At 67.4% G+C, this 57,671-nt stretch carries 50 protein-coding genes (2 of these 50 only partly in view); 26 read left to right on the top strand and 24 right to left on the bottom strand.

The features are described from left to right. The 3 genes in view from MU449_RS13925 to MU449_RS13915 are tightly spaced (at most 31 nt apart) and all read left to right on the top strand, a layout consistent with a single transcriptional unit that may run on beyond the window. A protein-coding gene (locus tag MU449_RS13925) for a response regulator transcription factor (protein WP_244739210.1) crosses the window boundary here: on the top strand, positions 1-239 show its end. It extends 490 nt beyond the left edge of the window; 239 of the gene's 729 nt are visible here — the last part of the coding sequence; its start codon lies off the left edge, out of view; its stop codon occupies positions 237-239. A gap of 31 nt (positions 240-270) precedes the next feature. Further along, entirely contained in the window at positions 271-2,649 is a 2,379-nt protein-coding gene (locus MU449_RS13920; protein ID WP_244739209.1) for a sensor histidine kinase, read from the top strand. Continuing rightward, positions 2,646-3,713, top strand: coding sequence for an AbrB family transcriptional regulator (locus MU449_RS13915; protein WP_244739208.1), 1,068 nt, complete (start codon positions 2,646-2,648; stop codon positions 3,711-3,713). The genes MU449_RS13920 and MU449_RS13915 overlap by 4 nt, the downstream gene beginning before the upstream one ends. A 108-nt stretch (positions 3,714-3,821) precedes the next feature. Here MU449_RS13915 and repC read toward each other — a convergent pair whose 3' ends face one another. From repC to MU449_RS13860, 11 genes are all read right to left on the bottom strand, one after another. Further along, on the bottom strand, positions 3,822-4,925 hold the full coding sequence (gene repC, locus MU449_RS13910) for a plasmid replication protein RepC (protein ID WP_244739207.1): 1,104 nt from the start codon (positions 4,923-4,925) through the stop codon (positions 3,822-3,824). A gap of 171 nt (positions 4,926-5,096) precedes the next feature. Beyond that, the gene (gene repB / locus MU449_RS13905; protein WP_244739206.1) at positions 5,097-6,005 is read right to left on the bottom strand and encodes a plasmid partitioning protein RepB; all 909 of its coding nucleotides are present in this window, start codon (positions 6,003-6,005) and stop codon (positions 5,097-5,099) included. After that, complete coding sequence (gene repA / locus MU449_RS13900; RefSeq protein WP_244739205.1) at positions 6,005-7,192, bottom strand: plasmid partitioning protein RepA; 1,188 nt, start codon at positions 7,190-7,192, stop codon at positions 6,005-6,007. The genes repB and repA overlap by 1 nt, the downstream gene beginning before the upstream one ends. Before the next feature lie 171 nt (positions 7,193-7,363). Then, the gene (locus MU449_RS13895; protein WP_244739204.1) at positions 7,364-8,779 is read right to left on the bottom strand and encodes a mannitol dehydrogenase family protein; all 1,416 of its coding nucleotides are present in this window, start codon (positions 8,777-8,779) and stop codon (positions 7,364-7,366) included. After that, on the bottom strand, positions 8,776-9,990 hold the full coding sequence (uxuA, locus tag MU449_RS13890) for a mannonate dehydratase (protein ID WP_244739203.1): 1,215 nt from the start codon (positions 9,988-9,990) through the stop codon (positions 8,776-8,778). The genes MU449_RS13895 and uxuA overlap by 4 nt, the downstream gene beginning before the upstream one ends. Positions 9,991-10,015: 25 nt before the next feature. Next, positions 10,016-11,062 (bottom strand): L-idonate 5-dehydrogenase, encoded by a 1,047-nt coding sequence (locus MU449_RS13885; protein WP_244739201.1) that lies wholly within the window; start codon positions 11,060-11,062, stop codon positions 10,016-10,018. Between the two features lie 8 nt (positions 11,063-11,070). After that, positions 11,071-12,348 (bottom strand): TRAP transporter large permease, encoded by a 1,278-nt coding sequence (locus MU449_RS13880; RefSeq protein ID WP_244739200.1) that lies wholly within the window; start codon positions 12,346-12,348, stop codon positions 11,071-11,073. Next, a complete protein-coding gene (locus MU449_RS13875; RefSeq protein ID WP_244739199.1) occupies positions 12,348-12,848 on the bottom strand; it encodes a TRAP transporter small permease in 501 nt (166 codons plus the stop codon). Before MU449_RS13875 ends, MU449_RS13880 begins: the two co-directional genes overlap by 1 nt. A gap of 49 nt (positions 12,849-12,897) precedes the next feature. Continuing rightward, positions 12,898-13,866, bottom strand: coding sequence for a TRAP transporter substrate-binding protein (locus tag MU449_RS13870; RefSeq protein WP_244739407.1), 969 nt, complete (start codon positions 13,864-13,866; stop codon positions 12,898-12,900). A gap of 48 nt (positions 13,867-13,914) precedes the next feature. Continuing rightward, positions 13,915-14,592 carry a GntR family transcriptional regulator gene (locus tag MU449_RS13865; protein ID WP_244739198.1) on the bottom strand — a complete coding sequence of 226 codons (678 nt, stop codon included), beginning with the start codon at positions 14,590-14,592 and terminating at the stop codon, positions 13,915-13,917. A gap of 67 nt (positions 14,593-14,659) precedes the next feature. Then, positions 14,660-15,730: a GSU2403 family nucleotidyltransferase fold protein gene (locus MU449_RS13860; RefSeq protein WP_244739197.1), complete on the bottom strand. Its 1,071-nt coding sequence runs from the start codon at positions 15,728-15,730 to the stop codon at positions 14,660-14,662. Between the two features lie 181 nt (positions 15,731-15,911). Between MU449_RS13860 and MU449_RS13855 the strand changes: the two genes are divergently transcribed. Genes MU449_RS13855 through MU449_RS13830 form a run of 6 tightly spaced genes read left to right on the top strand, consistent with a single transcriptional unit; the run spans position 15,912 to position 21,930 of the window. Further along, a complete protein-coding gene (locus tag MU449_RS13855; protein ID WP_244739196.1) occupies positions 15,912-17,513 on the top strand; it encodes an ABC transporter substrate-binding protein in 1,602 nt (533 codons plus the stop codon). 16 nt (positions 17,514-17,529) lie between these two features. Continuing rightward, positions 17,530-18,549: an ABC transporter permease gene (locus MU449_RS13850; RefSeq protein ID WP_244739195.1), complete on the top strand. Its 1,020-nt coding sequence runs from the start codon at positions 17,530-17,532 to the stop codon at positions 18,547-18,549. Between the two features lie 32 nt (positions 18,550-18,581). Next, the gene (locus tag MU449_RS13845) at positions 18,582-19,442 is read left to right on the top strand and encodes an ABC transporter permease (RefSeq protein WP_425310711.1); all 861 of its coding nucleotides are present in this window, start codon (positions 18,582-18,584) and stop codon (positions 19,440-19,442) included. Between the two features lies 1 nt (position 19,443). Beyond that, complete coding sequence (locus tag MU449_RS13840) at positions 19,444-20,277, top strand: ABC transporter ATP-binding protein (RefSeq protein WP_244739192.1); 834 nt, start codon at positions 19,444-19,446, stop codon at positions 20,275-20,277. After that, a complete protein-coding gene (locus tag MU449_RS13835; RefSeq protein WP_244739191.1) occupies positions 20,274-21,029 on the top strand; it encodes an ABC transporter ATP-binding protein in 756 nt (251 codons plus the stop codon). Before MU449_RS13840 ends, MU449_RS13835 begins: the two co-directional genes overlap by 4 nt. Then, a complete protein-coding gene (locus MU449_RS13830; protein WP_244739190.1) occupies positions 21,013-21,930 on the top strand; it encodes an alpha/beta hydrolase family protein in 918 nt (305 codons plus the stop codon). The genes MU449_RS13835 and MU449_RS13830 overlap by 17 nt, the downstream gene beginning before the upstream one ends. Here the strand turns inward: MU449_RS13830 and MU449_RS13825 are convergent. Further along, complete coding sequence (locus MU449_RS13825) at positions 21,923-23,071, bottom strand: mandelate racemase family protein (protein ID WP_244739189.1); 1,149 nt, start codon at positions 23,069-23,071, stop codon at positions 21,923-21,925. The genes MU449_RS13830 and MU449_RS13825 overlap by 8 nt on opposite strands. A 45-nt stretch (positions 23,072-23,116) precedes the next feature. Next, positions 23,117-23,818, bottom strand: a complete 702-nt coding sequence (locus MU449_RS13820) for a FadR/GntR family transcriptional regulator (protein WP_244739188.1) — start codon at positions 23,816-23,818, stop codon at positions 23,117-23,119. Positions 23,819-24,016: 198 nt separating this feature from the next. On the opposite strand from MU449_RS13820, the gene MU449_RS13815 reads away from it, so the two are divergent. From MU449_RS13815 to rlmF, 15 genes are all read left to right on the top strand, one after another. Next, the gene (locus MU449_RS13815) at positions 24,017-25,273 is read left to right on the top strand and encodes an MFS transporter (protein ID WP_244739187.1); all 1,257 of its coding nucleotides are present in this window, start codon (positions 24,017-24,019) and stop codon (positions 25,271-25,273) included. A gap of 5 nt (positions 25,274-25,278) precedes the next feature. Then, positions 25,279-26,325: a DmpA family aminopeptidase gene (locus MU449_RS13810; protein ID WP_244739186.1), complete on the top strand. Its 1,047-nt coding sequence runs from the start codon at positions 25,279-25,281 to the stop codon at positions 26,323-26,325. Positions 26,326-26,422: 97 nt separating this feature from the next. Next, the gene (locus tag MU449_RS15890; RefSeq protein WP_244739185.1) at positions 26,423-27,295 is read left to right on the top strand and encodes a MurR/RpiR family transcriptional regulator; all 873 of its coding nucleotides are present in this window, start codon (positions 26,423-26,425) and stop codon (positions 27,293-27,295) included. Beyond that, the gene (locus MU449_RS13800) at positions 27,292-29,157 is read left to right on the top strand and encodes a dipeptide ABC transporter ATP-binding protein (RefSeq protein ID WP_244739183.1); all 1,866 of its coding nucleotides are present in this window, start codon (positions 27,292-27,294) and stop codon (positions 29,155-29,157) included. The genes MU449_RS15890 and MU449_RS13800 overlap by 4 nt, the downstream gene beginning before the upstream one ends. Positions 29,158-29,188: 31 nt before the next feature. Continuing rightward, positions 29,189-30,715 carry a glutathione ABC transporter substrate-binding protein gene (locus tag MU449_RS13795; protein WP_244739180.1) on the top strand — a complete coding sequence of 509 codons (1,527 nt, stop codon included), beginning with the start codon at positions 29,189-29,191 and terminating at the stop codon, positions 30,713-30,715. 72 nt (positions 30,716-30,787) lie between these two features. Then, positions 30,788-31,708, top strand: a complete 921-nt coding sequence (gene gsiC, locus MU449_RS13790) for a glutathione ABC transporter permease GsiC (RefSeq protein WP_244739179.1) — start codon at positions 30,788-30,790, stop codon at positions 31,706-31,708. Continuing rightward, complete coding sequence (locus MU449_RS13785) at positions 31,705-32,589, top strand: ABC transporter permease subunit (protein ID WP_244739178.1); 885 nt, start codon at positions 31,705-31,707, stop codon at positions 32,587-32,589. Before gsiC ends, MU449_RS13785 begins: the two co-directional genes overlap by 4 nt. An 11-nt stretch (positions 32,590-32,600) precedes the next feature. Then, complete coding sequence (locus MU449_RS13780; RefSeq protein ID WP_244739177.1) at positions 32,601-33,419, top strand: M55 family metallopeptidase; 819 nt, start codon at positions 32,601-32,603, stop codon at positions 33,417-33,419. Positions 33,420-33,439: 20 nt separating this feature from the next. Beyond that, entirely contained in the window at positions 33,440-34,378 is a 939-nt protein-coding gene (locus MU449_RS13775; protein ID WP_244739176.1) for an isoaspartyl peptidase/L-asparaginase family protein, read from the top strand. A 107-nt stretch (positions 34,379-34,485) separates the two neighbouring features. Beyond that, the gene (locus tag MU449_RS13770; RefSeq protein ID WP_244739175.1) at positions 34,486-35,292 is read left to right on the top strand and encodes a DUF3100 domain-containing protein; all 807 of its coding nucleotides are present in this window, start codon (positions 34,486-34,488) and stop codon (positions 35,290-35,292) included. 10 nt (positions 35,293-35,302) lie between these two features. After that, positions 35,303-35,797, top strand: a complete 495-nt coding sequence (locus MU449_RS13765) for a hypothetical protein (RefSeq protein WP_244739174.1) — start codon at positions 35,303-35,305, stop codon at positions 35,795-35,797. Positions 35,798-35,861: 64 nt separating this feature from the next. Beyond that, positions 35,862-36,773, top strand: a complete 912-nt coding sequence (locus MU449_RS13760) for a LysR family transcriptional regulator (protein WP_244739172.1) — start codon at positions 35,862-35,864, stop codon at positions 36,771-36,773. Beyond that, positions 36,770-37,741 (top strand): NAD(P)-dependent oxidoreductase, encoded by a 972-nt coding sequence (locus tag MU449_RS13755; protein WP_483299409.1) that lies wholly within the window; start codon positions 36,770-36,772, stop codon positions 37,739-37,741. Before MU449_RS13760 ends, MU449_RS13755 begins: the two co-directional genes overlap by 4 nt. After that, positions 37,738-39,273: an aldehyde dehydrogenase family protein gene (locus tag MU449_RS13750; RefSeq protein WP_244739168.1), complete on the top strand. Its 1,536-nt coding sequence runs from the start codon at positions 37,738-37,740 to the stop codon at positions 39,271-39,273. The genes MU449_RS13755 and MU449_RS13750 overlap by 4 nt, the downstream gene beginning before the upstream one ends. An 86-nt stretch (positions 39,274-39,359) precedes the next feature. Then, complete coding sequence (gene rlmF / locus MU449_RS13745) at positions 39,360-40,265, top strand: 23S rRNA (adenine(1618)-N(6))-methyltransferase RlmF (protein WP_244739167.1); 906 nt, start codon at positions 39,360-39,362, stop codon at positions 40,263-40,265. Here the strand turns inward: rlmF and MU449_RS13740 are convergent. The 4 genes from MU449_RS13740 to MU449_RS13725 form a co-directional block, all read right to left on the bottom strand. Continuing rightward, positions 40,262-41,179 carry an AEC family transporter gene (locus tag MU449_RS13740; protein WP_244739166.1) on the bottom strand — a complete coding sequence of 306 codons (918 nt, stop codon included), beginning with the start codon at positions 41,177-41,179 and terminating at the stop codon, positions 40,262-40,264. The genes rlmF and MU449_RS13740 overlap by 4 nt on opposite strands. 30 nt (positions 41,180-41,209) lie before the next feature. Beyond that, positions 41,210-42,988: an SLC13 family permease gene (locus MU449_RS13735; RefSeq protein ID WP_244739165.1), complete on the bottom strand. Its 1,779-nt coding sequence runs from the start codon at positions 42,986-42,988 to the stop codon at positions 41,210-41,212. Between the two features lie 115 nt (positions 42,989-43,103). After that, positions 43,104-46,205, bottom strand: coding sequence for a TRCF domain-containing protein (locus tag MU449_RS13730; RefSeq protein WP_244739164.1), 3,102 nt, complete (start codon positions 46,203-46,205; stop codon positions 43,104-43,106). A 70-nt stretch (positions 46,206-46,275) separates the two neighbouring features. Beyond that, complete coding sequence (locus MU449_RS13725) at positions 46,276-47,112, bottom strand: glutamine amidotransferase-related protein (RefSeq protein ID WP_244739163.1); 837 nt, start codon at positions 47,110-47,112, stop codon at positions 46,276-46,278. Positions 47,113-47,446: 334 nt separating this feature from the next. Between MU449_RS13725 and MU449_RS13720 the strand changes: the two genes are divergently transcribed. Both MU449_RS13720 and MU449_RS13715 read left to right on the top strand, forming a co-directional pair. Then, positions 47,447-48,850, top strand: a complete 1,404-nt coding sequence (locus MU449_RS13720) for an amidohydrolase family protein (protein WP_244739162.1) — start codon at positions 47,447-47,449, stop codon at positions 48,848-48,850. 170 nt (positions 48,851-49,020) lie between these two features. After that, positions 49,021-49,965 (top strand): LysR family transcriptional regulator, encoded by a 945-nt coding sequence (locus MU449_RS13715; RefSeq protein ID WP_244739161.1) that lies wholly within the window; start codon positions 49,021-49,023, stop codon positions 49,963-49,965. Here the strand turns inward: MU449_RS13715 and MU449_RS13710 are convergent. The 7 genes in view from MU449_RS13710 to MU449_RS13680 are tightly spaced (at most 40 nt apart) and all read right to left on the bottom strand, a layout consistent with a single transcriptional unit that may run on beyond the window. Beyond that, positions 49,953-51,266: an MmgE/PrpD family protein gene (locus tag MU449_RS13710; RefSeq protein WP_244739160.1), complete on the bottom strand. Its 1,314-nt coding sequence runs from the start codon at positions 51,264-51,266 to the stop codon at positions 49,953-49,955. The two genes, MU449_RS13715 and MU449_RS13710, sit on opposite strands and share 13 nt — an antisense overlap. A 9-nt stretch (positions 51,267-51,275) precedes the next feature. Next, positions 51,276-52,037: an ABC transporter ATP-binding protein gene (locus MU449_RS13705; RefSeq protein WP_244739159.1), complete on the bottom strand. Its 762-nt coding sequence runs from the start codon at positions 52,035-52,037 to the stop codon at positions 51,276-51,278. Next, positions 52,034-52,882: an ABC transporter ATP-binding protein gene (locus MU449_RS13700; protein WP_244739158.1), complete on the bottom strand. Its 849-nt coding sequence runs from the start codon at positions 52,880-52,882 to the stop codon at positions 52,034-52,036. Before MU449_RS13700 ends, MU449_RS13705 begins: the two co-directional genes overlap by 4 nt. Before the next feature lie 7 nt (positions 52,883-52,889). After that, positions 52,890-53,780: an ABC transporter permease gene (locus tag MU449_RS13695; protein WP_244739157.1), complete on the bottom strand. Its 891-nt coding sequence runs from the start codon at positions 53,778-53,780 to the stop codon at positions 52,890-52,892. Between the two features lie 9 nt (positions 53,781-53,789). Beyond that, positions 53,790-54,854: an ABC transporter permease gene (locus MU449_RS13690; RefSeq protein ID WP_244739156.1), complete on the bottom strand. Its 1,065-nt coding sequence runs from the start codon at positions 54,852-54,854 to the stop codon at positions 53,790-53,792. Next, positions 54,851-56,440: an ABC transporter substrate-binding protein gene (locus MU449_RS13685; RefSeq protein WP_244739155.1), complete on the bottom strand. Its 1,590-nt coding sequence runs from the start codon at positions 56,438-56,440 to the stop codon at positions 54,851-54,853. Before MU449_RS13685 ends, MU449_RS13690 begins: the two co-directional genes overlap by 4 nt. A 40-nt stretch (positions 56,441-56,480) precedes the next feature. Beyond that, positions 56,481-57,671, bottom strand: the 3' portion of a protein-coding gene (locus MU449_RS13680; RefSeq protein ID WP_244739153.1) for an amidohydrolase. The gene runs 240 nt beyond the window's last position; the window shows 1,191 of its 1,431 coding nt (coding positions 241-1,431); its start codon lies beyond the right edge, outside the window; its stop codon occupies positions 56,481-56,483.

The raw sequence follows: 57,671 nt of genomic DNA, 5'->3' as shown, positions 1-57,671 counted from the left end.
GGCTGGATCTGGACCTGCGCCCGCGCGAGATCCAGCTTCTGGAAATCCTGATCGACAATCTGGGCCGGATGCTGACCAAGGAGGAGGTGGCCGACAAGCTCTATACCTTCGAGGAGGCGCCCACCCTGAACGCGGTCGAACAGATCGTGACCCGCCTGCGCCGCAAGCTGGAAGGCTCCACCCTGACGCTGCGCACCGCGCGCGGCCTTGGATACATGGCCTATGTCACCGAGGATTAGGCGCTCGCTCCGCGTGCGGATGCTGGGGTTGATGACCCTGGGCTTCGCCGCGCTATTGCTGATCATCTCCGTCCTGCTGTGGAGCTATACCCGCAGCGCCGCGAACGAGACCTATGATCTGGTTCTGGGCGGGGCCGCGCGGGCCATCGTGGAACGCACCCTGCCCGCCCGCGACGGCGCCACCGTCGATCTGCCCGCCAGCGCGATGGAGATGCTGGCCATCGTCCCCGATGCCCGCGTCGTATATTCCGTGTTTGTTCCGGGGCGCGGCGTGGTCACGGGCGCCTCCGGCCTGCCCCTGCCCCCCGGCTTTGTGCCCGAGGAACGGCCCACCTTCTTCGACGCCATCTGGAACGGTGCGCCCATGCGCTTCGTCATCCAGGGGCGCATGATCGACACGCCCTCCGGCCGCACATGGGTGGAGGTGCAGATCGGCCAGACGGTGGAGGCGCGCTCCGCCCACCAATATCTGCTGTTCGTGTCGGCCATGGCGGGTCTGGCCTTCGTCACGGTCATCGGTCTGGGCTTCGTCTGGCTGGCGATCCGGCAGGCGCTGCACCCCCTGTCGCGGATCGAGGCGGACATTCTGGCCCGCGATCCGCGCAATCTGGACGAGCTGCGCCACCGCCCGCCGGTGGAGATCGAGCGGCTGTTCGACGCCATCAACGGCTTCATCCAGCGCCTGCGCGCCAACCGCACCCTGACCGAAGGGTTCATCGCCGATGTGGCGCACCAGACCCGCACCTCGCTTTCGGCGCTTCAGGGGCACCTGACGCTGGCCGCCGATGCGCAGACGGAGGCCGAGTTGCGCCACCGCCTGAAACGCGCCGAACGGCAGGGCGAACGCACCATTCGCCTGACCAACCAGCTTTTGTCACACGCCATGGTTGTGCACCGGTCGGACCGCGACGGGTTGCACCCCGTGGCCCTGACGCCGCTGCTGCGCGCGCTGATGGCGGAACTGATCCGCGACACGCGGACGCGCGATGTGACCTTCACCTTCGACGTCGACGATTTCGCCCCCGGCGGCGACCGTGTTCTGGGGGACGAGGTCGCGCTGCGCGAGGCGTTCCGCAACCTGATCGAGAACGCGTTGCGCCACGGCCCCGCCGACAACGTGATCGACATCGACCTGCGGGCCGACGGGCCGGACCGCATCTTCGTCTCCGTCTCGGATGCGGGCCCCGGCATTCCCGAACCCGACCGTGCCCGCGCGCTGGAACGGTTCACCTCGCTCAGCCCCGCCACCGCCGGGTCGGGTCTGGGTCTGGCCATCGTGCAGGCCGTGGCGCAGGCGCATCACGCGGGGTTGCGCCTGACCACCTCGGCACGCGGAGGATTGAAGGTGATCATGACATTCGCTCGCATCGCGCTTCTGGCGGCCCTGCTTTGGCCCACCGATCCGGCAATGGCGGCGGTGGTGCGCGTCGCGTCCGCCACGGACGAGGCGGCGATGACCGGCCTCATCGCCGCGTTCGAGGCGCGCAACCCCGACATCCAGATCGTCTATTCCGACCGGCAGACGGTGCCGCTTTATCAACAGGCGCTGGACGGAACGCTGCGGGCGGACGTCATCATCAGTTCGGCCATGGATCTGCAGGTGGATCTGGTCAATCGCGGCCTCGCCCGCCCGCTGGACCTGATCGAGGCGCGCGGCCTGCCCGCCCGTGCCGTCTGGCGCGACGAACTGTTCGCCTTCACCCTGGAACCCGCCGTGTTGATCTATGACCGGCGCATCATCGCGGAAAGCGAACTGCCCGACACGCATGAAGGGCTGATCGCCTTCATCCGCAATCGCGATCACCTTCTGCGCGGCCGCATCGGCATTTACGACATTCGCGCCGCGGGCATCGGGTATCTGTTCGCGACACAGGACGCGGAACTGGGTCAGGGCGTGGCACAGCTGGAGGAAGCCCTGGGCCACGCCGAGGTGCGGGTGTTCCCCACGACCCGCGACATGACCGCCCGCGTGGCCGGGGGGGAGCTGACGATGGCGTTGAACCTCATCGGCTCCTACGCCCTTGCGATCGACGATCCGAATGTGGGCATCCACCTGTTTCGCGATTACAATCTGGTCATGATGCGCACCGCCTTCGTGACGACCTTTGCCGAGGATGCGGCGGCGGCGGCGCGGTTCGTGGCCTTCCTGATCTCGCATCCCGGCCAGACGGACATCGCCGAGGAGGGGCAGTTGCTGCCGATCCTGCCGCTTCTCAGCCTGCAGACCCCCTCCATGCGCCTGATCCGCGAACATGCGGGCACCATCCTGCCCATTCGCCTTGGGCCACAATTGCTGACCTATCTTGACGCGGTGAAGCAACGCCGCTTCATCGCCAATTGGGAAAGCGCGCTGCGCATCCCCCCCCTGCCCCATTCCAACACCCTTCCCATCGACAGGACACGACCATGACATCCCCCTCCCCCGCGCGCCGCAACCTGATCCTGCGGTGGATGCGGCTCGGCGGGCTTTCGCTGGCTCTGGTCGTTGTGTTCGAAGTGCTGCATTTCCCGGCCGCGCTCCTTCTTGGGCCGATGCTCGCGGCCATCGTCTCAGGCCTCACGAACACGGTGGTGCACATTCCCCGCCGTCTATTCACCGCCGCACAGGGCATGGTCGGAATGATGATGGCGGCCAGTATTCCGGCCGATTTCCTGACCCAGATCGAGGTGCATTGGCCGACCATCGCGTCGGGCACGGTCTTCGTCACCTTTGCGGCCGCCTCGCTCGGCTATCTGGTGACCCGCGCCAAGCTGTTTCCGGGCACGACGGCGATCTGGGGGTCGTCCCCCGGCGCCGCAACGGCCATGGTCCTGATGTCCGGGGGGTATGGGGCCGACATGCGACTGGTTGCGTTCATGCAGTATCTGCGGGTGGCCTGTTGCGCGCTTGTGGCCACGCTTCTGGCCCGTGCCTTCGCCCCTGCTGCGGCCCAGGACGCGGCGCTGATCTGGTTTCCGCCGACGGATTGGGGTTTTGCCGCGCCGACAACGGTGGTGGGCGTGCTGGCGGCCATGGTGGCCCCACGGCTGCGTTTGCCCGGCGGCGGGCTTCTGGGCGCGCTGTTCGCGGGGATCCTGTTCAAGGCCACCGGACTGCCGATCACCTTGCATCCGGTTCTTCTGGCGGCCGCCTTCGCCGTCATCGGTTGCAGCGTGGGGATGCGGTTCACGCGCGATGTGGTGCGTCATGCGGCGCGGGCACTTCCGGCGGTTCTGGCCTCCATCACGGCGCTGATCGCGATGTGCGCAGCCTTCGGTGTGGGGCTGCATGTGGTGACGGGCGTCGATCTTCTGACGGCGCTTCTGGCCACCAGCCCCGGTGGGGCCGACACGGTGGCGATCATTGCCGCTTCGGCATCCGTTCCCGTCGATGTCGCCTTCGTCATGACGATGCAGGTCGCGCGTTTCCTGTTCGTGGTCATGACCGCGCCGACCCTGGCACGTTTTCTGTCCCGGGATGCCACGCGAAAATAGGGCAAAAGCGGATATATCGCCGTGATCCTTGGTGGCTTGCTGAACGCCTTGATGATCTCGCGGTGCGTCTCCCGATACAGACAAAGTCCGAATCAAAGTTGACAGCTGTCAACTCGGCACGATCCTCTGGCCGCTCAACAAGCTTCTTATCATCCGATCAACGCTGAACGTCCCCTCTGCCGCCTTTTGTGACAGCCGCCGAAGATAGGCGCCTGGCTGACGGATCACCTCGAACCGCTCCAGAATGCAGAACACCGCCGCCGCTGCCTGCGCTGCCCCCATACTGGTGCGGGCCGCGTGCCAGACATCTGGCGTTATCCCCATCATGGGGCACACCACCTGCGCCGTTGTGATCGCCTGACGCCATTCTCTAATCGGTTCCTGTGCGTAATCCGCGCTTGATGGGCAGGCCGACAGCAGGTCGTGCAGGACAGGGCCCGCGTCCTGGAGCTGTTCATGGTAAGGTTCAGATTCAGATAGGGGTTTGTTTGAATCCTGTATGTGCCGCTCATTTTGGCTGTCATAGCCGCCCGAAATCTCTGCTACAGAATGGCTCTCACGGACCATCGTTACCATCGCCAAACTGCGCTGCGCCAAGTCGCGTGCCGTCTGAACCGTCAGCTTCCGACGCAAGGCGCGGTGAATGTCCATGACATCGGCCAAGGGACCGGCCAGGGCCACAATGTCCCGCAGATGCAGGATCACCGTCTCACGCAAGGCGTGGAGCTCCCGCGCGTCCTCCCGCGCCTGTTCGGCCGCCTCAGCGATCTCGGCTGCGCGCACAAGCAACGGGCGCATGTCAAATCCGAACGCGCGGGAGATTGCGCCCTGTTCATTGCGCCGGGCAAAGCGTTTGCCGTTCGGGCTGTCATGGCGCAGGATCAGTCCCGCCTGGACCAAGGTCGCGATGTGACGCCGCAGGGTGCTTTCCGGCATCCCGTGCAGCCGTTCCGCCAGTCGCGCGTTCGACGGAAAAACGATGGTCGGCCCGTCGGCCTGCAGCATCTGCGGCGGATGAAACGACAAAAGCGCCTGCAGCACCGTCAGATCGCGATCGCTGACCTTGAACGCCGCGCGCGCGGTCGTCAGGTCGCGCAGTACGGCCCATTTGTCGATGTCGGCAGCAGGGCAGGGGGCTTCCGCCAGCGCGCGGTGTGCCGACAGGTCAGCCGTCGCCCGCCGCCCGAAAGGCGTCATGGAAATATGCGTCATATGCTGTCACGAGGATGCAAATATCGGTCCGTCGGACAGACGGGTGTTGACAGCTGTCAACTTTTGGCGTTACGTGCGAGTGCTTAGATCGACGAAACGGCCTCTTGGGATGTCATGTCCTGGGGGGCTTTTTCTTTGCGGTCCCTTGTCGTGCCTCCTGTGTTGTTTCGGTCATTCCTCGCGACGGGCAAGCCAGTCGCGGTGAATTTCGTCCAGATTCGCGATCAGCCAGTCGTCGAAACCGGCCGCAGCCTCGCGGGAAAATTGAAGCGTGGTCACCTTCGCCTTGCGCGACACCTCACCCAAGGGGCCATGCGCGCCCAGAAGGGCAGGGCGCTCCACCGGCTGGGCGCGGGTGTTGGTGGCGGCCAGCACCGCCTCGAACCGCAGGTCGGACGTCTCACCCTGGGCGGCGTCCACAAGTGACGCGGGATCCTTGCCGGGAAGCCGGTCGGCAAGGGTCTTCCACCGGTCCCGACCGATGCCGGGGGCCGCGCCAATCGCCGCCAGCAGGGCAGGGGGGATGGCCTCGGCAATGGATAACATGCGGGAAATCAAAGTCTTGTCGATCTGAAGCGCATCGCAGATGACCTTCCGCTCGAACCCTCCGTCGCGCATGTGGCGCGCGAAGTTCGCCTTTTCGATGAAGGACAGGTCCTTGCGCGCCGTGTTCTCCTGCCCCTGCGCGATTACCAGATCGCGGTCGTTCAGGTTGCGGATCATCGCCTTGACCGGCTGACCCAGAAGCTTCATGGCGGCCACGCGGCGGCGGCCATAGACGATCTCGTAGCGACCTTCGGTGTTGGGCGAATGGCGCAGAAGGACGGGCACCTGCTGGCCATATTCCCGCAGGGATTCGGCCAGCGCGGCAATGCCCTCGGCATCCTCGTCCAGACGGTCGCGAAGACCGGCGTGGTCGATCATGTCGGACGGAACCTCGATCACCGAACGGTTGCGCAGATCGGCGATGGATTGGCTGACGGCGCCGATCGCCCCCTTCGTCACCCGGGGCGCCGTCTGCGGCGCGGGCGCCTGCGGGGTAGGGGTCATCAGGCCCTTCAAAAGATCCTTTCGCGCCATCACACGGCTCCTTTCCGGCCCCAGGCCTGCTGGATCAGCGTCCCGATCTCACCATTGACCGCGTTCAGGCTTTCCATCGCGCGTTCATAGGTGGAGCGGGTGAACTGCCCGCGCTCGACCTCATACAGGGTCTGCTTGGTGATGCCCGCATCCGAAATCGCGGTGGATTTCAATACGGGGTGGTTCAGCACATGATCGCCGAACATCGACCGCATGAAGCTGACCATCTGGTTCTGCGGCCCGTCGCCCGGCTCGTAGCGGGTGACGACATAGCGCAGCCAGTCGTAATTCATGTCGCCCCCCGCCTCGGCCACGACCCCCAGAAGGTTCGAGGTCATCAGCAGGAACTGGCACATCGACATCACATCCAGCATCTGCGGATGGACAGTCACCAGAACCGCCGTGGCAGCCGAAAGTGCGGACATGGTCAAGAACCCCAGCTGCGGCGGGCAATCGATGACGACCACGTCGTAATCGTCCCGCACCTCGGCCAGCTTGTCGCCCACGCGGGTGAAGAAAAACTGCGCCGACCGTTCGGCCAGCGCGCGCGGGGTCTCGTGCTCGAACTCCATCAGGTCGAGGTTGCCGGGAATGATGTCCAGCCCCGGGAAATAGCTGCGCCGAATCACGTCGCGCAGGGGAACGGGGTCGTCATAGCGGATCGCGTCATAGAGCGTGCCGCCGTCGATCAGATCGAATTCGGGCTGAAACCCGTGCAGGGCGGAGAAACTGGCCTGCGGGTCCAGATCGACCGCCAGAACCCGGTATCCGTCCAGCGCCAGCTTCTGCGCCAGATGCGCAGCGGTGGTGGTCTTGCCCGATCCCCCCTTGAAATTGATGACGGTGATGACCTGAAGATGGTCGCCCTCGCGCCGGCCGGGAAGATAGGTTCCGGGGGTTTTCGTCCCCTTTTCAAGCATTTGGCGCAATTCCTGCACATCATGCAGGCTGTAATACCGCCGCCCGCCGGCCCGGGTTTCCGGGCTGGGGCCGCGCCCGTCCAGATGCAGCTTGCGCAGATAGGCGTCCTTGACCCCCAAGAGATCGGCCACCTCGCCGCTGGTGAACTTTCGCAATTCCTTGCTGGCATTCGGGGGAAAAAGCTGTTCCCGATGGGCCTGAAGCCGTTCCGAGAGCCGCTGTGCATGCTCTCCCACCAGAACGTCGATCCGTTCCTGCCGCGTCATTTCTGCCCCTCGCGGTCTAGCGTGTGTTACGCTTCGACTCGTTATATCTGACTTGTTGCGTAATTCAGTGGACGAGTTTCCGGATTCGGGCAAGCCATTTTTCACGCAACCGTGTCCCGGTGGCCGCGTTTTCCCCCTCGCAGGCCGAAAATCGGCCCGCAAGGGGCGCGTTCAGGCCTCGCGCGCCATGGCCGCCGCCATGCCGTCCCGCAGGATCAGATCCAGGATATCGCACAGGTCCCGCCCCGCGGGGCCCGTCGTCAGGGCCGGGGGCAGGATGTCGGGGCAGAGCGCGGCCATGCCGGCGATGACCTCCGCCGCCGTGGTCGCCCGCCGCCGCAGCTCGGCCATCCGCGCCGCCATCGGGTCGTCCACCTGCGCCGCCCGCATCACATAGGCCAGCCAGGCGGCGAGGGCGAAGGTGAAGGGCCGGAGGCCACGTCCTTCGGCCAGCGCCTCCAGCGCCGGGGCGGTGATGCGCGGCGGCATCTTCTGCGTGCCGTCCATGGCGATCTGCGCCGTGGCATGGGCGATCGCGGGGTTGGCGAACCGGTCCATCAACGCCGCGGCATAAGCGTCCAGATCAATGTCCAGCCCCCGCACCGTCGCCGCCGCCGCGGCCAGATGGCGCCGCACCAGCGCCGCATGGGCGGGATCGGCCATCACGTCGCGGGTGAAGGTCTTTCCCGACAGCTGCCCGCTATAGGCCATCATGGAATGCGCGCCGTTCAGCATCCGCAGCTTCATCTGCTCATACGGGGCGACATCGGGCACGAACAGGACATCCGTGCGGTCCCATGCGGGGCGTCCGGCGCAGAAGTCATCCTCGATCACCCATTGGCGGAAGGGCTCCGTCTCCACTGCCGCCGCGTCGTCGAACCCCGTCAGATCCCGCGCCGCCGCGATCGTGTCGGGGGTCGATGCGGGGGTGATCCGGTCCACCATGGTGGACGGGAAGGTGACTCGTTCGGCGATCCAGCCTGCCAGATCGGCATCGGGGGCCGCGAAGTCCAGCACGGCGGCGCGCAGCTTCGCCCCGTTATGCGAAAGGTTGTCGCAGCTGAGCACGGTGAACGGCCCCGACCCTTCGGCCCGCCGCTGGCGCAGGGCGGCGACGATCAGGCCGATCACCCCCCGGGGCGCGTCGGGATGCGCAAGATCCGCCGCCACCGCCGGATGGTCGCGGTTCAGCGCGCCGTCGCTGGTGATGCCATAGCCCTTTTCGGTGACGGTGATGCTGACGATCCGGCAGCCCGGCGCGGCCATCGCCGCCAGGGCGCGCGCGCCCGCATCCGGCCCCGCGATCACATCCGCCAAGGCCCCGATGACCCGCCCCGTCGTCTCGGCCCCCCGGGTGAGCAGGGTATAGCGTCCGTCCTGCGGGGCCAGCGTGTCGGCCACCGCCGTGCCGCGCAGCGACACGCCCGTCACCCGCCAGTCGCCCCCCGCCGCCGCCAGCGCCTCGTCGGTATAGGCGAGAATATGGGCGCGGGCGAAATTGCCCAAGCCCAGATGCACGATGCCCACCCCGTGATCTTCGGGAGCATAGCCGAGCGGTGCGGGGGCCCGTGCCGACAGGCGGGTCATCGCGCGGACACGCCCGGATGGGCCAGCGCGGTCATGATGCCGCGCAGTTCCGCCAAGCCCTTCAGCCGCCCGATCGCGGGATAGCCCGGCTGCGCCTTGCGGGTCTGGTCGTCCAGAATGTCCTGCCCATGGTCGGGGCGCATCGGGATCTGCCAATCGGCGCGCCCGGCGGCCCGGCGGCGGTCCTGTTCGGCCAGAATGGCGGCGATCATCGCCACCATGTCGGTGTTGCCCTCCAGATGCGCGGCCTCGTGGAAGGATCCGCCCAAGGTGCGATCCTCCAGCGTGACGTTGCGCAGGTGCAGGAAATGCACGCGATCCCCCAGACGGCGCATCATGCCCGGCAGATCGTTATCCGCCCGCGCGCCAAGCGATCCGGTGCACAGCGTGATGCCGTTGGAAGAAAGGTCCACCGCGTCCATGACGGCCTTGTAATCGGCCTCGGTCGACATGATGCGGGGCAGGCCCAGAAGAGGGAAGGGGGGGTCGTCGGGGTGGCAGCACAGACGCATCCCGATCTCTTGCGCAAGGGGGGCCACCTCCGCCAGGAAATCGAGCAGGTGGCGGCGCAGAAGGTCGGCGGGAATGTTGTCATAGCGGGCAAGGTGGCTCTTCACGTCGTCCATCGACATCCGCTCGGCCGATCCGGGCAGGCCGAAGACGACGTTGCCGCACAGCTCGTTCCGGCGCGCGTCGGACATGGTGGCGAACCGGGCGCGGGCGGCTTCGGTCACCTCGGGGGAATAATCCCGCTCCACCCCGTCGCGTTGCAACAAGAACAGATCGAAGGCCGCGAAATCCACCGCGTCATACCGCATGCAGGTCGCGCCGTTGGCCAGCCGGAAGGCCAGATCGGTGCGTGTCCAGTCCAGGATGGGCATGAAGTTGTAGCAGATGACCTCGATCCCCGCCGCGCGCAGATGGCGCATGGAGGTCTTCCAGTTCTCGATATGCTGCTTCCAGTCGCCCGTCTGGCGCTTGATGTCCTCGGACACGGGCAGGCTTTCGACCACCTCCCATGCAAGGCCCGAGGGCGTGCCGTCCTTCATCACCGCCAGTTCCGCTTGCCGTTGCGCGATGTCCGCCGGCTGCCATACGGCACCCGTGGGCATGTGGTGAAGGGCGGTGACCACGCCTTCGACGCCCGCCTGCAGCATATCGTCGATGGACACGAGGTCTTTGGGTCCGAACCAGCGCCAGGTTTGTCTCATGATAGGGTTCCGTCGTATCGGGGCGTCAGGCGCCAAAGGAAAGTTGGACCTTGACCGAGGTCGTCCGGTCGCGGGCGGTCGCGAAGGCCGCATGGGCCTTGTCGGCCGGAAAGGTGGCGGTGATCATCGGGCGGGGGTCGATCGCCCCCGATCCGATCAGATCCACGGCTTCGGCGAATTCCACGTCGAAGCGTTGCGATCCAAGGAACGTGATCTCCTTGCCGACCATCACGTTCAGGGGCATCGGCGTCGGCCCCGCCACGCCCACTTGCACCAGCGTGCCAAGGGGGCGCAGGCAGGTGACCGCATCCTGAATCGCCGCCGCCGCCGCCGAACATTCGAACACCAGATCGACGCGGCCCTTGTCGGCCTGCCACGGGGCCAGGGCGCCCGGCTGTGTGGCGGTGTTGATCGCGTGATCCGCGCCCATCCGGCGGGCCACGGCCAGGGTCGCGTCCTGAATGTCCGTCACGATGATTTCCGCCGCGCCGCGGTGGCGGGCCACGGCCACGCACAGCGCGCCGATGGGACCGGCGCCGGTGACCAGCACCGTCTTGCCCGTCAGGTCGCCGCCCCGATTGGCCGCGTGCAGGCAGACGGCCAGCGGTTCGGCGCAGGCCGCGGCCCCCGGCGCGATCCCGTCCGGCACGGGCAGGCATTGATCCGCGCCGATCACCATCCGGTCGCGGAACATGCCCTGCTGATGCGGCAGATACATGGCCGATCCCTTGAACTTCATCGCAGAGCAGTGGCGCGGCAGACCCTGCCGGCAGAAGGTGCAGACCCCGCATGGCTGCGACGGGTTCAGCGCCACCAGCTGCCCCACCGCCAGCCCCGTGACACCGTCCCCAAGGGCATCGACGCGGCCCGCCGCCTCATGCCCCAGAATGATCGGTTCACGCACGCGGATGGTGCCGATCCCCCCTTCCAGCCAGTAATGCAGATCGGACCCGCAGATGCCGCCCGCAAGAACGGCCACGCGCACCTCGTTCGGGCCGGGCGCATCCGCGGGGCGGGTTTCAAGGCGCAGATCATCCTGTCCATGCAGGCAGACGACACGGTTTTCGGACATGGGGACCCTCAGGGCATCAAGGTGTTGGGCAACCAGGTGGACAGCGCCGGGATGAAGCTGACCATCAGGAGGACGATGATGTTGGTGATGATATAGGGGGTGATCGCGCGGATCACCGGTGACAGCGGCAGCCGCGCGATGTTGGAGGCCACGAACAGGCATACGCCCACCGGCGGCGTGGTCAGCCCGATCATCAGGTTCAACACGGCAAAGCAGGCGAAATGGATCGGGTCGATCCCCACCGCGAGCGCCAGCGCCTGCAACGGCACGAACAGGATGATCAGCGCGGCGATGGTTTCCATGAACATGCCCACGAACAACAGCAACACGTTGATCAGCAGGATCACCGCGATCTTGTTCTGGGTGACCGACAGCACGCCGTCGGCCATCATCTGCGGAATGCGTTCGGCCACCAGGATCCAGCCGAAGACGTTGGCCGTCCCCACCAGCACCAGAATCCCGGCCGAGCTGATGGCGCTGTCGATGATGATCTTGGGGATGCGCGCCACCGGCAGTTCGCGATAGACGAAAAGCCCCACGATCGCGGCGTAAAGACAGGCCACGACGGCGGTTTCGGTGGGGGTGGTGACCCCGATCAGCAACCCGCCGACGATCAGCACGGTCATGGCGATGGCCCAGACCGCCCCGGTGAAGGACCGGAACAGCTCGCCCACGCCCTTCCATGCCTCGCGCGGGAAGCTGCGCTTGCGGGCGATGACATAGGTGGTGACCATCATCGCGGCCCCCATCACCAGACCGGGGATCGCACCCGCCAGAAACAGCTTGCCCACCGACAGGCCCGACAGCGACCCCACGATGATCATCGGCACGCTGGGCGGGATCATCGGCCCCACGGTGGAGGAGGCCGCCGTCACCGCCGCCGAAAACGGCGCGGGGTAGCCGACCTTCTTCATGCCGGGGATCATCATCCCCCCGACCGAGGCGACATCGGCCACCGCCGTGCCCGAAATCCCGCCAAACAGCATGGAGGCCGCGATGTTGGCCTGCGCCAGACCGCCGCGCATCCACCCCACAAGGGCGTTGGCAAAGCGGATGATCCGTTCGGTGATGCCGCCCGAGTTCATCAGGTTCCCGGCCAGGATGAAGCCCGGAATGCACAAGAGCACGAAGCTGTCCATGCCCGCATACATCTTCTGGGGAATGACCACCAAGGGGATGTCGGCAAACAGAAGATAGGCCATCGAGGACAGGCCAAGGGTCACGGCGACCGGCACGCCGATGGCCAGGCCCAGAACGAAGATGCCAAGAAGCAGGGCGAGACCCATCAGGTTTCCTCCGAATTCGGGATCGGGCGGCCATCGTGACGGCCGGTCAGCATCTCGAAGGCGCGCAGGGCGCCCCACAGGATCAGGGTGACCAGAAGAACCAGCATCGTGGCGTGGATCCAGGTCATCCGCCACCCCAGCGACGGCGCGGTCTGCCGCGTGCCGATCATGGTGTAATCCCACGCCGCCGACAAAAGGATCGCGGCGAAGGCGACGGTCAGCCCCGCGCACAAAAGGCGCAGGATCCACGGCCCGCGCCCCGGCAGGCTTTCGCACAAAAGGTCCACGTTCACCATGTCGCCGCTGCGCAGCGCCAGACCCGCGCCAAGCGCGCCGATATAGATCAGGCAGAAGCGCGTCAGCTCCTCCGTCCAGACCGGGGCGGTGCTGAGGAACGTGCGCGCGAACACCTGCACCAGCACGGCCCCCATCAGCACCATGAAGGCGGCGAAGATCAGGAAGCGGCACAGCCCTTCCAGCCCTTTGACGGCTTTTTCCATGAGGTCCTCCGATCGCTGTCCGCCGACGGGGCGGCGGACAGCACCGTCATCAGTTGTTGAAGATCTGTTCGGCCAGGGGGCGAATGGCGGGATCGACCGCGTTCAGAACCGCATCGCGTGCGGCGGCGGCGAACGCCTCCTGATCGACATCGACGAAGGTCACGCCGCGCCCTTCCAGATCGGCCACCAGCGCGGCCTCATCGGCCAGGAACAGCTCCCGCTCGAACGTCTGGGTGCGCGCGGCGGCCTCCATCAACGCGGCCTGATCGTCTTCCGACAGCTTGCCCCAGCTGCGTTCGGAAATCGCGAGATAGATCCACGAGCGCACATGCTCGGTCTTGTTGATGACCTTCTGCACCTCATAGAAGCCGCCCGAGCGGAACAGGGCCAGCGGGTTCTCCTGCCCCTCGATCGTGCCGTTCTGCAACGAGGTGAAGACTTCGGAAAACGCCATCGGCGTCGGGTTGGCACCCATCGCCTGCCATGCGGCCACGAACAGCGGCACGTTGGGCACGCGCAGCTTGAACCCGTTCAACTGATCGGGCGACGTGATCTCGCGGTTGGCCGACAGGTTGCGCGGCCCCCGCGCGAAATAGGTGAGCGGGCGGACCTGGGCGTTCTCGATGATCTCGGCCTCGATCTCCTGCCCGATCTCGCCCGAGGCGACCTCGTCCATATGCTCCAGCGAGCGGTAGGCATAGGGCAGGGCCAGAAGGGCGGCCTTGGGGGCCCAGTTCTGCAGGCTTTCGCCCGTGATCGTCATGTCGGCGGTGCCAAGCTGCATCCCGTTGATCAGGTCGATCTCCTTGCCCAGCGTCTCGTTCGGATACACCTCCACCGCGATGCGGCCTTCGGTCAGCGTCGCCACCTCCTCGGCGAACTTGAGCGAGGCCTTGTGCCAGATGTTCTCCTCATTGGCGAGGTGGCCCAGCTTCAGCGTGACCTCCTGCGCCATGGCGGTGCCACCCATCAGGGCGGCAACCGTGAAGGCCGCCGCCATTTTCGTGAACGTTCCCATGGTCATCGTCTCCTCCTCCAAGGACAGTGGGGTGCCGGCGAACCGGCGTTACAAGAAATACTCGGGCCGCTCCTGCTTGATCACGGGCAGATCGCTCAGGATGCCCTGCAGGTGCCGGCGCAGGACGCGGTCGGCGCGGATGGGGTCGCCGCTGGCGATGCCGTCCACCACGTCGCGGTGCTGGTCGATCAGACGGTCCACCGGGAAATGCATGCTGGACAGAAAACGCACGCGGTCCATCTGCGCCTTCATCGCCACCACGACCTCCCACGCCTTGCCCTTGCCGGCGGCCTCGGCCAGGGTGCGGTGGAAAATCTCGTCCGCCTCCATGAAATCGCGGGCCGATCCGCCGACAAGGGTCATTTGCTGGTCCACCTGACGCCGCAGGTCGGCGATCACGGCGGGGTCGGGGGATCCGGCCAGCAGCTTCACGATATCTGCCTCCACCGCTTCGCGCACGAAACGGGCGTCCATCACATCGGCCAACGAAATCTTGGCCACGAAACTGCCGCGTTGCGGCCGGATTTCCAGCAACCCTTCCTTCGACAGGTTGATGAACGCCTCGCGCACCGGTTGGCGGCTGGTGCCGTATCGCTGGGCGACCTCGGCTTCGGAAATGCGCATTCCGGGGGACAGGACGTTGTCGATGATCGCCGCGCGAAGGCGGGCATGGACCTGATCGGCCACGCTGACATGCAACGGCAGGATCTGTGCGGTGCTGGTCATTCCGATCTCCCTGCCCCCACTGTCCTCCATACTACCATACCAGTCAACCGATATCTGGGGCCACCCCTTACCAGTCGGGGGCGATCCCGGGCGGCGGGGCGGCGTCCGGCCCCCCCATCGCCTCATGATAGGCCTCGGCCACATCCTTGGGCAGGGCGGAATGGCGGAGCCGGTCCAGCCGTTCCTGCGGCATCCGCCCTTCGATCAGATCGTGCATCAGGGCGACCTGCCGCCGGTCCCGCAACGCCTTGGCCGGATCGCGGTCGGCGCGAGAGGAAACCCAGAGCTTGTGCGCGGCCCAGACGGCGGGGGCGGGCACCGTCATGCGAACGGGAAATCCGCGCTGGTCGATCACCGTCGTCGTCAGGGCGGGGGCGTTCACCAGCCATTCCAGACCGTCGATCATCGCCGGACGCACATCGCCCTCCACCCCGGTATCCTTGCCGGGCATGGGGCGGAAGATCGGATGCGGTTCGGGGCGGATGAATTCCACCATGAAACTGTCCTTGTTGGTCAGCCGGTAATCCCCGCGCGCCCTTTGGCGAAAGCTGTCATCCACCGACTGGACCACCGTTTCCAGCCCCGCGATGTCCCCCTCCACCACGATCTGAAGCGGCGCGCGGTCATCGACCAGAATGTCCATGTCGTTGGTCTGCAGATGCTGGCCCTGGATCACCACCCCGGCATGGGCCTCATAGGCGTAAAGGGCATAGGTGCCGACCACGCGGAACCGGGCCGAGGCCGCCGCCTCGTCCAGTTTGCGCAGGATGCGCGCAGCAGTCGCGGGCATACGCACATGGCCAAGGGCGCGCATCACGCCCGCCAGATCGGTCATCGTGCGGGTCAGGGCGGTCAGACGCGCCTCCGCCTCGGCCTTCTGGGACTGGAAGGCGGCCTGGATGGCGTCGGTCTTTGCCGACCGCGGGCCGAGGCTTCTGGAAATGCGGTGCCCCTTCTTCTTGATCCGACGATAGAGATACTCCGTGCCGCCCCGACGTTCATAGGCCATGCTGCCTTGCAACGCGTCCGCCGATGCCGCGCGCACCCGCCGCCATTCGTCATAGGCGGAGATGAGGTCGATGCGGTCCCGCAGGATGCGCGAGTCCAAGTCGTTGTAATCGGCCATTTTGGTGCCCATTCGCAATGTCATCCGATTATGGGCACCAAACCTTGCGATATCAAGGGGCTGCGCCAAAGGTCTTGGGCCGGTCCTGCCCGCGCGGCAAGGGGATTGACAGGTGCGGACAGATGTATGACAAATAAAAGAAGCTGTAGGACATCCCGTGAGGGGCGGGACAGGGTCGCAGTCTTGGGAGGATATGATGAATCACCGCACACGTCTGCGCCTGTCCGTGGCCGCAGTCATTCTGGCATCCACGCCGGTCTTTGCCGAAACGCCCGACGATCAACTGGTCATCGGCTTTTCCATGACCAACATCCTGACGCTCGATCCCGCCGCCATCACCGGCAAGGAAACGGTGCAGGTGCTGGCCAACGTCTATGACGGGCTGGTTCAGCTCGATCCCGTGGACCGGGCCGAGGTGCAGCCCGATCTGGCCGAAAGCTGGGACGTGTCGGAGGATGGCACGACGATCACCTTCCACCTGCGCGAGGCGGCGTTCGCGTCGGGCAATCCCGTGCGCGCCGAAGATGTCGTCTGGTCGCTCACGCGGCTCATGACGCTGAACCTTGCGCAGGCCTCGTTCCTGAAAACCTATGGCTTCACCGCCGAAGGCGCGGCAGAGGCCTTCACCGCCCCCGATGACCGGACGGTGGTGGTCACGCTGCCGCAGAAGGTGAACCCGGAGATCATCATCGCCACCCTCGGGATCGTCGGCCCCGGCTCGATCCTCGATTCGGAGCTGGTGAAGGAGAACGCGCGCAACGACGATTGGGGTGGGGCCTGGCTGGCGCAGAACTCGGCCGGATCGGCGGCGTTCAACATCCAGCAATGGCAGTCGAACAACCTTGTCCTTCTGACTCGCAACGACAATTTCTGGGGCGAGGCGCCGGCGATGCGCCGCATCATCTGGCGCCACATCCCCGAATCCCAAAGCCAGCGGCTGCAACTGGAACGCGGCGATCTCGACATCGCGTTCCAGCTGGCCCCCGCGGATCTGGGCGCGCTGGAAAACACCGACGGGATCGAGATCCAGACCGTGCCCTCGGCCGGGTTCTATTACCTCGCCATGTCGATGAAGGATGAGCGGTTCCAGGATCCCAAGGTGCGCGAGGCGATGCGCTACCTCATCGATTATGACGGTCTGAACGAGGCGATCCTGCCCTTTTACGGCACCGAACACCAACGCCCCATCTCGGGCGGGTTCCTGGGGCTTCTGGACGATCCGGGCCATGCCCTCGATCCCGAAAAGGCAAAGGCCCTGCTGGCCGAGGCGGGGTATGCGGACGGCATGAACGTCACTTTGCGCGCGCTGTCGGACGATCCCTTCCTGAACCTTGCGACGGCGCTTCAGGGCACCCTGGCCCAAGGCGGCATCCGGGCCGAGGTCATCACCGGATCGGGCGACCAGATCTATGGCGCGATGCGCGAACGCAATTTCGAGATGATCGTGGGCCGGGGCGGCGGCGGCCAGCTGCCCGATCCCGACAGCAACATGCGCGCGCTGATCTACAACCCCGACAATTCGGACGAGGCGCGGCTGACCAACTTCCAGGGCTGGCGCACCGGCTTCTTCGACGAGGAGATCAACAGCATGATCGACGCAGCGGCGGCCACGACCGACCGGGACGAACGGATCGCCCTCTATGCCGACATCCAGAATCGGTATGAGGAGGAGGCGGGCCCGATCATCCCGTTTTCGGAGGTGGTGACCTCCACCGCCTATCGCGACGATCTGGCCGGGCTGACGGTGAACCCGTCCTGGTCGACCGACCTGTCCACCGTCACCAAGACCCGCTGAGGTCGGAGAGGTTCCGATGCTGACCCGGACACGCACCCGTTCCATCGCGCGGCAGGTGGGCACGATCGCCGTGACCCTGCTGGGCCTTCTGGTCCTGACCTTCGTCATCGGTCGCATGATGCCCGCCGATCCCGTCCGCGCGATCGTGGGGGAAGAGGCCACGCGCGACACCTATATGCAGGTCTATCAGCAGCTTGGTCTCGACCGGCCGCTGGTGGTGCAGTTCTTCCTCTATCTGCGCGACGTGCTGACGGGGGATTTCGGAACCTCCATCCGCACCGGACAGCCGGTGATCGACGACATCATCACCGTGATGCCCGCCACGCTGGAACTGGCGACGCTGGCCATCATCATCGGCGCGGGCCTCGGCATCCCGCTGGGCGTCATCGCGGCGGTGAAAAAGGACCGCTGGCAGGACCATGTGATCCGCGTGATCAGCCTTGCGGGGCATTCGATGCCGATCTTCTGGACCGGCATGATCGCCCTCCTGATCTTCTATGCCTGGCTGGGCTGGGTCGGGGGCGGCGGACGGATGAGCGATTATTTCATCGGCCTCGTGCCCCCCGTCACCAATTTCATCCTGATCGACGCGGCGCTGGCCGGGGAATGGGACGTGTTCCAAAGCGCGCTGAACCACCTGATCCTGCCCGCCTCGCTTCTGGGCTATTCCTCCAGCGCGTATATCACCCGGATGACGCGCAGCTTCATGCTGGACCAGATCAACCAGGAATACATCACCACCGCGCGTGTGAAGGGCCTGTCGGTCCGCCAGACGATCTGGCGCCACGCCTTCCTGAACATCCGTGTCCAGTTGGTGACCATCGTCGCCCTGGCCTATGGCGCGCTTCTGGAAGGGGCCGTGCTGATCGAGACGGTGTTCTCCTGGCCGGGTTTCGGCCAATACCTGACGTCGAACCTGATGATCGGCGACATGAACGCGGTGATGACCTGCGTGCTTCTGGTCGGTGTCATCTTCATCGCGCTGAATCTGCTGTCCGACGTGCTCTATCGCGTCTTCGACCCGAGGACGCGCTGATGCCTGCGGACATCCTGAAGAAAGGCCACAGCATGACCCTTCCGGGCTTTGCCCCCCTGGCACGCATCCTGCGGTTCCTGATGCGCCAGCCGACATCGGCCTTCGGGCTGATCGTCATCGGCCTGTTGATCTTCGGCGCGATCTTCGCGCCGTGGCTGGCCACGCACGATCCTTATACGCAGGATTTGACCAACACGCTTGCCGCGCCGGGGGGCGGGCATCTGTTCGGCACCGACGAACTGGGCCGCGACATCTGGAGCCGTCTGGTCCACGGCACGCGGATCACACTGACGATCATCGCGCTGGTCACCGTGGTCGTGGGGCCGATCGGCCTCGCCGTCGGGACCATCGCCGGATATTACGGCGGCGCGGTGGATACGGTGATGATGCGGGTCACCGACATCTTCCTGTCCTTTCCGTCGCTGATCCTGTCGCTGGCCTTCGTCGCGGCCCTGGGGCCAAGCCTGTCGAACGCGATCATCGCCATCGCCCTGACCTCCTGGCCGCCCATCGCCCGGCTGGCGCGGGCCGAAACGCTGACCTTCCGGGCCGAGGATTACGTCTCGGCCGCCCGCCTTCAGGGCGCGTCGAACGCGCGCATCATCTTGAAATCCATCGTGCCCATGTGCCTGCCCTCCGTCATGGTGCGGCTGACGCTGAACATGGCGACGGTGATCCTGACGGCGGCGGGCCTGGGGTTCCTCGGGCTTGGCGCGCAGCCGCCCCTGCCCGAATGGGGGGCGATGATCGCGACGGGGCGGCGCTACATGATCGACAGCTGGTGGCTGGTGACGTTCCCGGGCATCGCGATCCTGTGCGTCAGCCTTGCATTCAACCTTGTCGGCGATGGGCTGCGCGACGCGCTGGATCCCAAGCAGATGAACCGGAGGTGACATGGACACGATCCTCGACATCCAGAACCTGACCGTCGCCTATCGCGGGGCCGGCACGCCCGCCGTGCGGGGCGCCAGCTTCACACTTGGCCGCGAACGGCTGGGCATCGTGGGCGAAAGCGGGTCGGGCAAATCGACCGTGGGCCGCGCGATCCTGAAGCTGCTTCCCACCGCCGACATCACCGCCGACCGGATGCGGTTCGGCGACGTGGACCTGCTGGCCACCCCCGAACGCCGGATGCTGGACATTCGCGGCAAGCGGATTTCCATGATCCTGCAGGACCCGAAGTTCAGCCTGAACCCGATCCGCCGCGTCGGCGATCAGGTGGCCGAGGCGTGGCGCGTCCATGTCCGCTGTTCGGTCGCCGCGGCGCGGGAACGGGCGCTGGAGATGCTGCGCGCCGTGTCCATCCGCGACGTGGAACGGGTCTATGACCTTTATCCGCATCAGGTGTCGGGCGGGATGGGCCAGCGGATCATGATCGCCATGATGCTGCTGACCGAACCCGAACTGGTCATCGCCGACGAACCGACCAGCGCCCTGGACGTGACCGTGCGGATGCAGGTCCTGTCCATCCTCGACGGGCTGGTGCGGGATCGCGGCATCGGGCTGATCGTCATCAGCCACGACCTGAACCTTGTCCGCAACTTCTGCGACCGCGTGCTGATCATGTATGCCGGCCGCATCGTCGAAAGCCTGAAGGCGAGCGAGCTGGATCAGGCGCGACATCCCTATACCCAGGGGCTTTTGGCCGCACAGCCGCGCATCGGTGGCCCGCGCCGTCCGCTGCCGGTGCTGCAACGCCGGCCCGAATGGTCGGAGGCGCAGGCATGAAGTCCATTTCCATTCGCGACATGTCGATCACCCTGGGCTCCGCGCGGATCCTGCATGACATCAGTTTCGACGTGACGGCGGGCGAATGCTTCGGTCTGGTGGGAGAAAGCGGATCGGGCAAGTCCACGATCCTGCGCTGCCTGTCGCTTTTGATGAAGACATGGGACGGGCGGGCGACCATCGGCGGGCAGGACGTGCGCGCCATGCCCCTGATCGAGCGTTGCCGCACGGTGCAGATGGTGTTTCAGGACCCCTACGGCTCGCTCCACCCGCGCCAGTCGGTGCGGACCGTGCTGGCCGAACCCCTGCGCATCCACGGGCTGGACGACACCAAGGGCCGGATGGAACGGGCGATGACCGAGGTGGGCCTGCCGACGGCCTTCCTCGACCGGTTTCCGCACCAGCTTTCGGGCGGGCAGCGGCAGCGTGTCGCTATCGCGCGGGCGCTGATCCTGGAACCGGACGTGCTGCTGCTGGACGAACCGACCAGTGCGCTGGATGTCTCGGTTCAGGCCGAGATCCTGAACCTGCTGGCCGATCTGCGCGAACGGCGGGGCTTCACCTATGTCATGGTCAGCCATGATCTGGCGGTGGTCGATCACATGTGCGACCGCTTTGCCGTCATGCAGAAGGGCCGTCTGGTGGAGGTTCTGGGCCGCGGCGCCCTGACCGGCGTTCCGGGAGAGGGGGCGCGCGACCCCTATGCGCGCGAATTGATCGACGCCTCCATCGCCTATGACCGGGCCATGTGACTGGCCCGACGATTGGCGCGCGCGGCTGGACCGGCCGCTGCCCCGGGATCACGGGGCGGACGATCTGCGCCGGGCGTGGGATGCGGCCCTGCCGCCGCCCGATCCGGTCGACCGCTGGACCGGCCAGCACCTGCGCTTTGCCAGCGGCAAGCAGGCAGAGGGGGTGATCCTGACGCCCGCCCGCCCCACGGGCTGCGCGGTATTGATGTTTCACGATCACGGCGGACGGTTCGATGTCGGCTGGCGCAAATGCACCGACGATCCGCAGGGATTTTATGGCGGATCGCCCGCGCGGCGCCTGCTGGCGGCGGGGCATCCGGTGATGTGTTTCGACACGGTGGGCTGGGGCGGTCGGCAGATGGCGGGCGATCAGCAGGCGCTGGCCTGCGCCGCGTTCGGCCTTGGCACCAGTCTGGCCGGTCTTGTCGCGGGCGAGGATCGCGACATCGCCACCTGGGCCGCCACCCGCCCCGAGGCCGCGCGCGGTCTGGCCGTCTGGGGCTTTTCCTTCGGTGGATTTCGCGCCTGGCAGTGCCTGGCCACAACGCCGGTCGTGCAGGCGGCGGTCGGGTTTTCGTGGATGGCCCGCTGGCGCGACCTGCTGCGCGCGGGCGCGCCGATCACGGCGGGGCAAAGCGCGTTCTGGATGCTGCATCCGTCGCTGATGGCGCGGGCCGACCTGCCCGATCTGGCGGGGGCAGGGGCCCCGAAGCCGCTGTTCCTGCGATCGGGGTCCGCGGATCGCCACCTGCCCCGTCCGGCGGCCGCGGCAGCGTTCGACGATCTGCGCCGCATCTGGGGCGGCGGTCTGGATGCCGCGATCTTTCCGGGCGGGCATGTCTGCCCGCCACAGATGCAGGCGGAGGCGATCGCCTTCCTCCGCCGCGCGGGCCTCAGTTGACGCGATTGTTCTCGATGAAGTCGAAATCGATATCCTCGCCGATGCCCGGACGGTCGGGCACATGGATCCAGCCCTCCGCATCCATCGGGTCGGACAGCGATTTCAGGTAATCGAACCCGTCGTCGTATTCGAGGAACGGGTGCAGCAGACCCCGCTCATACCAGCGGCAGTTCTTCGACGTGGCGGTCACCACAAGGTTCATCGCCGTGTTGCCATGCACCTCGCATTCCATCCCGAAGCTTTCCGCCATGCGCATGGTCTTCAGCGCGGGGGTGATGCCGCCCACGTCGTTCACCCCGGTGCGCAGGATGTCGCAGGCCCCGTGCTTGACCCATTCGGCGCGGTTCCAATGCTTGCCCGCCGCGCTTTCGGGGCCCACCACGGGAATGTCCAGATTGTCCGCCAGCCATTTGTAGGAGGACATGGACTGTTCGTCCATCGGCTCCTCGATCCAGTCGAAGCCCAGTTTTTCCAGTCCGCGCCCCAGTTGCAGCGAATCCACCCGGGAATACCAGTGGAAGGCGTCGATCATCAGATGGATGTCCGGCCCCACCGCCTCGCGCACGGCGGCGCAGGCCCTGAGGTCCATCTTCACATCCGGCGCCCAGGACACGGGCGGCATCCAGGTGTGCAGCTTGATGCCCTTGTATCCCCGCGCGACCAGCTTTTCGGCAAACCGGCCGTAATCCTCGGGCGTGGCCAGACCGCCCTCCAGCTCGTCCCCGCACATGATGGAGCCGTAGGCGCGGATCTTGTCGCGATAGGCGCCGATCATTTTGTAGGTCGGCTGCCCGATGGCCCGCCCCGCCAGATCCCACAACGCCACGTCCACCGCGGCCAGCGTCCGGTCGGTCAACTGCGCCGCCGATCCGCGCTGCCAATGGGCCAGATCGTGCCACAGACGTTCGCGGTCGCGGTGATCCTGACCGATCAGCACCTTCTTGACGAACTTGTCGATCACATGGGGCCGCACGATTTCCGGCACGGTGAAGGAATGCCCCTCATGCCCGTCTTCCGTCCGCAGGGTGATGATGGAGGTCTTTACCTGATGCGGGGGGCCCGGATGGGCGTGGCCCGCGCTGTCGGAATGGCGGCGCGTCGTGGACAGGAAATGGCGCACCTGAACGTCGGTAATGATCATGACAGTCTCCCTTTGCCGGGAGAGTGCCAACTTGTCATACAGGTGTCAATTACCTGTATACCTGTTTTGGTGCAGAAGCGCACGGTAGCGCGCGACGCTGCCCTTCAGATGCTCCTGCATCGCCTGACGCGCGCCCGCCTCGTCCCCGGCCAGAACCGCGCGGCAGATCGCGTCATGCTCCTCGGCCAGGTGGCGGTTGTAATCCATGGGGCGGATGTTCTCGCGCCCCGTCTGCAATTCGCCGCGCGCGATGATGCCCACGCGCACCAGCACGAGGAATTCGGCAAAGCGCGAATTGTTCGTCGCCTCCGCGATCGCGAGGTGAAAGTCGAAATCGGCGTCCCGCGTCGGCGCGTCGGTCTGCAGGCAGTCCAGAACGGCCCGGTGCGCGGCGATGATCCGTTCCTCCTGCTGGGGGGAACGGCGCAGCGCGGCAAGGGCCGCACTCTCCACCTCCACCGCGCGGCGCAGTTCCAGAAGTTCGATCACCGACGACACCTTGCCGGGGTCGAGGTTCAGGAACGGGCCCGTCTGCGCCTCCAGCGCGAAGATGCCCGCGCCCTTGCGCGACTGCACCAGCCCCTCGAAGGACAGGGTGGCGATGGCCTCGCGGATGACCGTCCGGCTGACGCCATGCAGTTCGGCCAGCTTCGTTTCCGACAGCAGACGTTCGCCCGGTTTGACATGGCCGTCGGTGATCTGGCTGCGCAGGGCGTCGGCCACCCGCGTGGCAAGACGGTCTTTCATGCGTGGTCCCCCAATCTGTCCTACAACCGATATACCGCGCGGGGGGGCAAGGCAAACATCCGTGCCACCAATGGGGGAAAGCGGGCATGTTGACCCTTGCATCGGCCCCGGATTGGTGGGCAGGACGGCACGACCCCCGCCGGACCTTGGCCGCGCGTGACGGGGTCCGACATCGCACCGCACGGGGGGGAGGGTGACTTGAGCGCAGGAACACAGGAACGGGGGCGGGCCGCCTGGGTCGTCACCCTGTGCTGGATCGCCGTGATCCTTGACGGGTTCGATCTGGTCGTGCTGGGCGCGCTGATCCCCACGCTGACCGGCGGGGACGCCCCGTTCATGACGGGGGCGGAGGCGACCTTCGCCGCCACCATCGGCCTTGTGGGGATGATGGTGGGCGCGCTGTCAATCGGCATCGCGACCGACCGGATCGGGCGGCGCCGCGCGCTGATCTGGGCCGTGGCCGCCTTCTCTCTCCTGACGGCGCTGTGCGGTCTGGCGCAGACCCCGGCGCAACTGTCGTTCTTCCGCTTTCTGGCCGGGATCGGGCTGGGCGGCTGCCTGCCCACCGCCATCGCGATGGTGACCGAGTTTTCGCGCGGGCAGGCGGGCCGGGCGGCCACGCGCGTGATGACCGGATACCATGTGGGCGCGGTGGCGACGGCGGTGCTGGCGCTGATCCTGCTGCCGGTGACGGGGTGGCGCGGGATGTTCTGGGCCGGCGCGCTGCCGGGGCTGGTCGTGGTGCCGTTGATGATGCGGCATCTGGCCGAAAGCCCCGCCTATCTTCTGGCCCAGGGCCGGCGGTCCGAGGCGGAGGCCGTCGCCCGCGCCCATGGCATCGCGCTGGCCGCACCGGACACGGGCGCGCCCCGCGCGTCGATCAGGACGCTGTTCGAACCCGCGCGCCTGCGCACGACGCTGGCGATCTGGGTCACGTCGTTCATGGGGCTGCTTTTGGTCTATGCCCTCAACAGCTGGCTGCCGGCGTTGATGGTGGCGGCCGATTACGGGTTGGAACGCGGGTTGTGGCTGTTGCTGCTGCTGAACGCGGGGGCGGTGACGGGCCTTCTGGCCGCGGGGCAGGTGGGCGACCGGATCGGGCTGCGGCGGGCGGCGACGCTGTGGTTCGTGGCGGGGGCGGTGCTTCTGGCGCTTTTGTCGTGGAAGATGCCGGTGGCGCTTCTTTATCCGGTCGTGTTCCTGACGGGGTGCTTCGTGTTTTCGGCGCAGGTGCTGGTCTATGCCTTCACCGCCGCGCGCTTTCCGGCGGGCATTCGCGCGACGGCCATCGGCATGGCTGCCGGGGTCGGCCGGTTGGGCGCGATCGCGGGGCCGCTGATCGGCGGGACGCTGGTGTCGATGGGGATCGGGCACCCGTGGGGATTCTACGTGTTCGCGCTGGTGGGACTTCTGGGGGCCGTGGCGCTTGGCTGCGCCGGACGGGGAAAGGAATGACGCCTATGCGCCTTCGCGATCACATCGCCCTTCCGGGCCATCTGCCCACCGGGCCGCGCAACAGCGTGACGGACGTTCCGGGCGTGCAGGTCGGCCATGCCACGATCCAGGGCGGGGGGTTGAACACCGGCGTCACCGCGATCCTGCCCGCCCCCGGCAACCTTTTCGAACACAAGCTGACCGCCGCGGTGGAGGTCATCAACGGTTTCGGCAAAAGCGCGGGCCTTGTGCAGGTGGCCGAACTGGGCAGTCTGGAAACGCCGATCCTTCTGACCAACACCTTCGGGGTCGGCACCTGCGCCAACGCCCTGATCCGCCGCGCGATCGCGGAAAGCCCCGACATCGGGCGCGGCACCTCCACCGTCAATCCGGTGGTGTGCGAATGCAACGACGGCACCTTGTCGGACATCCAGGCGATGGCGGTGACGGAAGACGACGCCCGCCGCGCGCTGGCGGCGGCGGGCCCGCAGGTGGCCGAAGGGTCGGTCGGGGCGGGGACGGGGATGGTGGCCTTCGGGTTCAAGGGCGGGATCGGCACCGCCTCGCGCCGGATCGATCTGGACGGGGGGGCGCACCTGCTGGGCGCGCTGGTGCTGGCCAATTTCGGGCGGGCGGGCGATCTGATCCTGCCCGACGGGCGCCGCCCCGATCCGGCGGGACGGGCCGAGGCCGAGAAGGGCTCGGTCATCGTCGTTCTGGCCACGGACCTTCCGGTCGATCAGCGCCAGCTTGCGCGCATCTGTCGGCGGGCCGGGGCGGGGCTGGCCCGTCTGGGCGCGTTCTATGGCAATGGCAGCGGCGACATCGTTCTGGGCTTCACCACCCACAACCGCATTCCCCATCGCCCCGCGGCGGATATGGGGCAGGTGGACCGCATGGCCGACACCCGGATCGATCTGGCCTTTCGCGCCGCCTGCGAAGCGACGGAGGAGGCGGTCCTGAACGCGCTGTGCGCGGCCACGGCGGTGACGGGCTGGAACGGTGCGGTTCGCCCGCTGCTGTCGGATTGGCTCAACAGCCCAAAAAATGGGCGGTCGCCGCCGCACCAGTGAAAATAAAAACCCAAGAATGCGGTCCGGTGAAATAATACTTTCACGAATCACCCCGCGCGTGGTTTGAGTCGGCAACGATCTTCAACGCGGGGACCAAGTGGCCGATCTCAGGGATCTTATCGAGGCGCATTGGGCGACATTGACGCCCAATCAGCAGCGCGTCGGGGAGTATGCCCTGGCCAACCCGTTTCTGGTCGCGACGATGGGGATCGAGGATCTGGCCGAGGCGGCGGCGGTCTCCGCCCCCACGATCACGCGGTTCGTGCGCCAGTTGGGCCTGAACAATTACGCCGAATTCCGGGCCATCGCCATCCGCCGGTATCAGGACCTGCTGCGCCCCATCGACAATGTGGACCGGGCGCAGCACGCCTCCAGCGCGGAGGTCATCGCATCCTCCCTCGCGGCGGCCCGCAGCCATGTCGACGCCATGGCCGACCTGCCGGTCGCGCAATGCGAGATGCTGGTCGACCGCATGGCCGCCGCGACCCAGGTTGGCCTTCTGGGGTTCGGCAGCAGCGCGCGCAGCATGACCTATTTCCACGGGCTGACCGAACGCTTCGTGCAGAACCCGCGGTTGCTGGACGGCACGGGCGGGCATGAACGCATGGCCCGGCTGATCGGGCGCATGGGGCCGCGCGATCTGATCATCGCCATGACCCTGCCGCGCTATTCCATCGCCACGATCGACTTCGTGCGGCTGGCCCGCGCCTCGGGCGTGCCTTGCATCGGCATCACCGACAGCGCGCAATCCCCGCTCGTGCCCCTGTGCAGCGACACGATCCTGCTGCCGGCGGCCCATCCCGTGCTGAACAGTTCCGCCCTTGCGGGGTTCGCGTTCTTCGAGGCGATCGCCGCCCTTCTGACCGCACGCTACCAAAGCACCTCGGACGCGACCGCGATGACGCGGGTGATGTTCCCCTATCTTTATTCGGACGATGCGTCGTCCGCTGGCCCCAAGGACCCGACATGACGACAGCACCTTTGGATCCCACGATCAGCGTCGAAGGGCTGAACGTCGAATTCCGTGGCGAAAACGGCGTTTTCCGCGCGGTCAAGGACCTGTCCTTCCACATCCGCGCGGGCGAGACGCTGGCTGTGGTGGGGGAATCCGGGTCGGGCAAATCCGTCAGTTCGCTGTCGGTCATGCGGCTGGTGGAATTCGGCGGCGGGCGGATCACCGGCGGCACGGTGCGACTGACCGGCCGCGACGGCACCGCGCGCGACCTGACGCAGGTGCCCCTGCCGCAGATGGAGGCGATCCGCGGCAACGATGTCGCCATGATCTTCCAAGAGCCGATGACCTCGCTCAACCCCGTGTTCACGGTGGGCGAACAGATCGCCGAGGCGGTGCGCCTGCATCAGGATTGCAGCCCCGCCGAGGCGCGGGCCGAGGCGCTGCGCATGTTGGAAAAGGTGCGCATCCCGGATGCCAAAAGCATCCTCGACCGGCATCCCCACCAGTTGTCGGGCGGGATGCGCCAGCGGGTGATGATCGCGATGGCCCTGTCGTGCAAACCCCGCCTGCTGATCGCCGATGAACCCACGACCGCGCTGGACGTGACGATCCAGGCGCAGATCCTGCGCCTGATCCGCATCCTGCAGGACGAAATGGGCATGGCGGTTTTGTTCATCACCCATGACATGGGCGTGGTGGCCGAAGTGGCCGACCGCGTGCTGGTCATGCGCCACGGCGAAAAGGTCGAGGAGGGCAGCGTCCAGGACATCTTCGCGGCCCCCGCCCACCCCTATACCCGCGCGCTTCTGGCGGCGGTGCCACGGCTTGGCGCGCTGAACGGGCAGGACCTGCCGCGCCCGTTTCCGCTGCTGAAGGACGGCGGCGATCACCGCGTGGCCGAGGGGTTTCAGGAATATCCCGCGCAGGACACCGTCACCGATGCCGCCCCGGTTCTTCAGGTGCGCGATCTGGTCACCCGCTTCGACATCCGCCGGGGCCTTCTGTCGCGCGTGACGGGGCGGATCCATGCGGTGGAGCATGTGAATTTCGATCTGCATAAGGGCGAGACGTTGGCCTTGGTGGGCGAATCCGGCTGCGGCAAATCCACCACGGGGCGCACGCTGATGATGTTGCAGGAGGCGACGTCCGGCTCCGTCCTTTACCACGGGCGCGACATCTTCCGCCTGCCCGCGAAAGAGCGCAAAGCCGTGCGGCGCAAGATCCAGTATGTGTTCCAGGACCCCTTCGCCTCGCTCGACCCCCGATTGACGGTCGGCTTTTCGATTGCCGAGCCGCTGATCACCCACGGTCTCGCCTCGGGGCGGGCGGTGGACGAACGCGTGGCCGAACTGCTGCGCGATGTGGGGCTGCAACCGGAACATGCGCAACGCTACCCTTACGAATTCTCGGGCGGGCAACGCCAGCGCATCTGCATCGCCCGCGCGCTGGCGGGCGAACCCGACGTCCTGATCACGGATGAGGCGGTGGCCGCGCTGGACGTGTCCATCCAGGCGCAGGTCATCAACCTGTTGATGGACCTGCAACGCAAGCGCGGCCTGTCCTATGTGTTCATCAGTCACGACATGGCGGTGGTCGAACGCGTCAGCCACCGGGTCGCCGTCATGTATCTGGGCCAGATCGTGGAAATCGGCCCCCGGCGGCAGATCTTCGAGAACCCGCAGCACCCCTATACCCGTCGCCTTCTGTCGGCCGTGCCCGTCGCCGCGCCCGAAGCGCGCGACCGCCAGCGCCCCCTGATCGAGGGGGAGGTGCCAAGCGCCATGCGCCGCGCGGGCGATCCCCCCCACGTCGCCCCGCTGGTGGAGGTGACGCCCGGACATTTCGTGGCCCGCCATCCGGTCGGGACCTTCGAATAACCACAAACAACAAGCCAACGGAGAGAATTACATGACGTTCAAGTCCCTTCTGATGTCGTCCGCCCTTGGGGTGATGATGCTGGCGCCCGGCGCCGGCATGGCTCGCGACCTGACCGTCGCGATCCAGAACAACCTGACCGGTCTGGATCCGACCAACGTGAACGACACCCTGTCGCAGACGTCGTTGCGGCTGATCTATCAGGGTCTGTTCGGCTTTGATCCAGAGATGAACCTGGTCCCGCTGCTGGCCGAAAGCTATGACAGCAACGAAGACGCCACCGAATTCACGATCAAGCTGCGCAGCGGCGTTACCTTCCACGACGGCACCGCCTTCAACGCCGACGCGGTCAAGGTCAACCTTGATCGTCTGCGCAACCCCGACAACAACCTGTCGCGCCGCAGCCTGGTGTCGATGATCGACGACGTCACGGTCGTGGACGACCTGACCGTCAAGCTGACGCTGGACGCGCCGTTCGGGGCGATGATCGCCTCGCTCGCGCATCCCGGCGCGATGATGATCTCGCCCGCCGCGCTGGAGGAATACGGCCCCGAGATCGGCCGCCATCCGGTCGGCACCGGCGCGTTCAAATTCGAGAACTGGTCCGCCGACACGCTGGAAGTCACGCGCAACGACGATTACTGGAAGGGCCCGGCCAAGGTCGAGCACGTCATCATCCGCTCGGTCCCGGAATCGGGCGCGCGCATGGCGATGCTGCAGACGGGCGAGGCGCAGTTCGTGCCGAACTTCCCGCCCGAACTGATGCAGGTGGTGGAAAACAACCCCAACCTCAAGGTCGAGGTGTCGCCGTCCATCGTCGAATTCTATGTCGCGCTGAACAACAACAAGGCGCCGCTGGACAACAAGCTGGTGCGTCAGGCGCTGAACTACGCCGTCGACAAGGACGCCTTCTGTCAGGTGGTGTTCAGCGGCCTGTGCACCCCGGCGGATTCGATCATCCCCTCGGGCCTCGCGTTCCACACCACGGCGGGCGAATACGCCTATGATCTGGACCGCGCCCGGGAACTGATGGCCGAGGCGGGGGTCGAGGACGGCTTCAGCACCGAAATCTGGGCGAACTCCAACACGGAATCGCTGCGCGCGGTGCAGTTCATCCAGCAGCAGCTGGCGCAGATCAACGTCGATGTGACGGTCGTCCCGCTGGAGGCAGGGGTCGCCGCGCAACGCATCTGGTCCATCGAATCCGCCGAGGATGCCGAGGTGCAGATGTATTACGGCGGCTGGTCCTCCTCCACCGGCGATGCGGATTGGGGCATCCGCCCGCTTCTGCTGAGCGAGAACGCCCCCCCGTCGATGTTCAACGTCGCCTATTATTCCGACCCGGAACTGGATGCGGCGATCACCGGCGCCATCGGCACCGCGAACCCCGACGAACGCGCAGGCTTCTATGAGACGGCGCAGAAGCTGGCCTGGGAAGGCGCGCCGTGGATCTTCCTCGGTGTGGCCGACCTGATCGCGGCGCAGACGGCCGATGTCACGGGCGTGCACATGCTGCCCGATCGCGGCTTCCTGCTGGAAGATGCGGCATTCACCGAATGATCGTAGTTGCGGGGGGGCGATGGTCCCCCCGCGTTTGACACGCCCACGGGGCCGGTCGGGACGAAGGACCTCATGCTATCTTTCTTGATCAAACGCTTGCTGGGCACGGTTCCGGTCGTGGTGATGGTGATGATCGCCGTCTTCGCTTTCGTGCACCTTCTGCCCGGCGATCCGGCGCGGCTTGTGGCGGGACCGGAGGCGACGGCCGCGGACGTGGCGGCGGTGCGCGCCTCGCTGGGGCTGGACCGGCCGTTGCCGCAACAGTTCCTCACCTATGTCGGCAACACGCTGCAGGGGGATTTCGGCACCTCGCTGAAAACCCGCCGCCCCGTCATCGACGAGATCGGGATGCGGCTCATGCCCACCGTCTGGCTGACGATCTTCGCGATGGTCTGGGCCGTGGCAATCGGCCTTCTGATCGGCGTCGTGTCGGCGGTGAAACGCGGGCGGTGGCAGGATTACGGCGGGATGGTTCTGGCCGTGTCCGGCATCTCGTTCCCGCCGTTCTGGCTGGGGCTTTTGCTGATCAACCTCTTTTCGGTCCGGCTGGGCTGGTTGCCCACGGGCGGATACGGCACATGGCAGCATTTTCTGATGCCGTCCTTCACCCTTGGCCTTGGCGTGGCCGCCGTGATGGCGCGCTTCACCCGCTCCGCCTTCATCGAGATCGCGCGTGAGGATTACGTCCGCACCGCCCGCGCCAAGGGCGTGCCCGAACGCCGCGTGATCTGGCGCCATTCGCTGCGCAACGCGCTGATCCCCATCATCACCATGGTCGGGTTGCAGTTCGGCTTTCTTCTGGGCGGCTCCATCGTGATCGAGGCGGTGTTCGCCTGGCCCGGCGTGGGGCGTCTGCTGGTCGATTCCGTCAGCTATCGCGACTATCCGGTCATTCAGGCGCTGGTCCTGATGTTCTCGATCCAGTTCATCCTCATCAACCTTCTGGTCGACGTCCTCTACGTCTTCGCCAACCCGGAGATCCGTTACAAATGACCGATGTCAGCCTGAACGCCGGCGCCGTCGGCAAGACCCGCAAGCCGCTTGCCGAATTCTGGAAACGTTTCCTGCAGCAGAAGGTGGCGCTGGTGGCGCTGGCGTTCCTGACGCTGCTGATCGCCGCCGCGGTCCTTGCCCCGTGGATCGCCCCTTACGGCCCCGCCGTGCCCGATTACACCAACGTCCTGAAAGGGCCGAGTGCGGCACACTGGGCCGGAACCGACACCTATGGCCGCGACATCTTCAGCCGGATCATCTGGGGGGCGCGCATCTCGCTTGCCGTGGGGTTCCTGTCGGTCACGCTGGGCGCGATCGGCGGGGTCGGGCTGGGGATCATCGCGGGGTATTACGGGCGCTGGATCGACAGCGCGGTGATGCGGCTGTGCGATCTGTTGCTGGCCTTTCCGGGCATCCTTCTGGCCATCGCGGTCATCGCGATCCTGGGGCCGGGGATCACCAACGTCATCTATGCGGTAGCCATCTTCTCCATCCCGGTCTTTGCGCGGCTGGCGCGGGGGACGACGCTGCAACTGAAGCAGGCCGTCTATGTCGACGCGGCCCGCGCGATCGGGGTGGCCGACCGGGTCATCATGATGCGCCACATCCTGCCCGGCACCCTGCCCAACGTGATCGTCTATTTCTCCATGCGGATCGGCACGTCGATCCTGACGGCGGCGGCGCTGTCGTTCATCGGTCTGGGCGCGCAGCCGCCGTCGCCGGAATGGGGGGCGATGCTTGCGGACGGGCGCACCTATATGGGCGTGGCCGATCACCTGACGTTGTTTCCGGGCCTTGCGATCTTCCTGACGGTTCTGGGCTTCAACCTGCTGGGCGACGGGTTGCGCGACGCGCTGGACCCCAAGCTGCGCAACGGCTGAAGGGGGCGATCATGCGCGTCTATATCTCGGCCGATATCGAAGGGGTGGCGGGGGTCGTCGCCCCGTCGCAATGCCAGGCGGGCCATGCCGATCATGAAAAGGCCCGCATCCTGATGACCGAGGAGGTCAATGCCGTCGTCGAGGGTCTGCTGGAAGGCGGCGCGACCGAGGTGGTGGTCAACGACGCGCATGGGGCCATGATCAATCTTCTGCCCGATCGCCTGCACCCCGCCGCCGACCTGATCCTGGGCAAGCCCAAGCCCATGAACATGGCCTGCGGGCTGGACGTGGGCTTCGATCTTTTCTGCATGGTGGGCCATCATTCGCGCGCGGGCGGCGGCGGCGTCCTGTCCCACACCACCAACGGGACCGCGTTTCACGAGGTGCGGATCAACGGCATCCCCTGCGGCGAGCCTGCGATCTACGGCGCCTATGCCGCCGAACTGGGGATCCCGGTGGCGCTGATCTCCGGCGATGACCGGACGGCAGCCGAAAACCGCCCGCTGTTCCCCGAGGCCGAACATGTCGTGGTCAAGCAGGCCTTCGGCGAACGCGCGGCCCGGCAGGTGTCGGTGGTCCGCGCCCGCGCGCTGCTGCGCGAGGCGGCCGGCCGCGCGGTCCGCCGCCGGAATCGCGCAGCCCCGCCCCGCCCCGAAGGCCCCTTCCGGGCCGAGTTTCGCGCCAGCCGCGCGGCGCTGGCCGACCAGTTCGCCGTTCTGCCCCCCGCCCTCCGCCTCGATCCGGTCACCGTCGCCTTCGACTGCCGCTCCATGGCTGAGGTGATCGGCTGGATGACCGCCCTCTCCGCGATGAGCTTCGCGCTCCGCTGACCCTTCGAAAGGATGCCCCCATGACCTCTCATACCCCCGTCATCGCCCTGCACGGAGGGGCGGGCACCATCCTGCCCAGCCGGATCACGCCCGAGAAGGAGGCCGCCCTGCACGCCGCCCTGCGCGCCTGCCTTCAGGCGGGGCTGACGCGGCTGCAGGAAGGCGCGTCGGCGATGGATGCGGTCACCGCCGCCGTCATGGCGCTGGAGGATGAGCCGCTGTTCAACGCAGGCCGGGGCGCGGTCTTCACCGCCGACGGCACGCATGAGATGGACGCCGCCGTGATGGACGGGGCGACCCGCGCCTGCGGGGCGGTGGCCGGGATCTGCGGGCCGCGCCATCCGATCCTGGCCGCCCGCGCGGTGATGGAACGGACCGAGCATGTCCTTCTGACGGGGCAGGGGGCGGCCCGCTTCTGCGCCGAGGCGGGGCTGGAGATGCAGCCCCCCGAATGGTTCGGCACCCCCACCCGCCGCGCGGCGCTGGAGGCCGAACTGGAACGCCGCCGCCTGAACCTGCCCGATGACGGCGATCCCGCGCGCAAGCACGGCACGGTCGGTGCCGTGGCCCGCGACAGCCACGGCCACCTTGCGGCGGCCACCTCCACCGGCGGGATGACGGCCAAGCTGCCGGGCCGCGTGGGCGACAGCCCGGTCATCGGGGCCGGAACCTGGGCCGATGACGCCACGCTGGCCATGTCCGCCACGGGGCATGGGGAATATTTCATCCGCTGGGCGGCGGGCCACGAAATCGACGCCCGGATGCGGTGGGCCGGTCAGGATCTGGCGCGCGCCGCCACCGATGTCGTGACGGAACTGGGCGCGCGGGGCGGTTCGGGCGGTCTGATCGCCGTGGACCGGCAGGGCAACATCGCCCTGCCGTTCAACAGCCCCGGCATGTATCGCGCCTGGTGCGACCAAAGCGGAGAGATCCGCACCGCCCTGTTCGGTCAGGACTGACCCGCGACCGTTCCGCAAGGCGCAACACGCTGTCCCAGTTCGGGGGCTGGTTGCGCGGCGGCGCGGTTTGCATACTGGCCGGAAAAAACCATAACAGGGAGATTGGAATGCCGGGATCGGCCATCTTCGGACGCGGGCACCTTGCGCTGCACGGCCTCGTCCTTCTCATCGTCGTCGTCGCCGAGGCGATCGGCATCATCCGCATTCCGATCGGCATTGCGGCGATCATTCTTTTGCCGATGCTTTACGCCTTTGCCATGGGCATCGCGCTGAACCCCAACATCACGCGGGCCACGGGGCGGGTGCTGACGCCCACCGTGCAGAAGTTCGCGGGCGGCATGATCACCATCGCGATCACCCCCTTCGTGGCGAAGTTCGGCACCACCGTCGGCCCGCAGATCGACGCGATCATCGCCGCCGGTCCCGCCCTGCTGTTGCAGGAACTGGGCAACCTCGGCACCATCGTCCTCGCGTTCCCGATCGCCGTCTATGTCCTGCGCATGGGGCGCGAAACGGTGGGCGCCGTCTATTCCATCGACCGCGAGCCCAACCTTGCGCTGGTGGCCGAGAAATACGGCCTCGACAGCCCCGAAGGCGCGGGCATCATGGGCGTCTATGCCACGGGCACGCTGATCGGGACGTTCGTCTTCGCCATCATTCCGGTGCTGGTGCACGCGACGGGCGTGTTCGACATCCGCGCGCTGGCCATGTCCTGCGGCGTCGGCTCCGGCTCCATGCTGGCGGCCTGCACCGGCGGACTTGTCACGGCCGAGCCGGAGAACAAGGATCTCATCCTCGGTCTTGCGGGCGCGTCCAACGTGCTGACCTATGCCACCGGACTTTACGTGGGCCTGTTCATCGCCCTTCCCCTGACCCAATGGCTGTTCCGCAAGGCGCGGCCGGACCTGTATTGAGGGCGCGATCATGCAAACCGAAAACCTGAAACTCGACATCGAGGCCACCGACGAACGCCGCATCCGGGTGGGCGAGACGGCGATCCTGTTGCTGATCGCCTGCGTGATCGGCACCGTCGCCAATTACGTCTCCACCGGCGTGGGCGCGCTGGAGGCGTTTCCTGGGATGGCGATCCTCTATGTCTGCTCGGTCGTGGGGCTGATGTTGTCGCGGTTCCTGCCGTTCTATCTGCCGTCGGTCGCCTGGGTGTCGCTGATCGCCATCGTCATCACCATTCCCGGCGTGCCGGGGGCCGACTGGGTCGTGGAACATGTGGGCAAGATCAACTTCCTGTCCCTGGCCACGCCCGCGCTGGCCTATGGCGGGCTGGCCCTGTCGGCCAAGGAATTCGCGATCGCCCGGACGTCTGGCTGGAAGATCGCGATCATCGCGGTCTGCGTGATGCTGGGCACCTATCTCGGCTCGGTCATCATCGCCGATCTGACCTTGCGGCTGCTGGGATGACCGGCCGGCCGCGCGGGGGCACGCCTTCTTGACAACCGGGGGCGAGGGTCCGCATCGTCCGGCGATGACCCTCGACGCCCGCGACATCCGCATCTATCTGGCCGTGCACCGCTTCCGCTCCATCCGGGCGGCGGCGGCGCATCTGGGCCTTGCCCCGTCCATCGTGTCGCGCCAGATCGCGGTGATGGAGCGGGATCTGGGCGTGCCCCTGTTCGACCGCAGCGCGCGCGGCGTCACCCTGACCGATGCCGGAAACCTGGTCCTGGAACACGCCCGCCGCGCGGTGGAGGAGTTCGGGATGCTGGAAGAGCAGCTGAGCGACCTGCGCGGCGTGCAGCAGCGCAACGTCCGCATTCATTGCGGCGAAGGGTTTCTGGCCGATTTCGTGCAGAACGGCCTGGCGGGCATTCTGACCGCGACCCCGCATGTGCGGTACGAATTGCGGATCGGGTCCACCGACGCGGTTCTGGACGCGCTGGCCAATGGCGACAGCGATATCGGCATCGCCTACAATCCGCCGGTGACGGGGGCGGTGCGCTCCGTCGCCTCGGCCCGCCATCCCCTGTGCGCCGTGCTGCCGCCGGGTCATCCGCTGGCGGCGGGCGACCGGGTGGCGCTGGCCGAGTGTCTGCGCCATCCGGTGGCCTTGCTGCCCGCCGGGCACGGCACGACGGACCTTCTGGCGCGCGTGGCGCTGGACAGCGGGCTGGCCCTGGCGCCGCGGCTCATCACCACCTCCATCGACGCGCTGCGCCGTTTCGTGACGGCGGGCATGGGGATCGCGTTCCTGCCCCGCGCCTCGGTCGCGATGGATCTGGCCGACGGCGCGGCCGAGGTGCGCGAGCTGGCCGATCTGGCCTTCACCAGCGCCTCGGCCCATCTGATGGTGCGGGCGCGGCGGCGGCTGCCCGCCTCGGTCGCGCAGCTGGCGGATCATCTGGAAGGCGCGATGGCAAGCTTCACCGACCGTTCCTGAAATCGCAACACCCTGTCCGTGGCGGGGTCGCTAGCGCAACGCTCCGGTTTTGCGCCATCCTTGGGGATCAATATCAGGAAGGGCAGGGCACCATGACAGAGGGCATGACGGTCGGGGTCGTCGGATTGGGCGCGATGGGGTTGGGGATGGCCCTGTCGACCGCGCGCGCGGGCTTTGCCACGCGGGGGTTCGACCTGTCGCCCGCACGGCTGGATCTGGCGCAGGATGGCGGCATCACCCCCGTCACCACGCTGGAGGAGGTGTTCGCCGCCGACCGCATCGTCTTTTCCCTGCCCACCGCGCAGGATGTGGCGCGCGTGATCGACAAGGTGCGGCCCGTGCTGCAGGACCGTGGGCGGATCGTGGTGATCGACACCTCCACCTCTGAACCCGACGTGTCGCGGGCGGTGGCGGCGACGCTGGCCGACATGGGGCACGGGTTTCTGGATGCGCCGGTGTCGGGCGGCCCCTCCGGGGCGGCCAATGGCGCGCTGACGATGATGATCGGCGGCACGGCGGCGGATCTGGACGATGCCCGCCCGGTGATCGACGCGCTGTCGGCCAAGGCGATCCATGTGGGCGACAGCGGCGCGGGCAATGTGGCCAAACTGGTCAACAACCTTCTGTGCGCGGCGCATATGGTCACCACCGCTGAAGGGCTGCGTCTGGCCGAAGCGGCGGGCGTGCCCGCCGAGGCGGCGCTGGAGGTGCTGAACGCCGCCTCGGGCCGATCCATGATGTCCGAGGTGCATTTCCCCACATGGGTGATGAATGAAGGTTTCGACAGCGGGTTCACCATGGCCCTGATGCAAAAGGACGTCCGACTGGCGCGCAAGCTGGCGGCGGATACCGGCACGGACCTGCCGCTTACGACGCGGGCGGCGGACCTGTGGGCGACCTCGCCCCTGGCCGCCACCGACGATTTCACCCGCATGGGCGACTTCCGCCCGAAAGGACAAGACCAATGATCATCGACGCGCAGGAACAGGCCGATCGCATCCTCTCGCTCTATCGCGAGGTGTTTCCGGGGGCGGATCTCGGCAGCCTGATCGGGGGGGAGATCGTCGCGGGCTCCGGCGCGTCGCTGGATTTGACGGACCCCGCCTCGGGGCAGGTCTTTGCGTCCTTTTCCGATGCAGGACAGGCGCAGATCGACGCCGCGATGGATGCCGCCGAACGGGCGCAGCGCGAATGGATGGCCATGCCCGCCGCCGCGCGCGGCCGCATCATGTGGGCCATCGCCGCGCAGATCCGCGCCCACGCTCCCCTGATCGCCGAGATCGAGAGCCGGTCCGCCGGACGTCCCATCCGCGACATCCGGGGCGAGGCGCTGCGCGTGGCAGAGATGTTCGAATATTACGCCGGATGGTGCGACAAGATCTATGGCGCGGTGATCCCCGTGCCGTCCAGCCACCTGAACTACACCCGGCAAGAGCCGGTCGGCGTGGTGATGCAGATCACGCCGTGGAACGCGCCGCTGTTCACCGGCGGCTGGCAGATCGCCCCCGCGATCTGCGCCGGCAACGGCGTCGTCATCAAACCCTCGGAACTGACCCCGCTGTCCACCCTGATCCTTGGCCGCATGTGCGAACTTGGCGGCGCGCCGCGCGGGTTGGTGAACGTGATCGCGGGGGCGGGGCCCACGGCGGGGCAGGCGGGCGTCACCCATCCCAAGACAGGCCTCGTGGTCTTTGTCGGCTCGGCCGAGGCGGGGTCGGCCATCGCGGCGGCGGCGGCGCGCAACACGGTGCCGTGCGTGCTGGAACTGGGCGGGAAATCGGCCAATATCGTCTTTCCCGATGCCGATCTGGACCGCGCCGTCGTCGGCGCGCAGGCGGCGATCTTTGCCGGCGCGGGCCAAAGCTGCGTCGCGGGATCGCGCCTTCTGGTGCACGCGTCGATCAAGGACCGTTTCGTCGCCGCCTATGCCGAGGCGGCGGACCGCATTGCCCTTGGCCATCCCTTCGACGAGGCGACGCATGTCGGCCCGATCAACAACCGCCGCCAGTGGGACAAGATCGGCGCGATGGTCGCCGAAGGCGTGGCGCAGGGCGCCCGGATCGCGGCGGGCGGCGCCCGTCCCGCGCCCCTGGAGGCGTCGGGCGGCTTTTACTTCGCGCCCACCATCCTGGATGGCGTGACCCCCGACATGTCCGTCGCGCGCGAGGAGATCTTCGGCCCCGTCGTCTCCGTCCTGGGCTTCGAGACGGAGGAGGAGGCCGTGGCGCTGGCCAACGGCACCCCCTTCGGTCTGGCGGGCGCGGTCTGGACGGCGGATGTCGGACGGGCGCACCGGATGGCGGCACAGGTCCGGGCGGGGACGTTCTGGGTCAATTCCTACAAGACGATCAACGTCTGTTCGCCCTTCGGCGGGTTCGGGCGGTCGGGCTATGGCCGGTCCTCGGGGCAGGAGGCGCTGATGACCTATACCCAGACGAAGAGCGTCTGGGTCGAAACCGCCGCCGAACCGCCGGTCAGCTTCGGATATGCCCCCGGCTGATCCCCTATTCCTCCCGCCGCGCGGACGATCTAAGATCGCCGCTCGGTCGGGCGCGGGGGATGCGCCCCGTTGCGCGAAGGTTTGTCATGGCTGTCCCACCCCGGTTGCATCCGCGCAACCCGCATCGCGCGGGCTATGACTTCGCGCTTCTAACGGCGCGCACGCCCGAACTGGCGGGGTTCGTCACCCGCAACCCGCGCGGGCGGATGACGATCGATTTCGCGGATGCGGCGGCGGTGCGCGCGCTGAACCGCGCGCTTCTTCGGGCGCATTACGGGGTGGAGGTCTGGGACATTCCCCCCGCCTATCTGTGTCCGCCGATTCCCGGTCGCGCCGATTACATCCACCACCTGGCCGACCTTCTGGCCGAGGGGAATGGCGGAGAGATCCCGCGCGGCCCCGACATCCGCGTGCTGGATATCGGCACCGGGGCCAGCCTCGTCTATCCTCTGATCGGGCGGCACGACTATGGCTGGGATTTCACGGGCGTCGATGTCGATCCGGTCTCGCTCGCCTCGGCGCGGGCGATCTGCGCGGCCAACGACCTGCCGATCACGCTGCGCCACCAGCCCGACCCCGAGGATATCTTTCGCGGCGTCGTCGGGCCGAAGGACATCTTCCACCTGACCTTGTGCAACCCGCCGTTCCACGCCAGTCCCGAACAGGCCGACCGGGGCAGCCGCCGCAAATGGCGCAACCTTGGAAAGGGCGATACGGGCGATCTGAACTTCGGCGGCCAGCAGGCGGAGCTGTGGTGTCCGGGGGGCGAGATCGGCTTTGTCGCCCGCATGATCGACCAGAGCGTGGAGGTGGCCGATCAGTGCCTGTGGTTCACCTCGCTTGTGTCGCGCGGCGACAGCCTGAAGCCGCTGTCGCGCCGTCTGGCCCGCACGGGCGTGGCCGAAACGCGGATCGTGGACATGGCGCAGGGCCAGAAGACCAGCCGGTTCCTTGCCTGGACCTTCCACCCCAAGGGCGCGCGCGCGCCCTAGGGCACCAGCCAGATCAGGACCACCGGCATGGCCACCAGCGCCGCCACCGTCTGCGTGGCCGTGATCCCGGCCATCAGCGGCGCATCGCCCCCCAATTGTCGCGCCAGGATATAGGCGGAGGAGGCGGTGGGCAGAACCTGAAACAGCAGCGCGGTGGTCAGCGCCGGACCGCCCAGGCCGAACGCCCGCGCCACGATCAGCGTCATCACCGGCATGACCGCGAATTTGATGACGGAGGAGGCGATCACCGGCCGCATCCACCGGCGGGCGGCCCGAAACTCCAACGCCGCCCCGACGCACAGCAGCCCCAGCGGCAAGGATGCCGCCCCCAGCGTCGCCATCGCGGGCGCGATCCCCGGCGGAAGCGACAGGCCGAAGACCTGAAACAGGATGCCCCCCGCCGATCCCAGAAGAAGCGGGTTCGTCACCAATTGGCGCACCACCCCCCGCGCGTTCAGGCGGGCGGTGCCGTGGCGGGCGAAGACCAGCACGCACAGCGTGTTGACCGTGGGAATGATCGCGGCATTGCACAGCGCGGCAAGGGCCACGCCCTCGGCCCCGAACAGACCTGCGGCCAAGGTCACTCCGACATAGTTGTTGAACCGGATGCTGCCCTGAAAGACCGAGGTGAAGGCCGGCCCATCCACCCCCAGCACCGGCCGCAGCGCCAGCACGACCCCCGCCACCGCCCCCGTGGCCAGAACAAGCGTCGCCACCAGATCGACCACCGGAAGCGCCCCCAGCGGGGCCGAGGCCAGGCCATGAAACAACAGGCAAGGCAACAGGATGTAATAGCTGAGCCGTTCGGCCTGCGGCCAGAAGGCGTCGGCCAGGAACGCCCGCTGTTTCAGCACCGCCCCCAGCCCGATCAGCAGGACGATGGGGATCAGGGCGGACAAGACGGTGGCGGTCATCGATACGCTTTCATGCGGGGTTCGCCCCGGTCACATCGGAAAGAACACCGTGATCGCAAGGGTGGAGGTCAGGCCCACGATGACGTTCATCGGCAGCCCGATCTTGAGAAAGTCCACGAATTTGTAGTTGCCCGCAAGATAGACCAGCGTGTTTGTCTGATATCCGATCGGCGTGGCAAAGCTGGCGCTGGCGGCCATCATCACGGCGACCACGAAGGGGCGGGGGTCCACCCCGATCTGGGACGCCAGCGCGATGACGATGGGGGTGAACACGACGGCGACGGCGTTGTTGGTCACGATCTCGGTCAGGATCGAGGCGATGGCATAGACCGCCAGCAGCGTGACGAAGGGCGGCAGGCCGTTCAGAAGGGGGGTCAACGCCTCCACGATCACGGTGACGGCGCCGGTGTTTTCCAGCCCCACGCCGATGATCAGCATGGCGAAGATCAGAACGAGGATAGAGCCTTCGATGGATTGCCACGCCTCGTCGCTGTCGATGCAGCGCAGCACCAGGATGGCCGCCACGGCGATCAGGGCCAGAATGCCGATGGGCATGACGTTGAACGCGGCCAACCCCACGATCCCGGCCAGCGCCAGAAGGGCGATGGGCGCCTGCTTGCGCCGATACGCCCGCCCGCCGGTTTCGGAGATGGAAACGACGTCGCGGCTTTCGGACAGGGCGCGCAGCCCGTCCGGCGTCGCCTCCAGAAGCAGGCGGTCGGCGGGGCGCAGCCGGGTGCTGGACAGATCCGCCCCCGCGACATGGCCGTGGCGGAACACGCCAAGGATGCGCACGCCCGCGTTCCGGCCCAGCGTCAGATCGGCGATGCGCCGCCCCGAGGTGGCGTTGGGCGTCACGATCGCCTCCACCACCTTCAATTCGGCATCCTGCGGCAGGGCGAGGCGGCGACGCATCCCGACGCTCAGCCCCTTTTGTTCGGCCAGTGTCAGCAATTCGGACGTGTTGGTCACCACGATCACCGCGTCGCCCGCCTGCAGCACGATGTCGTCCAGATTGCGCAGGATCGTGCCCGCCCGCCGCACGCCCGACACGCGCACCCCGTCCCGGTTGAAATCGGCGGCCTCCGCCAGCGGGGCGTCCACCCCGGCATAGGGTTTGAGGATCATCACATCGGACAGGAAGTCGACCTCGTCGCTGTCCACCTCGCCCGCCGTGGGGCCGTTGGGCAGAAGCCACCGGCCCAGGATCAACAGCGACACCGCCCCCACCGCCGCCGTCACCAGACCCACGGGCGCGATCTCGAAGATGGAAAAGGGCGCAAGGCCGTTCTGCGTGGCGATCCCGTCCACCAGAATGTTGGTCGATGTGCCGATCAGCGTGCACGTCCCGCCCAAAATCGCCATATAGGACAGCGGGATCAGCAGCCGCGTCGGCGCAAGGTTCAGACTGGCCGCCAGCCGGACGACCACGGGGATCAGCACCAGCACCACGGGCGTGTTGTTCATGAAGGCCGATCCCGCCACCGTCGCCACCAGAAAGGTGACAACCGCCAGAACGGGCCGGTGGCGCGCATGGGCGATGATCAGCTTGGCCAGCGCATCGAGCACCCCGGTCCGCACCAGCGCGCCCGACACGACGAACATCGCCCCGATGGTGATGGGGGCGGAATTGGCGAAGACGTCCATCACCTGATCCTGCGGCACCAGCCCCAGAAGGATGAACAGGGCGGCGGCCCCGGCGGCGGTCACATCGGGCGGATACACCTCAAGCGCGAAGGCCACGAACAGCAAGGCAAGAATGGCAAGGGCCAGATACGGAGCGTTCGCTCCGACAAGATCGATGAACAAGGCGCGCGCTCCTGAGGGCGGCGGTCGGGCCGGATCGGACGTCGGCACCGGCAGGACCGCACAACACCGTGAAGATAGACCCCCGTTCCCGGTTTGACATGCCCGCCGCGCAATTTCACTGCAGCCGTTCCAACAGGATCTCGGCCCGGATCGCGCCGTCGGGACAGGCGAGGTTCAGGCGGCCCTCGTCGCAGATCACCCCTTCGATATCGGCCAGCCGTTCGGCCAGCCCGGCGGGATCCGCCGTGGCGAGGGACAGCCCCTTCGGGCCGACCGTGATCCCCGACACCCCGCAATCGCGCGCCAGAAGGCGCAGGCGCGCGGTATGGGCCAGTGTCTCCGCCGGCTCGGGCGTGGGGCCGAAGCGGTCGGCCATCTCGTCGGCGATGCGGTCGATGTCGGCAGCGGTCGCGACATGCGCGATCCGGTGGTAAAGATCGAGGCGCGGCCCCGGTTCGGCGATATACTCGGTCGGCAGATGCCCACCATCCCCGTGATAGTCGGGCAGCGCGTCCCCCGTGTCCACCTGCGCCGCCGCCTTCAGCGCGTGGGCCAGCGTCGCCTGATACAGGCCGACCCCGATGCGGCGGACATGCCCCGCCTGACTGTCGCCCAGAAGGTCGCCCGCGCCGCGATGGTCCAGATCGGACAGGCTCAGCGCCATGCCGGCGCCCAGCCGGTCGGCGGCGACCAGCGCCTCCAGCCGCGCGCGGGCCGCGTCGGACAGCGGGTCCGAGGGCATGAGATGGCACCACGCCTGCACCGCCCCCCGCCCCACACGCCCGCGCAACTGGTGCAATTGCGCAAGGCCGAACAGATCGGGGCGCAGCACGATCATCGTATTGGCGCGTGCCACGTCCAGACCGCTTTCGATGATGGCGGTGGCCAGCAGCACATCCCCCCGGCCCGCGGCGAAGTCCACCATGGTTCGGTCGATCTCGGCCGCCGTCAGGCCGCCGTGGATGTCGCGGATGTCCAGCCCGGGCAGAAGACGCTTCAGGTTGGCCGACACCTCGGGGATATCCTCGACGCGCGGCACCACGACATAGCTTTGGCCGCCGCGCCGCCGTTCGCGCAGCAGCGCGCGGGTCAGGGCTGCGTCGTCGTGCGGGGTGATCGCCGTGCGGATGGGGCGGCGGCGGGCGGGTGGGGTGGTCAGCACGCTCAGATCCTGCAGCCCGATCAGCGCGGTTTGCAGCGTGCGCGGAATGGGCGTCGCGGTCATCGACAGGACATGAAGATCGCGGCCAAGGGCGCGAAGGGCCTTCTTTTGCGCCGCGCCGAAGCGTTGCTCCTCGTCGATGATCATCAGGCCCGGATCGGCGAAGGTCACGCCCTTGCCCACCACCGCGTGGGTGCCGACCACGACGCGCAGCGATCCGTCGGCCAGCCCGGCGCGGGTCGCGCGCGCGTCCTTGGCCGACACGAGGCGCGACAGATGGCCGACCTTGAGCCCGAGCGGGGCAAACCGGCGGCGGACGGTTTCGAAATGCTGGCGGGCCAGAACGGTGGTGGGCGCGCAGATCGCCACCTGACGCCCCGCCAGCACGACGGCGGCGGCGGCGCGCAGGGCGACCTCGGTCTTGCCATATCCCACATCGCCGATCAGCAGCCGGTCCATGGGCCGACCGGAGGCCAGATCGGCCAGGATGTCCGTCACCGCTGTCGCCTGATCGAAGGTGAGGGAATGCGCAAACCCCGCCACGAACTCCTCGAACCGCGCGGGGTCGGCCACCAGTTTGGGGGCCTTTGCCGCGCGGCGGTCGGCCATGGCCGCGACCAGCTTCCGGGCCAGCGCGCTCAGCGCCGTGCGGGTGGCCGCGTGGCGCTTGTTCCAGGCCGCGCCGTTCAGCTTATCCACCGCCACCCCGGCGGGGTCCGCGCCATAGCGCCAGATCTTGCCCGCCTCCGCCGCCGGAACCAGCAGGCGTTCGTCGTTGCGAAAGATCAGGCGGATCGCCTCGGCCCCCGACGCGGTCGCGGCCATCGGTTCCAGCCCGCCGAAACGGGCCATGCCGTGATCCTCATGCACGACGATGTCGTCCACCTCCGGCGTAAGGACGGGTTGGGGAAGCACCCAGCGGGCCACACGGGCCGGGGCCTCGGCCTGACCGCCCAGAACGTCCTGCGCGGCGATCACCGCCAGATCGCCCGCCACCCAGCCCGAGGTCAGATCCGCCACGACGATCGCCGTAGGGTGGTCGACGGCGTCGGCCCAGCTCTCGGCCTTGTGCACCGCCGCGCCGATCATCCGCGCCAGACGGGTCCGTTCGCGGCCCGATCCGGCCACCAGAACCGTCCGCCCCGCATAGGCGCCGTGCCAGTCGCGGAACGCGCGGCGCGGCTGCGGATCGCGGGCGAAGGCGGGCACGGGCGCGCCGTCCGGCACGGGCCGCACCTCGATCCGAGTGCGCAAGGTGTCCCACGCCTTCGGGGCGATGATGCGGCGGTCGAAGGCGGGCGGCGTGGCGGCATCCTCGGCCGCGTCCTTGTGCTGGCGCGTCAGGCGGGCGAATTCCGCCGGCGCGCGATCCAGCGTTCCGTCCAGCGCGGTCACGCGGGCCGTGGGCAAATGGTCGAACAGGGTGGCCATCTCGGGCCAGACGGCGTCCTCCTCCGGCGGGAATTCGGTCACGGGGGCGATGTCCAGCCACGTCACCTCGCCCGTGGACCGCTGGGTGATGGGGTCATAACAGCGCAGGGATTTGACGGTCGCGCCGTCCATTTCGATCCGGCAGGGGTGGCCGTCGCCCGCCGCGAACACCTCGACCGTCGCGCCGTGAAAGGCGATCTCGCCCGGCAGATCGACGCGGTCATCCGCGACATAGCCCGCCGCCCGCGCGAAATCGGCCAGCGCGTCGATGTCCAGATCGTCGCCCACTTGCACCCGGCGCGACGGCGCGGCCCCGACGGGGGGCAGCTTCTGCAAAAGGGTGGGCAGCGTGACGATGACCGTGTCCACCCCCCCTGCCGCCGCCCGCGCAAGGATGGCCATCCGCTGCCCCATCACATCCACCGTGGGGCGGATCGGATCGAAGGGCAGCACGTCCCACCCCGGAAACCACGCGACCCGCCGGTCCGGCAGAACGTCCTGCAGGAACGCCGTCAGCCCTTCGGCGGTCGCCTCGTCCGGCACGATGTGCAGCCGGGGGCCGGTCGGTTCCCCCTCCGTCAGAAACGCGATCGCTTCAAGGGCGACGGGGGGCAGGTCGGGCATGGGGATGGTCCTTGGCGCGGGTGGGCGGCGGGGCAACGGTTGGCGGCAGCGCCGGTTCCCGCGGTGCCCCTTACCCACCTGCCTCGAGGGCGCGAAGGAAATTGTCGATTTCCACCGTGCGGCGTTCGAACAGGGTCACTTCCGTGGTCAACCCCGTCTGCCAGGCCAGATCCCGGCGCTGCGGCTGATCGTTCAGGGCGATCAGACGGTCCGACATCGCCCGCACCTCGGACGGACCCTGGGCGAGACCTTGCGCGATCACCTCGTCCCCCTGATGGCACAGCGAGGCGGCGATTTCCCGCAAGGACAGTTCGGGATGATATTGCACGCCCCAGAAAAGGCCGGTCCCGTGCCGGATCTCCACCGCCTCCACCGGCGTGTCGGGGTTCGACGCCAGAAGGCGGGCGCCGGGGGGCAGGCGGGTCACCACGCTGGAATGCATCGCGGGCGCGGCCCAGGTGGCGGGGCGTCCGGCCAAGAGCGGGTGATCCTCCCCCTCGGGCGCGCGGGTGATGTCGCGGGCGAAGGCGACCTCGGTCCCCGCCTTGCGCGGGCCGGTGGCCCCCCCGGCGGCGACGGCGGCGATCTGCATCCCCGCGCAGGAGCCAAAAGACGGGACCCCCGCCGAAAACACCCGCGCCATGAACGCCGCCGCCGCGCGGGTCTCCGCGCTGTCCTCGTGCATCTGGATGGGGGAGCCTGCGAAGATCACCCCAGAGTAGCGGCTCAGATCCCCCGCCCCCGCCGGATCCGGGCTCACGCAGGACACATTCGCCAGGTCGATGTCGGGCCGCATCCGCCGCAACGCCTTGGCATAGATTTCATGCGAGGCCGCGCCGGAATAGGCGCGGCGCTCCTCTTGCTGGGCGGCGGTTTCACTGGAAACGACGAGGATGCGCAGGGGCAAGGGGCGGACCTTTCGGGTGGGGCAGGTATGGAACGCGCGCGGGCCGATAAGGTTCATGCGACCGATCGCCGCCCGACCTCGGGTTTGCAAACTGCCTCATTTCCGTGTCGCCACGGTGCCATTTGCGGCACAGGCCGTCATATGAACGCGGCTTGTATGTCCGGGGCCCCCATGGCCGCGATTCAGGATTGTGGCACGGGATCATCCGGCCCATTCCCGTCCGCAATGGACAAGGGCCCCCGCATGACACGACATCCGACGGCCGCCCCGCCGACCCTGTTCCACCCGCGCGCCGAAGGCAAAGGGTCGGACCACCCTGAGATGGAGACACCCGATGCCGCATGATGTGATCCTGCGCGGCGGTCATGTGACCGACCCCGTCAACACCCGCGACGGCGTGTTCGACATCGCGATCGACGGGGGGCGGATCGCGGCGGTGGGTCATTCCCTCGGCCCCGCGCGGGAGGAGGTGGATGCGTCCGGCCTGCACATCCTGCCCGGCATCATCGACACGCATGTCCACCTGTCGTCCTGGCTGGGCGGGGCGGCGGGCCACCGGATGCTGGCGCGGGCGGGGGTGACGACGGCGCTGGACATGGCGGGGCCGGTGGCCTCGGTCATGGATCTGGCGGCGCGTCACGGCACGGGCCTGACGCTGGCCTGCATCGATTATGTCCGCCCCGGCCATACGGTGGACACCGCCAACCCCCTGACCGACGAACTGCGCGACCATCTGGCCCGCGCCCGCGCCGAAGGGGCCATCGGCCTGAAGGTTCTGGGCGGCCATTTCCCCCTGACGGCCGAGGCGACGGCCCGCGTCATCGCGCTGTGCGCCGACGAAGGCGCGCATGTGGCCTTTCACGCAGGGACGCTGGACACGCCGCAGGACATGCGCGGCCTGCGCCAGGCGGTCGATCTGGCGGCGGGCCATCCGCTGCATCTGCCGCATGTGAACGCCTATGTCCGCGGCACCCAGGATCACATCCTGACCGAAACGCGGGAGGCGTGCGACCTGCTGGAGGCGCATCCCAACATCTGGTCCGAAAGCTATCTTGCGCCGTTCAACGGCAATTCCGCCAAATGCGCGAACGGCATTCCCGAAAGCGTGGCGACGCAGCGCAATCTGGTCAAGGGCGGGTTCGATCCGACTGCCAAGGGGATGGAGGCCGCGATCCTGGCCGGGTGGGCGCATGTCCACATGCTGCGGGACGGGGAAAACCATCTGGCCGTGGGCGAGGCGGCGCTGGAGGCCTTTCGCGCGGCGGAAACCGACATCGGGTGCAGTTTCCACGTCAACCCGCCCGAGGCGCGGATCAATCTGGCGGTCATGAAACGGGCCAACGGGCGCTTTGCCATCGACGCGCTGGCCACCGATGGCGGTGGCATTCCGCGCAACGACCTGTGCGATCGCGGGCTGGCGCTGGTGGCGTTGAACGCGCTGACCTTGGCCGACTTCGTGGTGAAAACCTCGGTGGAGCCGGCGCGGATGATGGGCCTGCCCACCAAGGGGCATCTGGGGGTGGGCGCGGATGCCGACATCACGCTGATCGACCTTGCGCGGCGGCGGGCGGTGTCCAGCTTCGGCGGCGGCCAGCCGATTCTGCGCGACGGCGTGGTGGTGGGGCAGGGGGCGACGATCCTCTGCCCGCCCGAGGCCGAGGCGCATCTGCAGGCCAAGGGCCTGCGGACAAGAACGACGCCGCCCTTTCAATTCCGGTCGATTCAGCCTGCCCTGTAACGGCCGATGCGCCCGCATTCGCCGCTTTCACGGTGCCTGCACCGTGACCATCCGCGCCCGGTAAATGCCCATCCACAGCCCCGCGCCGGGGGCGGGGCCGGGTTCGCGATTGACCAAGGCTCGCCCATGCCGCCTTCTGAACCCATCCCGTTCCTTGCCGGAGCCGTGCCATGGACATGAAACTTCTGGAAGATTTCCTGAGCCTGAGCGACCTGCGCAACTTTTCCCGCGCGGCCGAGGCGCGCAACATCACGCAATCCACCCTGTCCAAGCGCATCCGGGCGCTGGAACATTGGGTCGGGGCGGCGCTGGTCGATCGGTCCACCTATCCCATCGACCTGACGCCCGAAGGGGCGGCGATGGTGCCCCAAGCGCGCGAGATCGTGGCCCGGTTCCACGGGATGCGCACCGGGGTCCGCGCCGTGGCGCTGGTGGATCGCAACATCGTGCGGGTGGCGGCGTTGCACACCTTGCGCGTCGCCTATCTTCCGCAATGGCGGCGGGAGGTGGAGCGCACGCTGGGGCCGCTGCATCTTGGCAATCCGGGGTCGTGTTCCGCCTACGCCCAGACCCTGCGCCAGTTCCGCAACGGCGAGAACGACCTGCTGCTGACCTATGCCCATCCTTCCGTGGCGACCGGCCTCGATCCCGCCCGGTATGAGACGCTGACCCTGCGGCACGACCGGCTTGTTCCCGTGTCCGCCCCGGCGGAGGATGGACGGGCGCTGCATCATCTGGATGCGGGGGGCGTGGTGCAATTCCTCAGCTATGGCACCGCGTCGTTCTTCGCCCAGGCGTTGGCCCCGCTGCTCAACGCCCGTCCCCGCGCGCTGAACGTGGTCGCGACCAACGCCATGAGCATCGGCCTGCAATCCCTGGCCGAGGTGGGCGGCGGCCTGGCCTGGATACCGGAGGTGCTGGTGGCCGACCATCTGGCGGATGGACGGCTGGTCATGGCGGGTGGGCCGGACTGGACCCTCGATCTGACGGTGCAGCTGATCCGGGCGCGCGGACCCGCCCGCGGGGTGGTGCAGCGGGTGTGGGACGCAAGCCGCGCGCTGGCGGCGGCGGGCGACACGGTCATCCCGCTGCGCGCACGGGGTCAGGCGGGCTGAAGGCGCAGCACCTCGCCCAAAAGGCGCAGGTCGGGCAGGGCGTCCAGATCCTGCAGCCGGTCGTGCAGGTCGGGCCGCCCGGTGCAATCGGCGAACTTGGCCCGCCTCTGGTCGGGGGTCAGCGGGTCGCGGATCGTGCCGCGCGCATGGCTGCGGGCCGCCTCGGCCACGCGGCCGTCCTTCAGGCGCACCGTCATTCGGTGCGCGGCCTTGAGCGCGGCGGCCTGTTCGTTTTCGGGCAGCAGGGTCATCTCCACCTTGGCCATGTCGGCGCGGATATGGGGGGCGAATATGGCCGCCGGCGTGAAATCGGCCAGCGACAGGACATCCTGATGCAGGGCGCGGGCCAAGCAGTATTGCATGGAAAACCGGGCCTCCATCTCGGTCTGCGGGTCGGGATAGGCGAGGTTGCGGTAATTCGCGAGCGCCACGGCGATGGTGATATGGGCCACGTCATCGGCGGCAAAGCCCGGATCGCGGCGCAGGTCGTGCAGCATGTCGATTGCGTTATGCGTCGATCCGCAGCAGGGATGCAGCTTGGGCGACAGGCCCTCCACGCCGATGACATGCGGGGCATCCGGCACGATGTCCCATATGGCGGGGACGCCCGCGCCGAACAACTCGCCGAACCCCTGCGGGCCTTCCAGAATGTCGGCCCGGCCGCGAAGGCCCGCGCGGGCCAGCAGCGCCGCCTCGGTCGCGTTGCGCGCGGCGGCCCCGGCGTGGAACGGCTTGGCCGAGGTGCCGAACTGCCCCTTCGGCCCGCAGGCCGTCGATACTGCCAGCGACATCGCCTGCACCCCATCCGCCCCGATCAGCATCGCCGCCCCCGCCGCCGTGCCGATGGGCGCGATGGTGGATGTGCCGTGCCAACCGGCGGTGTAATGCTGCGGGCGCACCCCCTGACCCACCAGCGCCTGCGCCTCCAGCCCGGCCAGATAGGCATCGACCAACTGCCGCCCCGTCACCCCCGTTTGCTGGCCCACCGCGATCAAGGCGGGCACCATGACGGCGGAAGCATGGCTCATCCCCGGGCCGAAATTGTCGTCGAAATCCAGCGCATGGCCCGCGACGCCATTGATCAGCGCCGCCGTCGCCGCGTCGGTGGCCCCCGCCACGCTGTCGCACGGCCCGCCCGTTGCGGGTTTGGCGGCGATGACCGCGCGGGTGGCGTCGTCATCCCGCCCCGCGACGATGCAGGCCAGCGTGTCGATGATGGCCTCCACCGCCGCGCGGCGGTCGGCTGGGGTGATGGGGCAGCCCCCGGCGATGCGGGCGGCGATCTGGTCCAGAACGGTCATGGCGGTCTTTCAAACGGTGATGGCGGGGGCCGAGGCGGCCAGGAATTCGCGGGTATACGCCTCGCGCACCCGGCCCGCGCGGACATCGGCGGCGGTCACCTCCTCAAGGATGCGGCCATGCCGCATGATCGCCACCCGGTCGCACATATGGGCCACCACGGCAATGTCGTGGCTGACCATCAGATAGGACAGGCCCATTTCGCGCCGCAGGCGGGACAGAAGGTTCAGGATCTCGGCCTGCACCGACACGTCCAGCGCGCTTGTCGGTTCATCCAAGAGCAGCATCTTCGGCTCCACGATCAGGGCGCGGGCGATGGCGATGCGCTGGCGCTGCCCGCCCGACAGTTCGTGGGGATAGCGAAAACGGAACTCCGGCCCGAGGCCCACATTGCGCAGCACCTCGTCAATGCGACGCTGTTCGTCGCCCAGCCCCATCAGCTTGACGGGTTCGGCCAGCACCGATTGCACCATCTTGCGCGGGTGAAGCGAGCCGTAGGGGTCCTGAAACACCATCTGCATCGCGCGGACGTGTTCGTGGCGGCGTTTTGCCGGAAGCTCGCGCCCGTCGAACAGCAGATCGCCGTCATAATCGGGGTTGAGGCCCGCCACCGCCCGCAGGATCGTCGATTTTCCGCAGCCGGATTCCCCGATCAGGCCGAAGGATTCGCCGCGCCGGATGTCGAAGGTCGCGCCGTCCACGGCCAGAACCTCGCTTGTGCCAAAGCCGAAGCCGATGGTCAGGTCGCGCGCCTCAAGGATGGTGTCTTTCATGTCAGCGCTCCGGTCCGCCATTCGTCCTGCCGCCGGATGACGGCCAGTTCGTCGCGCGGCTGGTCCAGCCGGGGCAGGCTGTCCAGAAGCGCGCGGGTATAGGGGTGTTTCGCCCGGCCCAGATCGCGGGCGGGCAGATCCTCCATCACGCGGCCCGCATACATGACCAGCACCCGGTCGCAGAAATCGGCCACAAGGTTCAGATCGTGGCTGATGAAGATCAGGCTGGCCCCCGTCCGGTCCACCAATTCGTCCAGAACGTTCAGCACCTGCCGCCGCACCGTCACGTCCAGCGCCGAAGTGGGCTCGTCCGCGATGATCAGCTTCGGTTCGGGGATCAGCATCATCGCGATCATGATCCGCTGGCCCATTCCGCCCGACACCTCATGCGGCAGAACGTCATAGACGCGTTTCGGATCGCGGATGTGCACGCTGTCAAGCATCGCCAGCGCACGCTCCTTCGCCTCGGCCGCGCTGCATTTGTGGTGGGTGCGATAGGCTTCGGCGATCTGTTTGCCGACGCGCATCAGGGGGTTCAGGCTGAACTTCGGGTCCTGCAGGATCATCGCGATCTCGGACCCGCGAATGGCGCGCATCCGTTTTTCGCTGGCGGTCAGCAGATCGGTCGCGCCGAAGGCCAGCCGATCCGCCGTGATCTTTGCCGAAGGCGGCGACAGGCCCATGATCGCCCGCCCCGTTTGGCTTTTGCCCGAGCCGGATTCGCCGACGATGCCCAGCTTTTCATGCCCCAGGGTGAAGCTGACGCCGCGCACGGCATGGGTGGTGCGCATCGCGCCCTTGAAGTGGATGTTCAGGTTCTCGACCGTCAGAACGGGGTCAGTCATGCCAATTTCAGTCATGGCGGGGGTCCAATACGTCGCGCAGGCCGTCGCCCACAAGGTTGAAGGCCAGCGAGGTCATCAGGATCGCAAGGCCGGGGGCGGCCGCGACATGCCCGTTCGACAGGATGAACTGCCGCGCTGAAGACAGCATCGCCCCCCATTCCGGGCTGGGCGGCTGCGCGCCAAGGCCAAGAAAGCCCAGACCGGCGGCCGACAGGATGATCGACGCCATGTTCAGCGTGACGCGCGCGATGACCGACGGCACGCACATCGGCGCAATGTGGCGCGTCATGATGTGCCAGGCCGATGCCCCCTGCAGGCGGACCGCAGCGATATAGTCGGCGCGGCGGATCATCATCGTCTCGGCCCGCGCCAGACGGGCGATGGGGGGCCATGTGGCCAGCGAAATGGCGATGATCGCGTTGTCGATGGACGGCCCAAGCGCCGCGACGAAGGCCAGCGCGAGGATCAGCGACGGAAAGGCGAGGAAAATCTCGGTGATCCGCATCAGAACCACATCGACCCAGCCGCCGAACCACCCCGACACCATCCCGACGATCAGCCCGATCGGGGCGGAGATGGCGGCGGTCAGGCAAGCGATGTAGAGCGTGATGCGCCCGCCATAAAGCAGGCGGGACCAGATGTCGCGCCCCAGCTCGTCCGTGCCCAGCCAGTGTTCGGCCGACGGGCCGGCCAGACGGTTGGCCAGGTTCTGGGCATAGATGTCATGCGTGGCCAGAAGCGGCGCGAAGATCGCCGCCCCGAAGATCACGATCAGCAGGACCAGACCGAACATGGCCGATCCGTTGCGCCGCAGTTTCGACGCGGTGATGCGAAGCTGCTGAAGGCGCGCCTCGGCCGGGGTGCGGGGCCCGAGGGCCGCGGGGGAAAGGGCTGTCATAAGGATACCTCAGCGCGTGCGGGGGTCGAGGATGCGGTACAGGAGGTCGCAGATCAGGTTCAGCATCACGAAGATCACCCCGATCAGAAGCGTGCAGCCCACCACCGAATTCATGTCGCCCGCCAGAAGCGAGTTCGTCAGGAACCGCCCGAAACCCGGCCAGGCGAAGACCGTCTCGGTCAGCACGGCCCCTTCCAGCAGAAAGGCGTAGGAGAGGGCGATCACGGTGATCACCTGCACGGCGATGTTGCGGAACACATGCAGCCAGACGATGCGCCACAGGCCAAGCCCCTTGGCGCGGGCGGTGATGACGTATTCCTGCTCCAGCTGCTCGATCATGAAGGAACGCGTCATGCGCGAGATATAGGCCAGCGAGGTCAGGCCCAGGATCGCGGCGGGCAGGATGATATGGCTGAAGACATTGCCGAACACCGCCCAGTTGCCCGCCAGAAGCGCGTCCAGAAGATAAAAGCCGGTCACGGGTTTGAGGTCGAATTCATAAATGAAGTCGATCCGCCCCGGCCCGCCGACCCACCCCAGCATGGCATAGAAGAGCACAAGCCCCATCAGCCCCAGCCAGAAGTTCGGCGCGGAATATCCGATCAGCGACAGGATGCGGGCGGTGTGGTCGATCCATGTGTTGCGGTAAACGGCGGCCACCACGCCAAGGGGCACGCCGATGCCGGTGCCGATCACCATCGCCACGGTCGCCAGTTCCAGCGTGGCGGGAAAGACGCGGGCGATCTCCTCGGCCACGGAGCGGCCCGACAGGAGGGAATTGCCGAAATCGAGGCGGACCAGATCCCAGAGGTAATGGCCGAACTGCACCAGAAGCGGCTGGTCCAGCCCCATCTGCACATACATCCGTTGATAGGCTTCGGGCGTGGCGTTGTCGCCCAGAACCGCCAGCACGGGATCGAGCGGCAACAGCCGCCCGATCAGGAAGGTCAGCGCCGCCAACCCCAGCAGCGTCACGATCACCGACCCCACGCGCGACAGGATCGCCAGCGGGCGGGAGGGGGCGCGGCGCCCCCTTCTGCGGGGGCGCGTCTGCGTGCGGGCAAGGGCCGTCACTTCGTCACCTTCTCGTAATAGGTGCGGAAGCCGTTCCACGTCCAGCCGTCCACGTTGCTGCGGATGGCGGCGACGTTGAAGGTCTGGAACATGATCGCCATTTCGCCCGTCTGCATCCAGTCTTCCTGCAGGCTGCGGTATTTCGCGCGGCGGGCGTCGTCATCCGTTTCGGTCAGGGCGTCGGCCACGCGGGCGTTCATGTCCGGATCGAAATAATTCGCGCGCCAGGACGGGTATTGGGTCAGCATCGCCTCGTCCGAATTATCGGGGTTGGACACAAGGCGAGAGGCGTTGCCATGGGCGTCCGGCACGCTGGTCATCCACGCCATGATGATCGCGTCGAAATCGCGCGCGCGGGCACGGGCGAACAGCTGCGCGTTGGCCATCTGTTCGATGTTCAGCGTCACGCCGATCTTGGCCGCGTTCTGTTGCAGATGCTGGCCCAGGGGCGAGGACCACGGCAGCGACCCGATGAGCAGGGTCGTCGTGAACCCGTCGGGATAGCCCGCTTCGGTCAGCAGTTCCTTGGCCCGCTCCAGATCAAGGTGGAAGGGACGGCCCTCATCCCCCTCCAGCGCGCCCCAGGCGCCCGATTGGGCAAAGCTGTTCCACGGCTGGCCCAGATAGTTCATCACCGTGTCGCCCAAGGCCTGATAATCGATCAGGTACTTCATCGCGAGGCGCACCTTGTCGTTGTCGAAAGGCGGGCGGGCGACGTTCATGGTGGTGAAGATCAGTTGCGGCTTCAGCGCCGAGACGATTTCGGTGTCGGGATTGGCATCCAGCGCGGCCAGATCGTCGGGCGTCAGATCGCGCGCCACGTCCACGTCGCCCTGTTCCACCAACAGGCGCTGCGTGCCGGTTTCGGCGACGTGACGGATCAGGATGCGCGGGATGCCGGGGGCGGGTCCGTCGTAATTCTCGTTGGCTTGCAGCACGATGCCCTCGCCCTGATTCCACTGCACCAGACGATAGGGGCCAAGGCATTCGGTGCGCGCGTTCAGATAGGCGTTGCCCAGATCGCCGTTCTGCTCGTTCTCCATGATCGTCGCGCGGTCCAGCGTGGCCGAAACGCGATAGGCGCCGATCGCCTGAAGGAGCAGGTTTTCGGGATAGACCTGATCGAATTTCAGCACGAGCGTATGGTCGTCGGGGGCGGTGATGCGCGCGTCCATGTTCTCGACGGTGAACCCGTATTCGGTCAGCGCGGCGGCGTTGCCGAAGCCAAGGGTCAGCACGCGCTTCAAGGACCACATCGTGTCCTCCGCCGTGACCGGGTTGCCCGAGGGGAAGACCGCCCCTTGGCGCAGATGGAAGGTCAGCTCCTTGCCGTCCTCGCTCATCTCCCAGCTTGTGGCGAAGGCGGGGTCCACCTCGGATTCCGCGTCGGGGCGGAATTCCACAAGGTTTTCGCAGGTGTTGGAGACCAGCTCGCTTGTCACCACCTCGCCGATCTGGGCCGGATCGAAGGTGGAGATGGCGTCGATGTTCCACGCCATGACAAGGGCGTTGTCGGGGGTGGCGGCCAGCGCGGGGGCGGCCATAAGGCAGGCCACGCCGGTCAGCAGGCGAGTGCGAAGGTTCATGGTTGTTTCCCTGTTGATGATGAAGGCCGGTTGATCCGGCTTATTCGGCGGCGAATGGGCGGGGTTGCAGCGGCGGGCGCACGTCGTCCGGGATCGGGCAGACATAGGGGTCGGCCGCCAGCCGGTCGGCATGGTCGCGCCGGGCGCGGGCCAGAAGGTCGGCGTCGGTCATCAGGCGGCGGGCCACCGCGCCCATGATCTTGGCGGCATAGGTCATGCCCTTGTGCGCGGCGGGGGATTTGCCCTGCGCGGTGATCTGCCAGCTGTGCGCCGGTGTGCCGATGGCCACGGTGGACACGCGGGCCTGCACCAGCGGCACCTTCCACGACACGTCGGCCACGTCGGTCGATCCCATCATCTTGGCGCCCCGGTTCGCCATCGGCACGACGTAATCGCACAGCGCCTCGTCCGTCCGCACCTTCAGGCCGTTGGCCTTGTAGCAGGCGGCGATGTCCTCGGCGTTCAGCGTCTTCTGGATCTCGGCGGCATAGGCGCGGTCGGCCTCGTCGAAATCGACGCCACCCAGATCGTCCATCGCGGCCTGCATCGCCTCCTCCAGCGGGGTGTTGCCCAGCATGTTGGACACGGCGGACATGATGGAGATGTCGACCTGCGTTTCGGTCATCATCGCCGCGCCGTTCGCGATCTTCTTCACCCGTTCGTTCAGCGCCAGCATCCCGGCCAGGGTGGTGGAGCGGATGGCATAGCGGACCTTGGTGCGCGCCTGCACCACATTGGGCGCGGTGCCGCCCGCATCCAGATAGGCGTAGTGGATGCGGCTTTCCTGCGGGACGTGCTCGCGCAGATAGTTCACGCCCACCGCCATCAGTTCGGCGGCGTCCAATGCGGAGCGGCCCAGATGCGGGGCGGCGGCGGCGTGGCTGGCGCGGCCGGTGAAGGTGAAATCCATGCGGGTGTTGGCCAAGCTCTCGGCCTCGTCCACCTTGGTCATCGTGGCGGGGTGCCATGTGATCGCGGCGTCCACGCCGTCGAACGCGCCGTCGCGCACCATGAAGGCCTTGGCCGCCCCCCCTTCCTCGGCCGGGCAGCCGTAGTAGCGCACGCGCCCCGGCGTGCCGGTGGCGGCCAGCCAATCCTTCAGCGCGCAGGCCGCCAGAAGTGCGGCCGACCCCAGAAGGTTGTGCCCGCAGCCATGGCCCGCGCCGCCCACCGTGTCGGGACGGGGTTCCGCGATGCCCGCGACCTGGCTCAGCCCCGGCAGGGCGTCGTA

The sequence above is a fragment of the Falsirhodobacter halotolerans genome (genome assembly GCF_022899245.1).
Taxonomy (GTDB): domain Bacteria; phylum Pseudomonadota; class Alphaproteobacteria; order Rhodobacterales; family Rhodobacteraceae; genus Falsirhodobacter; species Falsirhodobacter halotolerans.
Note: the sequence above shows the minus strand (reverse complement) of the source record. Positions and strands in the feature narration are given on the sequence as shown.

What these genes read in the sequence shown, in the direction of transcription:
- MU449_RS13920 (WP_244739209.1), top strand. Translation starts at nt 271, where the DNA reads ATGACCCTGGGCTTCGCCGCGCTATTGCTGATCATCTCCGTCCTGCTG.
- MU449_RS13915 (WP_244739208.1), top strand. Translation starts at nt 2,646, where the DNA reads ATGACATCCCCCTCCCCCGCGCGCCGCAACCTGATCCTGCGGTGGATG.
- repC (WP_244739207.1), bottom strand. Translation starts at nt 4,925, where the DNA reads ATGACGCATATTTCCATGACGCCTTTCGGGCGGCGGGCGACGGCTGAC.
- repB (WP_244739206.1), bottom strand. Translation starts at nt 6,005, where the DNA reads ATGGCGCGAAAGGATCTTTTGAAGGGCCTGATGACCCCTACCCCGCAG.
- repA (WP_244739205.1), bottom strand. Translation starts at nt 7,192, where the DNA reads ATGACGCGGCAGGAACGGATCGACGTTCTGGTGGGAGAGCATGCACAG.
- MU449_RS13895 (WP_244739204.1), bottom strand. Translation starts at nt 8,779, where the DNA reads ATGACCCGCCTGTCGGCACGGGCCCCCGCACCGCTCGGCTATGCTCCC.
- uxuA (WP_244739203.1), bottom strand. Translation starts at nt 9,990, where the DNA reads ATGAGACAAACCTGGCGCTGGTTCGGACCCAAAGACCTCGTGTCCATC.
- MU449_RS13885 (WP_244739201.1), bottom strand. Translation starts at nt 11,062, where the DNA reads ATGTCCGAAAACCGTGTCGTCTGCCTGCATGGACAGGATGATCTGCGC.
- MU449_RS13880 (WP_244739200.1), bottom strand. Translation starts at nt 12,348, where the DNA reads ATGGGTCTCGCCCTGCTTCTTGGCATCTTCGTTCTGGGCCTGGCCATC.
- MU449_RS13875 (WP_244739199.1), bottom strand. Translation starts at nt 12,848, where the DNA reads ATGGAAAAAGCCGTCAAAGGGCTGGAAGGGCTGTGCCGCTTCCTGATC.
- MU449_RS13870 (WP_244739407.1), bottom strand. Translation starts at nt 13,866, where the DNA reads ATGGGAACGTTCACGAAAATGGCGGCGGCCTTCACGGTTGCCGCCCTG.
- MU449_RS13865 (WP_244739198.1), bottom strand. Translation starts at nt 14,592, where the DNA reads ATGACCAGCACCGCACAGATCCTGCCGTTGCATGTCAGCGTGGCCGAT.
- MU449_RS13860 (WP_244739197.1), bottom strand. Translation starts at nt 15,730, where the DNA reads ATGGGCACCAAAATGGCCGATTACAACGACTTGGACTCGCGCATCCTG.
- MU449_RS13855 (WP_244739196.1), top strand. Translation starts at nt 15,912, where the DNA reads ATGATGAATCACCGCACACGTCTGCGCCTGTCCGTGGCCGCAGTCATT.
- MU449_RS13850 (WP_244739195.1), top strand. Translation starts at nt 17,530, where the DNA reads ATGCTGACCCGGACACGCACCCGTTCCATCGCGCGGCAGGTGGGCACG.
- MU449_RS13845 (WP_425310711.1), top strand. Translation starts at nt 18,582, where the DNA reads ATGACCCTTCCGGGCTTTGCCCCCCTGGCACGCATCCTGCGGTTCCTG.
- MU449_RS13840 (WP_244739192.1), top strand. Translation starts at nt 19,444, where the DNA reads ATGGACACGATCCTCGACATCCAGAACCTGACCGTCGCCTATCGCGGG.
- MU449_RS13835 (WP_244739191.1), top strand. Translation starts at nt 20,274, where the DNA reads ATGAAGTCCATTTCCATTCGCGACATGTCGATCACCCTGGGCTCCGCG.
- MU449_RS13830 (WP_244739190.1), top strand. Translation starts at nt 21,013, where the DNA reads ATGACCGGGCCATGTGACTGGCCCGACGATTGGCGCGCGCGGCTGGAC.
- MU449_RS13825 (WP_244739189.1), bottom strand. Translation starts at nt 23,071, where the DNA reads ATGATCATTACCGACGTTCAGGTGCGCCATTTCCTGTCCACGACGCGC.
- MU449_RS13820 (WP_244739188.1), bottom strand. Translation starts at nt 23,818, where the DNA reads ATGAAAGACCGTCTTGCCACGCGGGTGGCCGACGCCCTGCGCAGCCAG.
- MU449_RS13810 (WP_244739186.1), top strand. Translation starts at nt 25,279, where the DNA reads ATGCGCCTTCGCGATCACATCGCCCTTCCGGGCCATCTGCCCACCGGG.
- MU449_RS13800 (WP_244739183.1), top strand. Translation starts at nt 27,292, where the DNA reads ATGACGACAGCACCTTTGGATCCCACGATCAGCGTCGAAGGGCTGAAC.
- MU449_RS13795 (WP_244739180.1), top strand. Translation starts at nt 29,189, where the DNA reads ATGACGTTCAAGTCCCTTCTGATGTCGTCCGCCCTTGGGGTGATGATG.
- gsiC (WP_244739179.1), top strand. Translation starts at nt 30,788, where the DNA reads ATGCTATCTTTCTTGATCAAACGCTTGCTGGGCACGGTTCCGGTCGTG.
- MU449_RS13785 (WP_244739178.1), top strand. Translation starts at nt 31,705, where the DNA reads ATGACCGATGTCAGCCTGAACGCCGGCGCCGTCGGCAAGACCCGCAAG.
- MU449_RS13780 (WP_244739177.1), top strand. Translation starts at nt 32,601, where the DNA reads ATGCGCGTCTATATCTCGGCCGATATCGAAGGGGTGGCGGGGGTCGTC.
- MU449_RS13775 (WP_244739176.1), top strand. Translation starts at nt 33,440, where the DNA reads ATGACCTCTCATACCCCCGTCATCGCCCTGCACGGAGGGGCGGGCACC.
- MU449_RS13770 (WP_244739175.1), top strand. Translation starts at nt 34,486, where the DNA reads ATGCCGGGATCGGCCATCTTCGGACGCGGGCACCTTGCGCTGCACGGC.
- MU449_RS13765 (WP_244739174.1), top strand. Translation starts at nt 35,303, where the DNA reads ATGCAAACCGAAAACCTGAAACTCGACATCGAGGCCACCGACGAACGC.
- MU449_RS13760 (WP_244739172.1), top strand. Translation starts at nt 35,862, where the DNA reads ATGACCCTCGACGCCCGCGACATCCGCATCTATCTGGCCGTGCACCGC.
- MU449_RS13750 (WP_244739168.1), top strand. Translation starts at nt 37,738, where the DNA reads ATGATCATCGACGCGCAGGAACAGGCCGATCGCATCCTCTCGCTCTAT.
- rlmF (WP_244739167.1), top strand. Translation starts at nt 39,360, where the DNA reads ATGGCTGTCCCACCCCGGTTGCATCCGCGCAACCCGCATCGCGCGGGC.
- MU449_RS13740 (WP_244739166.1), bottom strand. Translation starts at nt 41,179, where the DNA reads ATGACCGCCACCGTCTTGTCCGCCCTGATCCCCATCGTCCTGCTGATC.
- MU449_RS13730 (WP_244739164.1), bottom strand. Translation starts at nt 46,205, where the DNA reads ATGCCCGACCTGCCCCCCGTCGCCCTTGAAGCGATCGCGTTTCTGACG.
- MU449_RS13720 (WP_244739162.1), top strand. Translation starts at nt 47,447, where the DNA reads ATGCCGCATGATGTGATCCTGCGCGGCGGTCATGTGACCGACCCCGTC.
- MU449_RS13715 (WP_244739161.1), top strand. Translation starts at nt 49,021, where the DNA reads ATGGACATGAAACTTCTGGAAGATTTCCTGAGCCTGAGCGACCTGCGC.
- MU449_RS13710 (WP_244739160.1), bottom strand. Translation starts at nt 51,266, where the DNA reads ATGACCGTTCTGGACCAGATCGCCGCCCGCATCGCCGGGGGCTGCCCC.
- MU449_RS13705 (WP_244739159.1), bottom strand. Translation starts at nt 52,037, where the DNA reads ATGAAAGACACCATCCTTGAGGCGCGCGACCTGACCATCGGCTTCGGC.
- MU449_RS13700 (WP_244739158.1), bottom strand. Translation starts at nt 52,882, where the DNA reads ATGACTGACCCCGTTCTGACGGTCGAGAACCTGAACATCCACTTCAAG.
- MU449_RS13695 (WP_244739157.1), bottom strand. Translation starts at nt 53,780, where the DNA reads ATGACAGCCCTTTCCCCCGCGGCCCTCGGGCCCCGCACCCCGGCCGAG.
- MU449_RS13685 (WP_244739155.1), bottom strand. Translation starts at nt 56,440, where the DNA reads ATGAACCTTCGCACTCGCCTGCTGACCGGCGTGGCCTGCCTTATGGCC.